At 74.9% G+C, this 51,093-nt stretch carries 47 protein-coding genes, 2 tRNA genes and 1 pseudogene; 19 read left to right on the forward strand and 31 right to left on the reverse strand.

Going from position 1 to position 51,093, the window contains the following annotated elements:
* Positions 1–1,462: pseudogene (locus PKY62_RS00955) on the reverse strand (ribonuclease E/G); the annotation flags it as partial.
* 409 nt (positions 1,463–1,871) lie between these two features.
* Between PKY62_RS00955 and PKY62_RS00960 the strand changes: the two are divergent.
* From PKY62_RS00960 to PKY62_RS00980, 5 genes are read left to right on the forward strand one after another with little or no spacing between them, the layout of a single operon-like run.
* Positions 1,872–3,332, forward strand: coding sequence for a cytochrome ubiquinol oxidase subunit I (locus PKY62_RS00960; RefSeq protein ID WP_324533936.1), 1,461 nt, complete (start codon positions 1,872–1,874; stop codon positions 3,330–3,332).
* Positions 3,333–3,347: 15 nt separating this feature from the next.
* On the forward strand, positions 3,348–4,367 hold the full coding sequence (gene cydB / locus PKY62_RS00965) for a cytochrome d ubiquinol oxidase subunit II (RefSeq protein WP_324533938.1): 1,020 nt from the start codon (positions 3,348–3,350) through the stop codon (positions 4,365–4,367).
* Positions 4,364–6,073, forward strand: coding sequence for a thiol reductant ABC exporter subunit CydD (gene cydD, locus PKY62_RS00970; protein ID WP_324533940.1), 1,710 nt, complete (start codon positions 4,364–4,366; stop codon positions 6,071–6,073). The genes cydB and cydD overlap by 4 nt, the downstream gene beginning before the upstream one ends.
* A complete protein-coding gene (gene cydC, locus PKY62_RS00975; protein ID WP_324533942.1) occupies positions 6,070–7,881 on the forward strand; it encodes a thiol reductant ABC exporter subunit CydC in 1,812 nt (603 codons plus the stop codon). Before cydD ends, cydC begins: the two co-directional genes overlap by 4 nt.
* Positions 7,878–9,569 carry a sensor histidine kinase gene (locus PKY62_RS00980; protein ID WP_324533944.1) on the forward strand — a complete coding sequence of 564 codons (1,692 nt, stop codon included), beginning with the start codon at positions 7,878–7,880 and terminating at the stop codon, positions 9,567–9,569. Before cydC ends, PKY62_RS00980 begins: the two co-directional genes overlap by 4 nt.
* Positions 9,570–9,571: 2 nt before the next feature.
* Here the strand turns inward: PKY62_RS00980 and PKY62_RS00985 are convergent, their stop codons facing one another.
* The 10 genes from PKY62_RS00985 to PKY62_RS01030 form a co-directional block, all read right to left on the reverse strand.
* Entirely contained in the window at positions 9,572–10,198 is a 627-nt protein-coding gene (locus tag PKY62_RS00985; protein WP_324534028.1) for a response regulator, read from the reverse strand.
* A gap of 61 nt (positions 10,199–10,259) precedes the next feature.
* Entirely contained in the window at positions 10,260–11,270 is a 1,011-nt protein-coding gene (gene mutM / locus PKY62_RS00990; protein ID WP_324533946.1) for a bifunctional DNA-formamidopyrimidine glycosylase/DNA-(apurinic or apyrimidinic site) lyase, read from the reverse strand.
* A gap of 10 nt (positions 11,271–11,280) precedes the next feature.
* A complete protein-coding gene (gene rnc, locus PKY62_RS00995) occupies positions 11,281–11,988 on the reverse strand; it encodes a ribonuclease III (RefSeq protein ID WP_324533948.1) in 708 nt (235 codons plus the stop codon).
* Between the two features lie 25 nt (positions 11,989–12,013).
* Positions 12,014–12,211: a 50S ribosomal protein L32 gene (gene rpmF, locus PKY62_RS01000; RefSeq protein WP_324533950.1), complete on the reverse strand. Its 198-nt coding sequence runs from the start codon at positions 12,209–12,211 to the stop codon at positions 12,014–12,016.
* A 2-nt stretch (positions 12,212–12,213) separates the two neighbouring features.
* Positions 12,214–12,798 carry a YceD family protein gene (locus PKY62_RS01005; RefSeq protein WP_324533952.1) on the reverse strand — a complete coding sequence of 195 codons (585 nt, stop codon included), beginning with the start codon at positions 12,796–12,798 and terminating at the stop codon, positions 12,214–12,216.
* A gap of 123 nt (positions 12,799–12,921) precedes the next feature.
* Positions 12,922–13,422 carry a hypothetical protein gene (locus tag PKY62_RS01010; protein WP_324533955.1) on the reverse strand — a complete coding sequence of 167 codons (501 nt, stop codon included), beginning with the start codon at positions 13,420–13,422 and terminating at the stop codon, positions 12,922–12,924.
* A 1-nt stretch (position 13,423) separates the two neighbouring features.
* Positions 13,424–13,915 carry a pantetheine-phosphate adenylyltransferase gene (gene coaD / locus PKY62_RS01015; protein ID WP_324533957.1) on the reverse strand — a complete coding sequence of 164 codons (492 nt, stop codon included), beginning with the start codon at positions 13,913–13,915 and terminating at the stop codon, positions 13,424–13,426.
* Between the two features lie 9 nt (positions 13,916–13,924).
* Positions 13,925–14,494 (reverse strand): 16S rRNA (guanine(966)-N(2))-methyltransferase RsmD, encoded by a 570-nt coding sequence (gene rsmD, locus PKY62_RS01020; protein WP_324533959.1) that lies wholly within the window; start codon positions 14,492–14,494, stop codon positions 13,925–13,927.
* A gap of 15 nt (positions 14,495–14,509) precedes the next feature.
* Complete coding sequence (locus tag PKY62_RS01025; protein ID WP_324533961.1) at positions 14,510–16,765, reverse strand: ATP-dependent DNA helicase RecG; 2,256 nt, start codon at positions 16,763–16,765, stop codon at positions 14,510–14,512.
* Positions 16,762–18,399, reverse strand: coding sequence for a DAK2 domain-containing protein (locus PKY62_RS01030; protein WP_324533963.1), 1,638 nt, complete (start codon positions 18,397–18,399; stop codon positions 16,762–16,764). Before PKY62_RS01030 ends, PKY62_RS01025 begins: the two co-directional genes overlap by 4 nt.
* Before the next feature lie 200 nt (positions 18,400–18,599).
* On the opposite strand from PKY62_RS01030, the gene rpmB reads away from it, so the two are divergent.
* Both rpmB and PKY62_RS01040 read left to right on the forward strand, forming a co-directional pair.
* On the forward strand, positions 18,600–18,791 hold the full coding sequence (rpmB, locus tag PKY62_RS01035) for a 50S ribosomal protein L28 (protein WP_324533965.1): 192 nt from the start codon (positions 18,600–18,602) through the stop codon (positions 18,789–18,791).
* 156 nt (positions 18,792–18,947) lie between these two features.
* Positions 18,948–19,472, forward strand: coding sequence for a GNAT family N-acetyltransferase (locus PKY62_RS01040; protein ID WP_324533967.1), 525 nt, complete (start codon positions 18,948–18,950; stop codon positions 19,470–19,472).
* Positions 19,473–19,485: 13 nt separating this feature from the next.
* Here PKY62_RS01040 and PKY62_RS01045 read toward each other — a convergent pair whose 3' ends face one another.
* Positions 19,486–20,484 carry a thiamine-phosphate kinase gene (locus tag PKY62_RS01045; protein WP_324533969.1) on the reverse strand — a complete coding sequence of 333 codons (999 nt, stop codon included), beginning with the start codon at positions 20,482–20,484 and terminating at the stop codon, positions 19,486–19,488.
* A gap of 81 nt (positions 20,485–20,565) precedes the next feature.
* Here PKY62_RS01045 and PKY62_RS01050 point away from each other — a divergent pair, with 81 nt between their 5' ends.
* Positions 20,566–21,084: a DUF3515 family protein gene (locus tag PKY62_RS01050; RefSeq protein WP_324533971.1), complete on the forward strand. Its 519-nt coding sequence runs from the start codon at positions 20,566–20,568 to the stop codon at positions 21,082–21,084.
* A gap of 96 nt (positions 21,085–21,180) precedes the next feature.
* Positions 21,181–22,140, forward strand: coding sequence for a D-alanine--D-alanine ligase family protein (locus PKY62_RS01055; RefSeq protein ID WP_324533973.1), 960 nt, complete (start codon positions 21,181–21,183; stop codon positions 22,138–22,140).
* 55 nt (positions 22,141–22,195) lie between these two features.
* Here PKY62_RS01055 and PKY62_RS01060 read toward each other — a convergent pair whose 3' ends face one another.
* The 3 genes from PKY62_RS01060 to PKY62_RS01070 are packed head-to-tail and all read right to left on the reverse strand — an operon-like array spanning position 22,196 to position 25,696.
* Complete coding sequence (locus tag PKY62_RS01060) at positions 22,196–23,338, reverse strand: D-alanine--D-alanine ligase family protein (protein ID WP_324533975.1); 1,143 nt, start codon at positions 23,336–23,338, stop codon at positions 22,196–22,198.
* Between the two features lie 34 nt (positions 23,339–23,372).
* Positions 23,373–24,968 (reverse strand): Mur ligase family protein, encoded by a 1,596-nt coding sequence (locus tag PKY62_RS01065; protein WP_324533977.1) that lies wholly within the window; start codon positions 24,966–24,968, stop codon positions 23,373–23,375.
* Positions 24,965–25,696, reverse strand: a complete 732-nt coding sequence (locus PKY62_RS01070; RefSeq protein ID WP_324533979.1) for an alpha/beta fold hydrolase — start codon at positions 25,694–25,696, stop codon at positions 24,965–24,967. Before PKY62_RS01070 ends, PKY62_RS01065 begins: the two co-directional genes overlap by 4 nt.
* Positions 25,697–25,807: 111 nt before the next feature.
* On the opposite strand from PKY62_RS01070, the gene PKY62_RS01075 reads away from it, so the two are divergent.
* Both PKY62_RS01075 and PKY62_RS01080 read left to right on the forward strand, forming a co-directional pair.
* Positions 25,808–27,031, forward strand: coding sequence for a trans-sulfuration enzyme family protein (locus PKY62_RS01075; protein ID WP_324533981.1), 1,224 nt, complete (start codon positions 25,808–25,810; stop codon positions 27,029–27,031).
* A gap of 26 nt (positions 27,032–27,057) precedes the next feature.
* Positions 27,058–27,747: an AMIN-like domain-containing (lipo)protein gene (locus PKY62_RS01080; protein ID WP_324534030.1), complete on the forward strand. Its 690-nt coding sequence runs from the start codon at positions 27,058–27,060 to the stop codon at positions 27,745–27,747.
* A gap of 52 nt (positions 27,748–27,799) precedes the next feature.
* On the opposite strand, the gene PKY62_RS01085 is transcribed toward PKY62_RS01080, so the two are convergent.
* The 3 genes from PKY62_RS01085 to murA form a co-directional block, all read right to left on the reverse strand.
* A complete protein-coding gene (locus PKY62_RS01085; RefSeq protein WP_324533983.1) occupies positions 27,800–28,807 on the reverse strand; it encodes an NAD(P)H-dependent glycerol-3-phosphate dehydrogenase in 1,008 nt (335 codons plus the stop codon).
* Positions 28,804–29,526: a lysophospholipid acyltransferase family protein gene (locus PKY62_RS01090; RefSeq protein WP_324533985.1), complete on the reverse strand. Its 723-nt coding sequence runs from the start codon at positions 29,524–29,526 to the stop codon at positions 28,804–28,806. The genes PKY62_RS01085 and PKY62_RS01090 overlap by 4 nt, the downstream gene beginning before the upstream one ends.
* A 76-nt stretch (positions 29,527–29,602) precedes the next feature.
* Positions 29,603–30,919 (reverse strand): UDP-N-acetylglucosamine 1-carboxyvinyltransferase, encoded by a 1,317-nt coding sequence (murA, locus tag PKY62_RS01095; RefSeq protein WP_324533987.1) that lies wholly within the window; start codon positions 30,917–30,919, stop codon positions 29,603–29,605.
* A gap of 181 nt (positions 30,920–31,100) precedes the next feature.
* Here murA and PKY62_RS01100 point away from each other — a divergent pair, with 181 nt between their 5' ends.
* On the forward strand, positions 31,101–31,952 hold the full coding sequence (locus PKY62_RS01100) for an LLM class flavin-dependent oxidoreductase (protein WP_324533989.1): 852 nt from the start codon (positions 31,101–31,103) through the stop codon (positions 31,950–31,952).
* A gap of 285 nt (positions 31,953–32,237) precedes the next feature.
* Here PKY62_RS01100 and leuD read toward each other — a convergent pair whose 3' ends face one another.
* Positions 32,238–32,906 carry a 3-isopropylmalate dehydratase small subunit gene (gene leuD / locus PKY62_RS01105; protein ID WP_324533991.1) on the reverse strand — a complete coding sequence of 223 codons (669 nt, stop codon included), beginning with the start codon at positions 32,904–32,906 and terminating at the stop codon, positions 32,238–32,240.
* 28 nt (positions 32,907–32,934) lie between these two features.
* Positions 32,935–34,398 (reverse strand): 3-isopropylmalate dehydratase large subunit, encoded by a 1,464-nt coding sequence (leuC, locus tag PKY62_RS01110; RefSeq protein ID WP_324533993.1) that lies wholly within the window; start codon positions 34,396–34,398, stop codon positions 32,935–32,937.
* Between the two features lie 93 nt (positions 34,399–34,491).
* Here leuC and PKY62_RS01115 point away from each other — a divergent pair, with 93 nt between their 5' ends.
* Positions 34,492–35,211, forward strand: a complete 720-nt coding sequence (locus tag PKY62_RS01115) for an IclR family transcriptional regulator (RefSeq protein WP_324533995.1) — start codon at positions 34,492–34,494, stop codon at positions 35,209–35,211.
* Positions 35,212–35,267: 56 nt separating this feature from the next.
* Here the strand turns inward: PKY62_RS01115 and PKY62_RS01120 are convergent.
* Positions 35,268–35,340, reverse strand: a tRNA-Glu gene (locus PKY62_RS01120).
* A gap of 94 nt (positions 35,341–35,434) precedes the next feature.
* Positions 35,435–35,506, reverse strand: a tRNA-Gln gene (locus PKY62_RS01125).
* Between the two features lie 184 nt (positions 35,507–35,690).
* Here PKY62_RS01125 and PKY62_RS01130 point away from each other — a divergent pair.
* Positions 35,691–37,544 (forward strand): gamma-glutamyltransferase family protein, encoded by a 1,854-nt coding sequence (locus PKY62_RS01130; RefSeq protein WP_324533998.1) that lies wholly within the window; start codon positions 35,691–35,693, stop codon positions 37,542–37,544.
* A complete protein-coding gene (locus tag PKY62_RS01135) occupies positions 37,544–38,365 on the forward strand; it encodes a sulfite exporter TauE/SafE family protein (RefSeq protein WP_324534000.1) in 822 nt (273 codons plus the stop codon). Before PKY62_RS01130 ends, PKY62_RS01135 begins: the two co-directional genes overlap by 1 nt.
* A gap of 28 nt (positions 38,366–38,393) precedes the next feature.
* Here PKY62_RS01135 and PKY62_RS01140 read toward each other — a convergent pair whose 3' ends face one another.
* The 4 genes from PKY62_RS01140 to PKY62_RS01155 all read right to left on the reverse strand — a co-directional run bounded on the left by PKY62_RS01140 (position 38,394) and on the right by PKY62_RS01155 (position 43,536).
* On the reverse strand, positions 38,394–40,325 hold the full coding sequence (locus PKY62_RS01140) for an alpha-amylase family protein (RefSeq protein WP_324534002.1): 1,932 nt from the start codon (positions 40,323–40,325) through the stop codon (positions 38,394–38,396).
* 116 nt (positions 40,326–40,441) lie between these two features.
* Complete coding sequence (locus PKY62_RS01145) at positions 40,442–41,200, reverse strand: HAD family hydrolase (protein WP_324534004.1); 759 nt, start codon at positions 41,198–41,200, stop codon at positions 40,442–40,444.
* On the reverse strand, positions 41,197–42,705 hold the full coding sequence (gltX, locus tag PKY62_RS01150; RefSeq protein WP_324534006.1) for a glutamate--tRNA ligase: 1,509 nt from the start codon (positions 42,703–42,705) through the stop codon (positions 41,197–41,199). Before gltX ends, PKY62_RS01145 begins: the two co-directional genes overlap by 4 nt.
* Before the next feature lie 45 nt (positions 42,706–42,750).
* Positions 42,751–43,536 carry a fumarylacetoacetate hydrolase family protein gene (locus PKY62_RS01155; protein WP_324534008.1) on the reverse strand — a complete coding sequence of 262 codons (786 nt, stop codon included), beginning with the start codon at positions 43,534–43,536 and terminating at the stop codon, positions 42,751–42,753.
* A 45-nt stretch (positions 43,537–43,581) separates the two neighbouring features.
* Here PKY62_RS01155 and PKY62_RS01160 point away from each other — a divergent pair, with 45 nt between their 5' ends.
* Positions 43,582–44,595 carry a heparan-alpha-glucosaminide N-acetyltransferase domain-containing protein gene (locus PKY62_RS01160; protein ID WP_324534010.1) on the forward strand — a complete coding sequence of 338 codons (1,014 nt, stop codon included), beginning with the start codon at positions 43,582–43,584 and terminating at the stop codon, positions 44,593–44,595.
* Here PKY62_RS01160 and rnhA read toward each other — a convergent pair.
* Positions 44,585–45,016, reverse strand: coding sequence for a ribonuclease HI (gene rnhA / locus PKY62_RS01165; protein ID WP_324534032.1), 432 nt, complete (start codon positions 45,014–45,016; stop codon positions 44,585–44,587). The genes PKY62_RS01160 and rnhA overlap by 11 nt on opposite strands.
* Before the next feature lie 92 nt (positions 45,017–45,108).
* Between rnhA and PKY62_RS01170 the strand changes: the two genes are divergently transcribed.
* Complete coding sequence (locus tag PKY62_RS01170; protein WP_502875764.1) at positions 45,109–46,035, forward strand: 3-methyladenine DNA glycosylase; 927 nt, start codon at positions 45,109–45,111, stop codon at positions 46,033–46,035.
* A gap of 1 nt (position 46,036) precedes the next feature.
* On the opposite strand, the gene PKY62_RS01175 is transcribed toward PKY62_RS01170, so the two are convergent.
* On the reverse strand, positions 46,037–46,753 hold the full coding sequence (locus tag PKY62_RS01175) for a maleylpyruvate isomerase family mycothiol-dependent enzyme (protein WP_324534013.1): 717 nt from the start codon (positions 46,751–46,753) through the stop codon (positions 46,037–46,039).
* A gap of 100 nt (positions 46,754–46,853) precedes the next feature.
* Here PKY62_RS01175 and PKY62_RS01180 point away from each other — a divergent pair, with 100 nt between their 5' ends.
* The gene (locus PKY62_RS01180) at positions 46,854–48,413 is read left to right on the forward strand and encodes a S1C family serine protease (protein WP_324534015.1); all 1,560 of its coding nucleotides are present in this window, start codon (positions 46,854–46,856) and stop codon (positions 48,411–48,413) included.
* Between the two features lie 67 nt (positions 48,414–48,480).
* On the opposite strand, the gene PKY62_RS01185 is transcribed toward PKY62_RS01180, so the two are convergent.
* From PKY62_RS01185 to PKY62_RS01195, 3 genes are read right to left on the reverse strand one after another with little or no spacing between them, the layout of a single operon-like run.
* Positions 48,481–49,014, reverse strand: a complete 534-nt coding sequence (locus PKY62_RS01185) for a Clp protease N-terminal domain-containing protein (protein WP_324534017.1) — start codon at positions 49,012–49,014, stop codon at positions 48,481–48,483.
* 1 nt (position 49,015) lies between these two features.
* On the reverse strand, positions 49,016–49,249 hold the full coding sequence (locus PKY62_RS01190) for a hypothetical protein (RefSeq protein ID WP_324534019.1): 234 nt from the start codon (positions 49,247–49,249) through the stop codon (positions 49,016–49,018).
* A gap of 31 nt (positions 49,250–49,280) precedes the next feature.
* Positions 49,281–50,441 carry a N(5)-(carboxyethyl)ornithine synthase gene (locus tag PKY62_RS01195; RefSeq protein WP_324534021.1) on the reverse strand — a complete coding sequence of 387 codons (1,161 nt, stop codon included), beginning with the start codon at positions 50,439–50,441 and terminating at the stop codon, positions 49,281–49,283.
* Between the two features lie 149 nt (positions 50,442–50,590).
* Here PKY62_RS01195 and PKY62_RS01200 point away from each other — a divergent pair.
* Positions 50,591–51,093, forward strand: a 503-nt coding sequence (locus tag PKY62_RS01200; protein WP_324534023.1) for a DEAD/DEAH box helicase, incomplete at its 3' end; no start/stop codon positions are given.

Below are 51,093 nucleotides of genomic sequence, written 5' to 3' on the forward strand. Positions count from 1 at the left end.
CCGCGTCCCAGTTGACCTCGCCGGCGTAGAGCACCGCGTTGCGGCCCTTGCCGATGTCGACGAACGCGGCCTCCATGCTCGGCAGCACGTTCTGCACGCGGCCGAGGTAGACGTTGCCCGCGGTGGAGGACTGCGCGTTCTGCGCGGAGCGCGAGACGAAGTGCTCCACGAGCACACCGTCCTCGAGGACCGCGATCTGCACGCGGCCCGCGGCCTCCCGCACGATCATCGTGCGGGCCACGGCCTCGCGCCGGGCGAGGAACTCGGACTCGGTGATGATCGACCGACGGCGCCCCTGGTCGCGCCCGTCCCGGCGCCGCTGACGCTTCGCCTCGAGCCGCGTCGAGCCCTTGAGCGCGGTCACCTCGTCCGAGCCGGTGCGGCCCGAGCGCGAGCGCGTGCGGGTGGAGGTCGTCTGGGCCACGGCGGACTCGTCCGTCGCGCCCTCGGGGCGAGCACCCCGGCGGCGGCGGCGACGACGACGGCTGGACGCCGAGCCCTCGCCGGCATCGGACTCCTCGCCGTCCTCGGTGTCGTCCACCTCGCCCGAGTCCTCGGGCTCGCCCTGCTCGGCGGCGGGCTCGTCGCCCTCGTCGCCTGCGGCGCGCTCACCGGAGCTGCGGCTGCGGCGCCCGCGGCCGCCACGACGCCGACGACGACGCGCGGCACCGGCCTCGTCCGCCTGCTCCCCGCCGTCCTCGTCCAGCTCGTCGGGCTCGTCGTCCGCCGCGGCGTCGACCAGCGCCTCGTCCTCGTCCTGTGCCGCGACGTCCTCGCCGACCGGGACCGTGACCTCGACGTCCTCGTCCTCGGGGCGCGGGGGGCCGGCCGGGGCCATCGCGCGGCGGCGCTTGGGGCGGCTCGTCGGGTCCGGCGCCTGGAACAGCAGCGCCGTGGTCGACATCGTCGCCACCTCGGCCACGACCGGCTCGCGCGGCGCACCGAGCTCGGCGATGACGTCGAGGGCCGGTGCGGCCTCCTCGGCCGACGCCGCGACGGACCGGGACCGCGACCGCGAGCGCGTGGCCCGCTTCGGTGCGGCGTCGGCCAGCTCGATCTCCTCGACCTGCGCGACCGTCTCGGCCGCGGCGTCTGCCTCGACGGCGGCGGGCGCGGCGTCCGTCGCGCGGCCGCGGCGACGACGGGCGGGGGCAGCGGGCGCCTCGGTCCCTGCGGGCTCGCCGGGGGCGGCGGGCTCGGCGGGGGCGACGACCGGGGCAGCCTCGGCGGCCGGGGCCGCGGCCGCTGAGGTGGCGCGCCGTGACCGTGAGCGCGTGGCCTTGGCCGGCGCGGCGTCGGGTGCCGCCTCGACGACGGGTGCGCCCACCGCGGCGGGCGCGACCGTCACGGCCGTGACCTCCACGCTGCCGGCCGCCCCGGAGGGCGAGGTGGCCCGCCGGCTCCGGCGCACGCGGGGGGCTGCGGCAGTGGTGTCGTCCGGTGTCGTGTTCTCGTCGGTCACGAGGTGCTCCAAGCCCGGTGGCTGTCCACACTCGCCGGCCCTCGGGCGGTTCGGTCGTCGCGGGCGCCTGGCGCTCCGCGACGGAAGTCGTCGGTGTCGTCGTGCTGGCCGGGTGGGCGTCACCGGCGCCTGCCTTGTCACGGTATGACGGCGGCGCGCGGCGGGTCGCGGACCCGGAGCAGAAACATGGCGGCGAGCGGGTCGGTGTGGCGACCTGCCCAGCCGTGGCCAGTATCGCACAGCGACCGCGGCGCGCCTCCTTCCGGCGCACCGGCCGGACACGAGAGGATGTGACGCACCGTCAGGAAAAGGGGACCAAGGTCCCGGGTGCAGCGAACGTCTCGTTCCTACGTTCAGGGATGACGCACCTCGTCGTCGCCCGCTGTCCTGTGCCCTCAGAGGAGAGACCGTGGAAGCACTTGACCTGGCCCGATGGCAGTTCGGGATCATCACGGTCTATCACTTCATCTTCGTGCCCCTGACGATCGGCCTGTCGCCGCTCGTCGCCGTCATGCAGACCCTCTGGTACAAGACCGGCAACGAACGCTGGCTCAGGCTGACCAAGTTCTTCGGCAAGCTGCTGCTCATCAACTTCGCCATCGGCGTCGCGACCGGCATCGTGCAGGAGTTCCAGTTCGGCATGAACTGGAGCGAGTACTCCCGGTTCGTCGGCGACATCTTCGGCGCCCCGCTCGCGATGGAGGCCCTCGCGGCCTTCTTCATCGAGTCGACCTTCCTCGGCCTGTGGATCTTCGGCTGGGACAAGCTCCCGAAGAAGCTCCACCTCGCGATGATCTGGCTGGTCGCCTTCGGCACCAACCTGTCGGCGTTCTTCATCCTCGCCGCCAACTCGTGGATGCAGCACCCGGTCGGCGCGATCTTCAACGCCGAGACGGGCCGAGCGGAGATGGTCGACATCGGCGCCGTGCTCTCGAACCCGACACTCATGACGACGTTCCCGCACGTCATCACGTCGGCCCTGCTGACCGCCGGCACGTTCATCGTCGGCATCTCGGCCTGGTGGATGGTCAAGGACGTCCGTGCGGGCCGCAAGGACCGTGCGATCGACGTCTACCGTCCAGCGATGGTGCTCGGCCTCATCGTCACGCTCGCCGCCGGCGTCGGTGTCGCGATCAGCGGCGACCTGCAGGCCAAGATGATGTTCGAGCAGCAGCCCATGAAGATGGCCGCTGCCGAGGCCCTGTGCGAGAGCGCAGACGGCGCCTCGTTCTCCATCCTCGCCATCGGCGACCTGTCGGACAGCTGCGAGGGCGTCTCCCACGTCATCGAGATCCCGGGCCTGACCTCATGGATGGCCACCGGGGACTGGAACGCCCCGATCACGGGCGTCGAGGACCTGCAGGCCCAGTTCACCGAGAAGTTCGGCGAGGGCCAGAACTACGTCCCGCCGCTGGCCGTCACGTACTGGAGCTTCCGGCTGATGATCGGCATGGGCGTCGGCTCCGCAGCCCTGGCGGCCGCCGCCCTGTGGTTGACCCGCAAGGGGCAGGTCGTCGACAAGCGGTGGTTCTCGACGCTGGCGCTCATCGCCATCCCCACGCCCTTCCTCGGCGCGGCGTTCGGCTGGATCTTCACCGAGATCGGTCGGCAGCCGTGGGCCGTCGTGCCCAACCCGACGGGCGTCGACCAGGTGTGGATGCTCACCTCGCAGGGTGTCTCCACGGTGGTCGGCCCCTGGTCGGTGATCCTCTCGATGACCTCCTTCACCGTGCTCTACGCCGTCCTGGCGGTGTTCTGGTACAAGCTCATGACGCGCTACGCCGCAGAGGGCGTCGCCGACTCCGAGCCCGATGTGAGCCCCGACAACACGGACGCGAGCGGCGACCGCCCGCTGTCCTTCGCCTACTGAGAGAGCGGGAGAGACATGGAATTGTCGACCGTCTGGTTCCTGCTCATCGCGGTCCTGTGGACCGGCTACCTCGTGCTCGAGGGCTTCGACTTCGGCGTCGGCATGCTGCTGCCCGTCCTGGGCCGCAAGGACGCCGATCGTCGGGTCATGATCAACACCATCGCGCCCGTCTGGGACGGCAACGAGGTGTGGCTGCTCACGGCGGGTGGCGCCACGTTCGCCGCGTTCCCCGAGTGGTACGCCACGATGTTCTCCGGCTTCTACATCGCGCTGCTGCTCATCCTGCTCGCGCTCATCGTGCGCGTGGTGGCGTTCGAGTGGCGAGGCAAGTTCAACGACGACACGTGGCGCGGCTGGGCCGACCGAGCGATCATCTTCGGCTCCTGGATCCCCGGCATCCTGTGGGGCGTGGCCTTCGGCAACCTGGTGCGCGGGGTCCACCTCGACGCCGACCACCAGTACGCCGGCACGTTCTTCGACCTGCTCAACCCGTTCGCCCTGCTCGGCGGTGCGACCACCGCGCTGATCTTCCTCACGCACGGCGCGATCTACCTGTCGCTCAAGACCGACGGCGACATCCGGGCGCGTGCGCGTGCCCTGTCCGTGAAGCTCTCGATCGCGACCGTCGTGGTGGCGGGTGCGTTCGCCGTGTGGACGCAGGTCGCCTACTCGGTGCCGTGGACCTGGGCCGCGACCCTCGTCGCGGCGCTCGCCCTGGTGGCCGTCGTGCTGCTCACCCGGATGGGCCGCGAGGGCTGGGCGTTCACCGCCTCGGCCGTCGCGATCGTCGCCGCCGTGGTGCTGATCTTCGGTTCCCTGTACCCGGACGTCATGCCGGCGATCGACCCGGCCAACTCGCTGACGGTCACCAACGCGTCGTCCACGGACTACACGCTGACGATCATGACGTGGGTGGCTGTCATCCTCACCCCGGTCGTGCTTGCCTACCAGGCATGGACGTACTGGGTGTTCCGCAAGCGCCTGACCGTCGAGCACATCCCGGCGCACGGCGGCCTGCCCCTCGCGAAGGTGTGAGGCCGCTCGACCCACGGCTGCTTCGACGCGCGCGGTCAGCGCGCCGGTACGTCCTGCTCACCGCGGGGCTCGGCGCGCTGACCGCTGCTCTCGTGGTGGCCCAGGCGCTCCTGCTCGCGGCCGCGGTGGCACCGGTGATCACGCGCACCGCGGACTGGCCCGACGTCGCCGGGACGGTCGGCTGGCTCGCCCTCGTCGTCGTCGCGCGCGCCCTGGTCACCGGGCTGCAGGAGCGCTGGGCGCACCGCTCGGCGGTCCGCGCCGTCGCGGAGCTGCGCGAGCAGGTCGTCGCCCACGCCGCGGCGCTGGGCCCGCGGTGGCTCGCCTCCCACCCGGGCGTCGCCACGCTGGCCACCCGGGGGCTGGACTCGCTCGAGCCGTACTTCGTGCGGTACCTGCCGCAGCTGCTGCTGGCCGCGACCGTGACGCCCGGCGCCCTGGCCGTCGTGCTGGGTCACGACTGGATCGCCGCGCTGACGATCATCGTCACGCTCCCCCTCGTGCCCGTGTTCATGGTGCTCATCGGACGGCTGACCCAGGGGTACGCCGACGAGCGCCTGGTCGTCATGCAGCGGCTGGGCCACCAGGTGCTCGACCTGCTCGCCGGCCTGCCCACGCTGCGCGCGCTCGGCCGCGAGCGGGGCCCGGCCGCCCGGGTGCGCGAGCTCGGCGACGCCCACCGCCGGGCCACGATGGGCACGCTGCGCGTGGCCTTCCTGTCCGGGATGGTGCTCGAGCTGCTCACCACGCTCTCGGTCGCCCTCGTGGCCGTCGGCGTCGGCTTCCGGCTCGTCTACGGGGAGCTCGACCTGCAGACCGGCCTCGCGGTGCTCGTCCTGGCCCCCGAGGTGTACCTGCCGCTGCGCCAGGTGGGCGCACACTTCCACGCGTCGGCCGACGGCGTCGCGGCGGCCGACGGCGCGTTCGCCGTGCTGGAGGTCCCCCTGCCGGCGCGCGGCACCGCCACGGCGCCCGACCTGGCCACCGCGACGCTCCGGCTCGACGGGGTGTCGGTCGAGGCCCCGGACCGCGCGACGCTCGCGCCCGCGTGGCTCGACCTGGTGCTGCGACCCGGCCAGGTGCTCGCGCTGGCCGGGGCCAACGGCGCCGGCAAGTCCACGGCCGTCGCCGTGCTGCTCGGCCTGCTGGAGCCGGACCGCGGGCGCGTGCTCGTCGAGCCCGTCGACAGCCCGCCCGTCGACCTCGCGACGGTCGACCCGCGCACCTGGTGGGACCAGATCGCCTGGGTGCCGCAGCGGCCCGTCCTCGAGCCCGGCACGGTGCGCGAGGCCGTGGCCAGGGGCCGCGACGTCGCCCCTGCCGACCTGGACCGCGCGGCCCGCCTCACCGGGCTCGATGCGGTGCTCGCCACGCTCCCGGCCGGCTGGGACACGACCGTCGGCCAGGGTGGCGTCGGGCTGAGCCTCGGCCAGCGCCAGCGGGTCGCCCTGACCCGTGCGCTCGTCGACCCGGCCCGGCTCGTGGTGCTCGACGAGCCCACCGCGCACCTCGACGCCGACGGCGAGGCCGTGGTGCTCGCGACCGTCGAGCGCCTGCGCGCGGCGGGGCGCACCGTCCTGCTCGTGGCGCACCGGCCCACGCTGCTGCGCTGCGCCGACGTCGTGGTCACGGCGGCGAGCGCGCCGCTCGTGGTCTCGGCCGAGGCTGCCGCGCCGGCCGAACCCGCCGGTGAGGCGGTCCGATGAGCCGTCTGGAGCGCTGGCGCGCCGACCCGCTGTGGCGCGCGGTCGCCCTGCTCGAGGTGGACCGGCGCCGCTTCGCGCTCGCCGTCCTGGCCGGGGCCGGTGGCCTCGGCAGCGCCGTCGGCCTCGCGGCGGTCTCCGCGTGGCTCATCGCCCGCGCCTCGCAGATGCCGCCCGTGATGTACCTCAACGTGGCCGCCGTCTCGGTGCGCACGCTCGGCATCTCGCGCGGGCTGCTGCGCTACGTCGAGCGGATCGTCTCGCACGAGGTCGCGCTGCGGGGGATGGCGACGCTGCGGGTGCGGATGTACGAGCGGCTCGCCGCCGGCTCCCCCGCCGCGGTGGTCCGGCTGCGTCGCGGCGACCTGCTGGCCCGGGTGGGCGCGGACGTCGACGCGGTCGGGGACGCCGTGGTGCGCGGCCTGCTGCCCGTCGCCGTCGCCGCCGTGCTCGGCGTCGGCAGCGTGGTGCTCGTCGGGGTGTTCCTGCCGTCCGCCGGGGCCGCCCTCGCCGCGGGCCTGCTCGTGGCAGGGGTGGTCGCCCCCTGGTGGTCGGTGCGCGCCACCCGCACCGTGGAGGAGCGCTCCGCCGCGGCCCGCGCCGAGATGGCCGCGGTGACGATGACCCTGCTCGACGGCGCCGGTGAGCTGGCCGTCGCTGGCCGGGTCCCGGAGACCTTGCGCGGCCTGCGGGACACCGACGCACGCCTCGCCGACGCGGCAGACGCCGGTGCGCGGCCGGCCGCCGTGGCCGCGGCGCTCGGCCCGCTGGCGATGGGTGGCGCGATGCTCGCCTCGATCGTGCTCGGCGTGCCCGCCACCACGGCGGGCCTGCTCGCCCCCGTGGAGCTCGCGGTCATCGTGCTGACGCCGCTCGCCGCGTTCGAGGCCACGTCGCTGCTGCCCGGCGCCATGGTCGCCCTGCTGCGCTCGCGCCAGGCCGCCCGGCGCGTCATGGAGCTGCTCGACGGCGCGGCGGACCCCGGGGCTGCTGGGGCGCCGCACGAGGCCGCCGAGGCCGTGGCAGCGAGCGCACCGGACCCCGACGCCGCCGCTGCACCGCCGCTGCTGGAGGCGCGCGGGCTGGCCTGCGGCTGGCCCGACGGCCCGGCACTGCTGCGCGACCTCGACCTGGGCCTGGCGCCCGGCCGCACGGTCGCCGTCGTCGGCCCCAGCGGGCTGGGCAAGACGACGCTGCTGCTCACGCTGGCGGGGCTGCTGCCGCCCGTGCGCGGCCAGGTCCTCACGAGCGGCCGGCCGATCCACGCGATGCCCCGGGCCGAGGCCGCGGCGAACGTCGCGATGACGGCAGAGGACGCGCACGTCTTCGACACCACGGTGCTGGAGAACCTGCGCGTGGCCCGCGGGGACGTCGACGGGGCCGCGGCGACCGACGCACTGGACGCCGTCGGGCTCGGGAGCTGGCTCGCCGGCCTGCCCGACGGCCTGGACACCGCGCTGGGCAGCGACGCGGCGCGCGTCTCGGGCGGCGAGCGCCGCCGGCTGCTCGTGGCCAGGACCCTGCTCTCGGCCGCCCCCGTGCTGCTGCTCGACGAGCCCACCGAGCACCTCGACGCCGCCGGGGCGCGCACGCTCCTCACCGGGCTGCTGGACGGCACCCTCGCGCCCGGCCGCGCCGTCGTCGTCGTCACGCACCGCCTCGACGGCGTCGAGGCCGCCGACGAGGTGATCCTGCTCGACGGGACGGGTACCGTGCGGGCACGGGGACGGCACGGCGAGCTCATGGCCGGCCCCGGAGCCGCAGCCGCGTACCGCGAGGCGTGGCAGGCCCAGCAGGAGGAGTCCGCATGAGGCACGACCACCACGACGGCTCCCTGGCCGCCGCGGACCTGCTCCAGGCCGCCCTTGGCCTGGCCTCCGACCTCGACCTGCCCACCGTGCTGCACCGGTTCGTCGCGGCCAGCGCCGATCTCACCGGGGCGCGGTTCGGCGCCATCAACGTGCTGGACGCGCGCGGGCGTTCGACGACCTTCGTGCACACCGGGATGGACGACCAGCGCGCCGCGATGCTGGGCCGGCCGCCGCACGCCATCGGCGTGCTCGGCTCGATCCCGCCGCACGGCACGCTGCGGCTGGACGACCTCATGCACCACCCCAGCTACAAGGGCTTCCCGGCGAACCACCCCCCGATGGGCTCGTTCCTCGGCACCGCGGTGCGCGTGCGGGACCGCGTGTTCGGCTACCTGTACCTCTCGGAGAAGCCCGGCGGCTTCACCGACGCCGACGACGAGGTGGTCATCACCCTGGCCGCCGCCGCGGCCGTCGCGATCCAGAACGCCCAGATGTACGCCGAGTCCGAGCGCCGCGAGCACTGGCTGCGCGCCGGCCAGCAGATCACCACGATGCTGCTGTCCGGGGCCGAGGAGGAGGACGTGCTGGCCCAGATCGCGGCGTCCTCGCGCGAGGTCGCGGGCGCGGACACGGCGGCCCTGGTGCTGCCGGGCGTCGGCGACACGTGGGTGATGGAGATCGTCGACGGCGTCGGCGCCGCGGAGCTCATGGGCACCGTCATGCCGCCGGACGGCCGCTCCCAGACAGTGCTGCGGGACGGCAACGGCCTCGTGGTCGACTCGCTGTCGCGGGCCAGGGCCATGCGGGTGGACGCCATGCGCCAGTTCGGCCCCGCGCTGTACGCCCCCATGCAGGCCGACGGCCGGGGGGTCGGTGTGCTCGTCCTGCTGCGCCGGGTCGGCTCGGCGCCCTTCGGCCCCAGCGACCTGGCGACCGCCGAGACGTACGCGGCGCAGGCCGCCCTCGCGCTGGTGCTCGCCGAGGCGCGCCACGCCCAGGACGTCGCGGCGCTCCTCGACGAGCGCGAGCGGATCGCCCGCGACCTGCACGACCTCGCCATCCAGCAGCTCTTCGCCACCGGCATGCAGCTCGAGACGGTCCGCCGCCGGGCCGCGCGCGGCGTGGACCCGTCGGAGCTCACGGGGATCATCGAGGACGCGCTCGACAACGTCGACTCCACGGTCCGCCAGATCCGCTCCATCGTGCACGCGCTGCGCGACCCGGACGCCAGCGCGCCGCTGGCCGAGCGGATGCGCCGGGAGGCGTCCCTCGCGCGCACCGGGCTGGGCTTCGCCCCCTCGCTGGTCGTCACGGTGGACAAGCGCGTCCTGGACAGCGCCGAGGCACACCCGGGCGACGCGGGCGCGCTGGACGACCGCGTCGGCGAGGACCTCGCCGACGACCTCGTCGCGGTGATCCGCGAGGGGCTGGCCAACGCCGCACGGCACGCGCGCGCGACGGCGGTGACCGTGCGGGTGGAGCTCGCGGGCGAGTCGCCCGAGGGCACCGTCACGGTCGAGGTGGAGGACGACGGCGCGGGCCTGCCGGCCGACCGGGACCGCCGCTCCGGCACGGACAACCTCGCCGCCAGGGCGCGGCGGCACGGCGGCACGTTCACGCTGGGGGCGACCGCCGAGGGTCGCGGCACGCTGCTGACGTGGCAGGTCCCCCTGCGCACGCAGCGCTGAGGTCAGTCGCCGGGCTCGCTGCGCCAGGAGCTGTGCTTGTGCCCTGCCACCCAGGCGGCGACCTGGGTGCGGCGCTGCAGACCCATCTTCGACAGCAGCGACGTGATGTGGTTCTTGACGGTCTTCTCCGCGACGCCCAGGCGCTCGGCGATCTCCCGGTTGGACATGCCGTCCCCGATGAGGTCGAGCACCTTGCGCTCGGACGGCGTGAGGTCGGCCGTCGGGTCGTCGTGGTCGGCGCGGCGACGGGTCACCGTGCGCTCGTCGAGCAGGGTGCGGCCCGCCGCGACCGAGCGGATGACGTCGGCGATCTCGGCCCCGCGCACGCTCTTGAGGACGTAGGCGGCCGCACCGGCCGCGAGGGCCGCCGCCAGGGCGTCGTCGTCGTCGAAGGACGTCAGGACGATCGCGCGGCTCTCGGGCAGCGTGTCGCGCAGCGCCATCATGAGGTCGATCCCGGTGCCGTCCGGCAGCTGCAGGTCGACGAGCATCACCTGGGGGCGCACGAGGGTCGCGCGGCGCACTCCCTCGGCGACCGAGCCGGCCTCGGCGACGACGCCCATGCCCTCGGACCGGTCGATGACCTCCGCGATGCCTCGCCGCACGACCTCGTGGTCGTCGACGATCATCACGGCGATGTCGCTGGTGCGACCGGACGGGGGCGGGACGGTTGCTGCCACGCTGCGCATCCTAGGCAGTTCCGCGCCCGGTTGCCGCACGGCGTGCCGCACGTGGACGAGGCTGGCAGCGCGAGCAGGTGAACGAGGACCGGTTCATGAAGGCGGTCCGCACCACGGGCGTGCCGCACCGGGGACACGGGCGCCCCGCCTGGCCGTACACCGCCAGCGAGCGGTCGAAGTAGCCCGACGAGCCGTTGACGTCGACGTAGAGCGCGTCGAAGCTCGTCCCGCCCACGCGCAGGGCCTCGCGCATCACGGCCGCGGCGGCGTCGAGCACGCGCTGGGCCTCGACCGGGCGCAGCCGGTCCGTGGGGCGGGTGCCGTGCAGCCCGGCGCGCCACAGCGCCTCGTCGGCGTAGATGTTGCCGATCCCCGACACGAGGGTCTGGTCGAGCAGCGCGCGCTTGAGCTCCGTCCGCCGACGCCGCAGCGCGGCCACGAGGGCCGGGTGGTCGAGATCCGGGTCGAGCAGGTCCCGCGCGATGTGCGCCACCGCGGGCGGCAGTGCGGTCAACGGGCTGCCGAGGCCACCGGGCCGGGCGTCGGGGGTCGGCACGAGCCCCGTCACCGCGAGGTGGCCGAAGGTCCGCTGGTCGACGAAGTCCAGGACCAGCTCCCCGCCGTCGCCGTCGCGTCCGCCAGCACCCTGCCCCTGACCCTGGACCGGCCCCTGAACCTCGACCTGCCCCTCGAGGTGCAGCCGGGCGCGCAGGTGGGGGTGCCGCCCGGCGTCGGCGGCGTGGTGGACGAGCAGCTGGCCGCTCATCCCGAGGTGGGCGAGCAGCGCGCCGTCCGGCGCGTCGGCGCCCGGCGCACCGTCGAGCAGCAGCCACAGGAACTTGCCGCGACGCACGGCCGAGGTGAGGGTCCGGCCGGTGAGGCGCGCGGCGAAGTCGGCGGGGCCCGCCTCGTGCCGGCGCACGGCCGACGCGCGGAACACCTCGACGCCGGCGACCTCACGGCCCAGCACGTGCCGGGCCAGGCCGTCCCGGACGGTCTCGACCTCGGGGAGCTCCGGCACGCGGCGCGGCTCAGGCCTGCTCGACCGGGGCCGCCAGCTCGCGCAGGGCGTGGTAGGCGGTCGCGGCTGCCTCCTGCTCGGCGACCTTCTTGGCCGGTCCGGTGCCCGTTCCCCGCACCTGCCCGTCCAGCACGATCCGCGCGGTGAAGGTGCGCGCGTGGTCGGGACCGTCGCCCTCGCACCGGTACTCCGGCACGCCCAGGCCGAGCCGGGCGGCGATCTCCTGCAGTGAGGTCTTCCAGTCCAGGCCGGCGCCGAGGTCCGCGGCGACCGCCAGGGTCCCGTCGACGAGGCGCTCGACGACGCCCCGCGCCGTCTCCAGCCCGTGCGTGAGGTAGACGGCACCGAAGAGCGCCTCGAGGGTGTCGGACAGGATCGAGTCCTTGTCCCGGCCACCGGTCGACAGCTCGCCCTTGCCGAGCAGCAGGTACTGCCCGAGCCCGATCTCGCGCGCGATGGCCGCGAGGGCCCGCTGCGAGACGGTCGCCGCCCGCATCTTCGCGAGCTCCCCCTCCGACAGGCCGGGGTGGCGGCGGTACAGCGCCTCGGTGACGACCAGCCCGAGCACCGTGTCGCCGAGGAACTCCAGGCGCTCGTTGGTGGGGATGCCACCGGCCTCGTGCGCGAACGACCGGTGGGTCAGCGACAGCACGAGAAGCTCGGGGTCCAGGTGGACCCCGAGCTTCTCGACGAGGGGTGCGGAGGGCGCCGCGGTCATCGACCGGCCCGCCGGTCCACGACGGTCAGTGCGCCTGGTGCTCGGTGCGCACGGCCTCGGCGTACGTACGCCCGTTGTAGTTGCCGCAGGTGGGGCACGCCACGTGCGGCATGGTGTTGCCCTTGCACTTGCTGCAGGTGGTGAGCGCGGTGGCAGTGGTCTTCCACTGCGACCGACGCGCACGGGTGTTGCTGCGCGACATCTTGCGCTTCGGAACAGCCACGGCTAGCTCTCTTTCGTGTCGTCGAACAAGGTCTTCATCCGGTCGAGCTCAGCCCACCGGGGGTCCAGGATCTCGTGCGTGTGCTCCGCGTCGCCGAAGTCCGCCAGCTTGGCTCCGCACTCGGAGCACAGACCGGGGCACTGCGGCGAGCAGACCGGGCGGAACGGCAGTGCAGGCACCACCGTGTCGCGCAGGGCGGGCTCGATGTCGACGAGGTCTCCCTCGAGCTCACGCACGTCCTCCTCGTCGTCACCGTCCTCGATGGCGACCTTGGCCCGCTCAGGGTAGACGTACAGCTCCTGCATCTCGACGTCGATCTCGCCGACGATCTCGTCCAGGCACCGCACGCACTCCCCGACGGTCCGGCCCCGGACGGATCCGGAGACCAGGATCCCCTCCATGACGGCCTCGAGCCTCAGGTCGAGGTCGAGGTCGCTGCCGGCGGGGACACCGATCACGGCGGTACCGAGATCCTCCGGCGCACCGATCGTCCGCTGGACCCGCCGCATCGTTCCCGGTCGCCGACCGAGCTCGTGCGTGTCGAGCACGAACGGCGAACGGGGATCGAGTGTGATCGGGCGCTCCACAGCGTCAGTCCTGGGTCGAGGGGTCTCGGTCCACGCCGCGAGCGGCAGGACCAACGGGCAATGCTACGCCATGGCGAGGGTCGGGCCCAACCCGCGGGCCCACCCGCCGGCCCCTGCCGGGGATCAACCCTGCGGGTCGAGCCGACCGGCGAGCTTGGCCCGCCCGGCCTGGACCTGGCTGAGCACCTTGCCCAGGTCGATCTCGAAGTCGGCCAGGCGGCGGTCGCAGTAGTCGTCGGCGTCGCGCCGCAGCCCCGCGGCGGTCTGCTCGGCCTGCGCGACGATCTCGTCCGCCCGCACCCTGGCCGCCACGACCACCTGCTCCGTGCTGACGAGCTCCTCCGCGCGGGCTCGGGCTGCGGCGATCACCTGCTCCGCGTCGTCCTGCGCGACCGCGAGCACCTCGTCCGCGCCCGCGAGCACCTCGTCCGCCTGCGTCAGCTGGCTCGGCAGCACGGTGTGGGCCTGGTCGACCAGGTCGAGCAGCTCCGCCCGGTTGACGAGCACCGAGGAGGACATCGGCATCGAACGTGCCTGGGTGATCGCACGCTCGAGTGCCTCGAGGATGCCCGTCAGGCCCTCGACCTGCTCCTGCGTCGTGGCGTCCTGCTCGTCCGGTGCCATCTCAGTCTCCGTCCGTCGGGGGCGCCAACCGTGCGCGGACCAGGGCCGCGACGCCGGCGGGCACCAGGTCCTCGATGCGTCCGCCGTGCCGCGCCACGTCCTTGACCAGCGAGGACGCGATGTGGGACACCTCGCGGTCGGCCGGGAGGAAGAGGGTCTCGACGCCCGTGAGGTGGCGGTTCATCCACGCCATCGGCAGCTCGGCGTCGTAGTCCCCGCCGCCGCGCAGGCCCTTGAGGAGCACGGTCGCGCCCTCCTGGGCGCAGAAGTCGACGAGCAGCCCCGGCACCGCGGCGACGCGCACGTTCGGCAGGTCGGCGACGGCGGCCTCGACCAGCCCGACCCGCTCGTCGAGCGTCAGCAGGGGCGCCTTGCCGGCGTGGGTGGCGACGGCGACGACGACCTCGTCGAACAGCCGGGCCCCCCGGCGGATGACGTCGAGGTGGCCGAGCGTCACCGGGTCGAAGCTCCCGGGGCAGACGGCGATGCTCACCAGGTCACCTTAGGCCTGCGCGAACCACAGCACCGTCTCCCCGTAGCGCCGCTCGTCGGTGCGCCGCAGCGCGGGCCCCGCGCCCGGCATGTCGGGCGCGTCGGGCCACGCGGGCTCCGGGCTGCGGGTGGACCGTTCGACGACGACGACGGCGCCCGGCGCCAGGCGGGGCGCCAGCGCGGCGAGCACCGCCGCGAGCTCGGTCTCCGCGAGGTCGTACGGCGGGTCGACGAAGGCGACGTCCACGGGCTCGCCCGGCCGCGCCAGGAACGACTGCACCCGCTCGCCCGCCACGACGACGCCGGCCAGGCCGAGGGTCTCGGCGTTGCGACGGCACACGCGCGCGGCGTCCCGTGCCGACTCCACGAGCACGACGGCATGCGCGCCGCGGCTCGCGGCCTCCAGCCCCAGCGCACCCGAGCCGGCGAACAGGTCGAGGACGCGGGCGCCGTCGAGCAGGCCGGCGTGCTCGAGCCGGGAGAACAGGGCCTCGCGGACCCGGTCGCTCGTGGGTCGGGTGCCCTTGCCAGGGACCTGGAGGGTCCGCCCCCCGGCAAGGCCGGCCACGATCCGCGTCACGAGCCACACCCTAGGTCAGGCGCGCTCGAGGAAGTCCTCGTGACCCGGGTCGAGCCAGGTCTCGATCGCGTCCGCGAGCGCGGGCCAGCGCGCGAGCGTCGGGTCCTGCGCCACGAGCGCCGTGGCCTCCTCACGCGCCAACGCGATGAGATCGGCGTCGCGCACCACGCGCAGCAGCCGCAGGGAGCTCGTCGACCCCGACTGCGACGCGCCCAGCACGTCGCCCTCGCGGCGCAGCTCGAGGTCCACCGTTGCCAGCCGGAAGCCGTCCGTCGTCGCGGCAAGGGTGCTCAGCCGGGTGGCCGCGTCCGAGCCGGCCTGCGCGTCCGCGACGAGCAGGCACAGCCCCGGCGCCGTGCCGCGGCCCACGCGCCCGCGCAGCTGGTGCAGCTGGGACAGGCCGAAGCGGTCCGCGTCGAGCACCACCATGACCGTGGCCTCGGGCACGTCGACGCCCACCTCCACGACGGTCGTCGAGACCAGCACCGGCACCTCGCCCGAGGCGAACCGCGCCATGACGTCGTCCTTCTCGGCGGCGGGCAGCCGGCCGTGGAGCACGCCGATCCGCACGCCGGCGAGCGTCGGCAGCCCCGCGAGCTCCGCGGCCACCTCCTCGACGGCGCGCAGCGGCGGTCGCGGCGTGGGCTGCGGCCCGAGGTCGAGCACCGCGTCCGGCGCGACGAGGTCCGCGTCGTCCGTCCCGCGCGCGTCCACCCGGTCGTCCGGGCTGATCCGGGCACAGACGACGTAGGCGCGGTGCCCGGCGTCGACCTCCTCGCGCACCCTCGCCCAGGTGCGGGCCAGCCAGCCGGCGTTGTCCGCGGCCACGACGTGCGTGGTGGTCCCCGGCCGGCCGGCCGGCACCTCGGCCAGCGTGGAGACCTCGAGGTCCCCGAAGAGCGTCATCGCCACCGTCCGCGGGATGGGCGTTGCGGTCATGACGAGCAGGTGCGGCGTGATCCCGGCCCGGCCGCGCAGCGCGTCGCGCTGCTCGACCCCGAAGCGGTGCTGCTCGTCGACGACGACGAGCCCGAGGTCGGCGAACTGGACGTGCTCGCCCAGCAGCGCGTGCGTGCCGACGACGATCCCGGCCCTGCCGGACGCGGCGTCGAGCAGGGCGGCCCGGCGCGCCGCGGTGCCCTGCGAGCCCGTCAGCAGGGCCACACGCGTCGCGTGCTCGGCGCCACCGAGCATGCCGTCCTCGGCGAGCGGGCCGAGCAGGGCGCGCAGCGTGCGCAGGTGCTGGGCCGCGAGCACCTCCGTCGGCGCCAGCAGCGCGGCCTGCCCGCCCGAGTCGACCACCTGGAGCATGGCGCGCAGGGCGACCACCGTCTTGCCGGAGCCCACCTCGCCCTGGAGGAGCCGCTGCATGGGCCGCGAGCGCGCGAGGTCGTCCGAGACCTGCCCACCGACCTCGCGCTGACCGGCCGTGAGCACGAAGGGCAGCCGGGCGTCGAACGCCGCCAGGAGGTTGGGCTCCCCCGGCAGCGCACCGACACGGGCGGTCGCCGGCTGCCCTGCCACCTCGGCGCGCCGCCGGGCGAGGGCCGCCTGCAGCACGACGGCCTCCTCGAACCGCAGCCGGTGCCGGGCCCGCTGGTGCTCGGCCTCGGTGTACGGCTCGTGGATCTCGCGCAGCGACTCGCGCAGCGACCGCAGCCCGTGGCGCGCGAGGACCTCGGGGGGCAGCGGGTCCGGCAGGTCCTCCGCCAGCAACGGGTCCAGCACCGTGCGGACCGCGCGCTGGATCCGCCATGTCGGCACCGCGGCGCTGGCGGGGTACAGGGGGATCGGCCGGCTCGCCTCGACCATGGCGGCGGCCTCGTCGTCGACGTCGACGCCGACCACCTGGTAGTCGGGGTGGGTGAGCTGCAGCACACCGCGATAGGCACCGACCGTGCCCGTGAAGAGCCCCACCCGTCCAGGGCGCAGCTTGTCCTCGTGCAGCCGCAGCACGCCGCGGCGCTTGGCGAAGAACGTCAGCGACAGGTCGTGCGGACCGTCGCTCACGGTCGCCTGCAGGATCGCCCCGCCGCGTGAGCGCATCTCGCGGACGGTCGTCTGGACGACGCGGGCCATGACCGTCACGTGCTCGCCCGGCACGAGAGCCGACAGGTCCGTCATGGTGCCCGGCTCCGCGTAGCGACGGGGGTAGTGCCGCAGCAGGTCCCCCGTCGTGTGCAGCCCCAGCTGGGCCAGCGGCGCGGCCGTGCGCGGCCCCAGCACGGTGGCCAGCGGCTCGCGCAGGCGTCGGCGGTCGGGGTCCGTCACTCGGCCCCCAGCACGAGGCCGTCGCCCGGCAGCACCCCGTCGAGCACGACGACGTCGACCTCCGGGCGCGCCGAGGCGAGGCCGGTCACGAGCACCTGCACCGGACCGGGCGCCGTGCGGGCGCCGGTCAGGACGGTGAGCAGGCCGCTGGCGCCGGTGAGCAGGTCGAGGGCTGCCGCGAGCACGGCACCACCCTGCCCCTGGCCACCGACATCGCCGCCGTCGCCCGTCAGCGGCCCGGGGACGACGACGGACCGCACGCGGCTCACCGCGTCCCACACGAGCCCCAGCAGCACGGCATCGCCCAGCGCGGGGTCCAGGCTGGTGAACGTCGCAGCGCCCGCGACGAGCTGGGCCTCGGTCAGCCCGGCGACGACGTCCACGCCCGCCCGACCCGTCCGGGCCAGCGCACCGGCACCGTCGGGCAGCGCCGTGGGCGGGAGGTCGCCGACGGCGAGGACCAGGACGTAGCCGGCCCCCGTGTCGTCGACCGCGCGGCCGAGCTCCGGTCCCACCACGTCCCCCGGCGGCACGAGGACCACGACCGCGCCAGCGCGGGCGAGGTCCGGCACCAGGCCGACGGCCCCCGTGACCGCCACGAGCCCGAGCGCCCGCCGGTGGAGCCCGTGCACCCCGGCCTGCGTGGCCAGGTGCCGGATCCGGAACTGACCGCAGCGGGTCGTCGCCGGCGGCTGCAGCGCGAGGACGTCGAGGGGCCGGTCGGTGTGCACGTGCGCCTGCCACAGCCCCTCGCCGCCCACGACGGCGACGGACTGGCCCCACACGGACAGGGCGGCCGACAGCTCCGCGCCCACCCCGGCCTCGTGCGCGTCCCCCGCGCCGGCGCCGGTCCCCGCTGCCGTCCCACGCCCGGTGACCAGGTACATCACCTCGAACTCCCCGCCCTCGCCGCACGCGTCGGGCGTCGCAGCACCCGGGTCGCCGCCGCGCGGCACCGGCGAGCCCGCGCGACGGTCGGCACCCGCGGCGAGCACGGCGGTCGCGCGGTCGTGGGTCGCACCGCCCAGGGCGACGAGCAGCGCGTCGAGCACGAGCAGCAGGCCCAGCGCGCCGGCGTCGACCACCCCGGCGCGGTGCAGCGTCGCGAGCATCTGGGGGGTCCGCTCCAGCCCGGCGTACCCCGCGGCCAGGCCCGCCGCGATGAGCCCGGTGACGTCCACGACACCCGCGTCGGCTGCGGTGCGTGCGCCGAGGGCCACCTCGCGCCCGATGGTCAGCACGGTCCCCTCCACCGGCTGGGCGACGGCAGCGTAGGCCGCGTGTGCCGCCGCCTCGAGCGCGCCGGCCGGACCGTCGGGCCGCGCACCGCCGTGCCGCAGCAGGGCGCCGAGGTACTGGCTGACGATGACGCCCGAGTTGCCGCGGGCGCCCACGAGCGCGCCGCGGGCCAGCGCCACCCCGACGCGGGCAGCCGAAGCGTCCGCCGGCAGCGCGTCGATCGCGGCAGCCGCCTCGGCGAGCGTCAGGCTGAGGTTGGTGCCGGTGTCCGAGTCCGCGACGGGGAAGACGTTGAGCGCGTCGAGGTCGGCGCGGTGCGTCTCGAGCCGTCCCAGGGCGCCCGCGACCCAGGCGCGCAGCACGGGTGCGGTCAGGACGACGGGTCCATCCGTCACCGGCACGCCTCCGTCCCTCACCGGCGGCCCGCCGTCGGCGCCGCGCGTTTGGGGCCATGGCCCCGATCGGCTACCCTAACGAGGTTGCCCGGATACTCCTGGGCACCACGAGGCGCACACCGACCAGCATGCGGGCGGGCCCTCGACCCGGACCACGCCGCGACCGACCGCGGCTTGCACGATGATCAGGAGACCTGAACGTGGCTGCCAACTGCGACGTCTGCGGCAAGGGCCCGAGCTTCGGGCACAGCATCTCGCACTCCCACCGGCGCACCAAGCGTCGCTGGAACCCGAACATCCAGCGGGTCCGCGCCGTCGTCGCCGGCTCCCCCAAGCGGCTGCACGTGTGCACCTCCTGCCTCAAGGCCGGCAAGGTCCAGCGCGCCGCCTGAGCGACCCGGCTCCAGCACCTCCCGACGCCCGCGAGCCCCGCTCGCGGGCGTCGTGCTGTCCCCCACCGGTGTCGGCGGGGTGACGGTGCGGTGAACACCGGTCGGCGGGTGGCCGACGGGTGGCCGGACGCCGTGGCGTGTGGCACCGTGACGCCCATGGTGGATGACGTCGTCGAGGTGAGCATCCGGCCCGCGACCGTCGAGGATGCGCCGAGCATCGCCCAGGTCCACGCGGCGTCGTGGCGCGAGGCGTACGCCGGGGTGATCTCGGCGGAGTACCTCGCCGGTCTGGACGTGGACGCCAAGACCGAGCAGTGGCGTGACGTCCTCGCGCACCTCCCGCGACCCGACGCGGCGCTCTGGGTCGCCCACGGGGCCGAGCGGGTCGTCGGCTTCGCCCACCTCGCCCCGAGCCGCGACGAGGACGCCGACCGCTCGACCATGGAGATCCACGCCATCTACCTCGAGCCGCGCGCCTGGGGCCAGGGCGTGGCCCGTGAGCTCCTGCGGACCGTCCTGGCCGCGGTCCCGGCCGAGAGCACGGTGACGTTGTGGGTGCTGGCGGCCAACGAGCGGGCGCGGCACTTCTACCGCCGCAACGGGTTCGTCCCGGACGGCGTGGAGCGGCTGGAGCAGATCGGCGACGAGACCTACCGCGAGGTCCGCTACCTGCGTCGCTAGCCGGTCCGCCCGCTCAGCGTCGGAAGTGGTCCCACCCCGGCCCGACGGCCGGCGCAGCCCCGGCGACGAGCACGGCGCCCGCGGGTGCGCCGGATGCCGCGGGGTCCCCGACGGCCAGCACGCGACCCACGGCCCGGAACTCGGGCGGCAGGAGCACGTCCGCCGGGAACGTCGCGAGCAGTCCGTGGTCCTCGCCGCCGCCGAGCACCCACGGCTCGGCGGACACCCCGAGGTGCGCGGCGGCAGCCGCCAGCGCCGCCAGGTCGGCGGGGAAGGCCTCGGCGGTCGGCGCGAGGTCGAGCACCACGCCGCTCGCCCTGGCCAGGCGGCCCGCGTCGCGCAGCAGGCCGTCGGACACGTCGAGCATCGCCGTCGCCCCCGCCTCCCCCGCCGCGACGCCCGCGGCGAGCGGCGCGACAGGTCGGCGGTAGGCCCGGACCAGGTCGGCGAACCGCACCCGGTCCGCGCCGGCGTCCAGGAGGGCGAGCCCAGCGGCCGATCGGCCCCGCACCCCGGCGTGCGCGACCACGTCGCCGGCGCGCGCGCCGTCGCGGCGCACCGGGGCACGCCCGTCCAGGTCGCCCAGCACGGTGACCGCCACGACGACCTCGCCGCCGCCGGACAGGTCGCCGCCCACCACCCCGATCGACGTGCCGCACGCCCGCGCCATGCCGTCGGCGAGGTCGAGCACCCAGCCGACCGGCAGGTCGGCCGGGCACACCAGGCCGACCACGAGCGCCGTGGGCCGGGCGCCCATGGCCGCGACGTCCGCGAGGTTCTGGACGGCGGCGCGCCACCCCACGTCCTCGCCCGTTGACCACTCGCGGCGGAAGTGGTGGCCCTCGACGAGCACGTCGGTGGAGACCACCACGCGGCCGTCCGGGGCGCTGACCAGCGCGGCGTCGTCGCCGGGGCCGAGCACCGTGGCGGCGCCGGCGGGCAGCCGGGGGAACACCATGGCGAGCAGCGCGTCCTCGCCGAGGTCGGCGACGGTCAGGTCCTCGTGGCTCACGGGCGACCACGCTACCCACCCGGGCACGCTGCCGGGACACCCGGGCCACCAGGGGCGCCCGGTCCGACTAGCGTGGCGTCCGTGCCCCTCGCCCACCGCACCGCGCACAGGAGGACCGTCTCCCCGGTGCCGGTCGTGGCCGTGGCCACCGCCCTGCTCCTGGCGTCGACGGCGGGCTGCGCGACGCGCGTGAGCGTGCCGGTCGCGCCGTACGCGGCGGACCCGCTGTGCGCCGCCGTCGTGCTCGCGCTGCCGCAGGACCTCGCCGGGCTGCCGCGGCTGCGCACCACGAGCCAGGCGACGGTCGCCTGGGGCGAGGCGACCAGCGCCGTGGTGCTGCGCTGCGGCGTCGAGCCTCCGCCACCCACCACCGACCAGTGCGTCACGGCGGACGACGGCACCACGGCCGTCGACTGGGTGGCCGTTCCCGGCCCGGCGGACGCCGACGGCGCCGCGCCGTGGACGTTCACCACCTACGGCCGCAGCCCCGCCGTCGAGGTCAGGGTGCCCGCAGCGGTCACCTCGACCCGCTCGACGTCCTTCCTGCTCGAGCTCGGGCCTGCGATCGCGACGGTCGAGGCGACGCGCCGGTGCCTGTGACCCGGTCGCCCGGCGCGTGAGCCGCCCGCGTGGGCCCCTGCCGCGGCCCCGACGCTAGGATCGCGGCAGGCCGACGGCACGACGAAGGGACATGGTGTGACACACCTCGAGCGGGTCGCGGTCATCGCCGGCGGGCTGTCCAACGAGCGCGAGGTCTCCATGCGCTCGGGGCGCCGGGCCGAGTACGCGCTGGGCCAGGCGGGCCTGGACGTGGCGCTGTACGACGCGGACGAGCGCCTCCTGGACCGACTGCGCGCCGACCGGATCGACGCCGCCTACCTGGCCGTGCACGGCGCCAGCGGCGAGGACGGATCCCTGCAGACCGCGCTCGAGCTCATCTCGATGCCCTACGTCGGCTCCCCGCCCGGTGCCTGTCACCTGGCCTGGGACAAGGTCGTCGCCAAGGTCCTCATGTCGCGTGCCGGGCTGGCGACACCCGCCTGGGTGGCCGTGTCCGCACGATCCTTCCGCGAGCTGTCCCCGACGCAGCTGGTGGGCGCCATCACCGACCGGCTCGGGCTTCCCGTGGTGGTCAAGCCCGCCACGAGCGGCTCGACCCTGGGCATGAGCCTGGTCGAGCGGGCCTCCGACCTGCCGGCGGCGCTCGTGCGCTGCTTCACGTTCGGTGACGTCGCCCTGGTGGAGCGCTACGTCGCCGGCAAGACCATCGAGACCGTCGTCGTCGAGGACCCGGAGCCCGCTGCGCTGCCCCCTGCCGAGTTCGCCAACCCGGGCATCTCGCCGTTCTCGTTCGAGGCCCGGTACAGCGCCGACCTCATCTCGGTCGCTCTTCCCGCGCCGCTGCCCCCCGAGGCCCTGGCCGCCGCCGCGCGGGCCGCGGAGCTGACGCACACCGTCCTGGGCCTGCGCGACATCTCACGCACGGACGCCATCGTCGACGACGAGGGCACGCCGTGGTTCCTCGAGGCCGCGATCTCGCCCGGGCTCACCGAGACGTCCGTGCTGCCGATGGCCGCGGCGGAGGTCGGGCGCCCGCTCGGCCAGCTGCTGGCCGACCTGCTGGTCCGGGCGCACGCGCGCGCGCAGGGTGCCTGAAGCCACCTGAGCGAGCCGCGCGCGGCGCCGGATCGCGCCGCAGGTGGGACCAGGCTCAGCCCCGCGGGCCGTCCAGCCCGACGAGCTTGCCCGCGATCCCGCCCGCAGCCCGGAGCGCCGCACCGGAGCCGAAGCCGCTCGGCGCGGAGACCGGCGGCGCGTCGCGCGCCTCGACGAGCGCGTCGACGAGCACCTGGGCCGCGTCGCGCCGGGAGGCCCACAGGTACAGCGCCATGGCGCCGGGCACGGAGTTGACCTCGTTGACCACCAGCTCATGGCTCGTCGGGTCGTAGAGGAAGTCCACCCGGACGACGCCCGTCAGCCGCGTCACGGCGGCAACCCGACGCGCCAGGGTCCCGGCCAGCGCGGTCACCTCGTCCGGCACCTGCGCAGGCATCTCGCGCGGGGCGCTGGCCAGCCCGGCCGCCTCCCCGGAGCCACCGAGGTACTTCTCGTCGTAGGAGTAGACCGCGCCGTCCGGCCGGCGCAGCGGACGCTCGAGGTCCGAGACCTCCAGGGTCGGCGCCGTGCGGAACGAGATGTTGAGGTCCACGAGGTCGCCCCGGAACGGCTCGACGACGGCACCACCGCGCAGGTGCGCGCTGGTGCGGCCCAGCACGCGTGCCGTGACGATGTCGTCGACGATCTCGATGCCGATGGACGAGCCGCCGAACCGCGGCTTGACGATGTAGGGCCCGGCGAACGGCGGCTCGACGTCCGCCTCGAGCGCGACGCGGGGCAGCGTCGGCACGCCGGCGACCTCCATGACGCCGCCGAAGGCCAGCTTGTCCATGCCCAGCGCGGAGGCGTACATCGTCGAGCCCGTTGTGGGGATGCCCAGGAGCGCGAAGAGGGCCGCGAAGCCGCCGCCCTCACCGATCCCGCCGTGCAGGCAGGTCAGGGCGGCGTCGATCGTCAGCCGCTCGGAGCGCAGCCGGCCCTTGACGAACAGCCCGCCGTCCGCACCGACGCGCACCTCGACGGGCCGGGCGCCGCTCGGGGCGCCGTTGAGGTAGTCCTTGGCCTCGGTGGCAGACGGGACGACGAACCAGCCGCCCGTGGGTGCCCAGTACAGCGGGGTCACCGCGTGGCCGGCGCGGGCGAGCACCCGCTCGGCCTGCAGGCCGGTGAGGATGGAGATCTCGTGCTCCGGGGACGGACCCCCGAAGACGACCGCCCAGCTGGAGCCCTCGGACATCGCCAACCCTCACCTCACACGTCGGTGGGCCGGCTCACGGATAGTGGTCCGGCAGATCGTTCTCGTAGAGTATGACGCCCTCGCGGCCGGCAGCGGCCGTGGCGAGCGGGACGGCGCGTGCCCGCTGGTCCACGACGTCGTAGGTCCCGCCCCCGGCGCCGGCCCCCGCGACGAGCGCGTCGCGGTTGGTCCGGCCGACCACCACGAGGTGCGCCCCGGCGGCGGCGGCGGCGGCGGCGAAGGCGTGGTTGCGCTCGGCCTGGACGGGCCCCAGCTCCACGATGCCCGGGGTGACGACGACGAGGCGGCCGTCGCGCCCGACGGCGAGCGCCGCGGCCTCGTCGAGCGCAGCGCGCGCGCCGACGGGGTTGGCGTTGTACGTGTCGTCCACCACCAGCAGCCCGGTGCCGGTGTCCTGGACCTCGGCCCGGTGGGCCGCACGCGGCAGGGCGCCGAGGCGTCCGGCGATCGACCCGATGTCGGCCCCCACGGCGAGCACCACGCCGACGGCCACCGCGAGGTTGACACCGTGCGGCACCGCTGCGCCCAGCGGCAGCGTGCGGGTCCCGCCGTCGCGCACCACGATCTCGCGGGCGGCGAGGTCGACCAGCACGTCCACGTCCGGGCGCGTGGCGTCCGCGCCCGCGGGCGCGCCGTCCCGCGCGTCCCCACCCCGCACGGCGCACGTGATGACGCGCTGGCCCGCGGCGCGGCACGTCGCAGCCAGCGCGGCGAGCCCCGGGTCGTCGACCGGCAGCACCACGGTGCGCGCCTTCTCGGTGATCTCGGACTTGGCCGCCAGCACGGTCTCGCGCGAGCCCATCCGTTCCAGGTGGGCCTCGCCGATGGTGGTGATGACCGCGACCGTGGGCGGGAAGAGCGCGCACAGCTCACGGATCTCGCCGGGGCCGTAGGTGCCCATCTCGGCGACGAACACCTCGGTGCCCTCGACCAGACCGTCGTTGACCGCGCGGGACAGGCCCAGCCGGTTGTTGAAGCTCGCCGGCGAGGCGACCACGGCGGTGCTGCCGGCCAGCAGGTGCGCGATGTAGCCCTTGGTGGACGTCTTGCCGTACGAGCCCGTGACGGCGACCACCTGGGGGCGCACCTTGGCGAGCCGACGCCGGGCCTGCGCGACGAACGGCGCGGACATCCGCTTCTCGACGACGCCCATCACCGCGGCGGCGGCGTCGACGCTCAGCGGCACGGTGACGGCGACGAGCGCCACGGCCGCGGGTCCGAGCAGCACGGCGAGCAGCCCGCCGGCGGCGACGACGAGCAGCACCCACGCGACGGCCAGCCGTCGGAGGCGGCCGGTCCAGGCGAGCGGCGAGGTGCGGCCCTTGATCCCCAGTCCCCGCGGCAGCACCGCCGCCAGGGCAGCGGCGAGCACCCCGGCGGCCGCGGCGGAGGTCTCCAGCGCGCGGACGCACGCCACGAGCGCGAGCAGCACGCCCACCGCGGTGAGCACGGCGTCGCGCCGCGAACGGGACAGCCACAGCTGCGCGATCCGGGTGGCGCGGCCGGGCAGGTAGTGCTCGCGCTGGGCCACCCGCAGCCAGCGCAGACCGCCCAGCACCGTGGCGACGACGGCGGCCGCGAGGACCAGCGTCGTGACGGCGGCGTTCACGCGTGGTCCCCGAGCGTCTCGGCGACGGCCACCGTGAGGACGCGCTCGAGCTCGCCCTCGATGAGGTGCCCCGCCCCGGGGACGACGTCGAGCCGCACGTCCGCGAGCAGCTCGGCCGCCAGCCGGGCGCCGGCCAACGGCGCGGCGTCGTCGTCGGCCCCCCAGACCATGTGCACGGGCTGGGTGACGCGCGCGAGGTCCGCCCGGTAGTCCTCGCCGACCACGCGGACCAGGACGCCGCGCATGACGCCCTCGGCGGCGCGGTAGTCGGCAGAGCCGGCGTTGCGGCGGGCCCGGTCGACGATCGACGCCGGCACGAGGTGCGCGGCGTGCAGCCGCTTGACGACGCGCAGCAGCAGCGCCGGCTTGGGCGGCGGGGTCGCGCGGACCAGCGGGACACCGGTGAGGACCAGCGACGTGACGAGCCCGGGGTGCGCCGCCGCGAGCCGCACGGCGACCCGCCCGCCGAAGGAGTGCCCGACGACGACGTAGGGTCCGGTGCCCGAGAGCGCGGCGGCGAGGTGGTCGGCGTACTCGACGCTGCCCCACGGCGCGGGGGGCGGCGGCGTGGTGCCGAAGCCCGGCAGGTGGATCGCCAGCGCGTCCGTGCCTGCCAGGACGCGGGCGAAGTCGCCGCCGGACCGGGACCAGCCGTGCAGGGCGAGCACCCGGGGGTCCCCGGAGCCGACTCGGTCGGCGAGCAGGTCCTCCGCGACGACCGTCAGCACAGCGACGAGGCTAGCACCGGGGTCCGGCGGCCCGACGAGGGCGCCTGCTGCCGGAGCCCGGTGACGGCGCGCGCGACGGCCGGCCCGCGGCGCCTCGTTAGGCTGGTCGCTGTGAGCGACGCCCAGCACCCCGACCTCTCCGCCCTGTCCCGCGCGACCGTCGCCGTCACCGCCGGTCGCCCGGAGCGCGTGCAGGGCGGGCCCGTCAACCCGCCCGTCGTCCTGTCCTCGACCTACGTCTCCGCCGGCGTGCCCCAGCCCGGTGAGCTGCTCTACACGCGCAACGGCACGGAGACGTGGCAGCCCTTCGAGCAGGCGCTCGGGGCCCTGGAGGGCGCGCGCCTGCCGGCCCTGGTGCTGGGCTCCGGCATGGCGGCGATCGCTGCGACCCTGTCGCTGCTGCCGGCCGGTGCCCGGGTGGTGGTCCCGCGGCACGCCTACCAGATGAGCCTTGCACTGGTCGCGGACCTGCAGGAACGCACCGGGCTGCGGCTGACCGCGGTGGACATCGCCGACACCGAGGCCGTGCTGACCGCGGTGCGCGGCACCGGGGACGACGGCGCCGACGGCGGGCGCGCCGCGATGCTGTGGGTCGAGTCACCCACCAACCCCATGCTCGAGGTCGCGGACCTGCCGGCGCTGGTCGCCGGCGCCCGCGCCGTCGGGGCCCTGGTGGCCGTGGACAACACCTTCGCCACCCCACTGGGCCAGCGGCCGCTGAGCCACGGCGCCGACGTCGTGGTGCACTCGGTGACCAAGTACCTCGCCGGCCACTCGGACGTCGTGCTCGGGGCCGTGCTGACGGACGACACCGCCCTGCACGCGCGGCTCACCGCCTACCGCACGCTGCACGGCGCGATCGCGGGTCCGTGGGAGGTCTGGCTCGCCCTGCGGGGCCTGCGCACGCTGGCGCTGCGGGTCGAGCGGTCCCAGGCGAACGCCGCGACGATCGCCGCGCGGCTCGCAGCGCACCCGGTCGTCGCGGAGGTGCGCCACCCCAGCCTGACCACCGACCCGGGCCACGAGCGGGCCACGCGCCTGCTCGACGGCTACGGCTCGATCCTCGGGGTGCGCCCCCACGGCGGGCCGGACGTCGCCGACGCCGTCGTCCGTGCCGTGCGCCTGTGGCTGCCGGCCACGAGCCTCGGCGGGGTCGAGTCGAGCCTCGAGCGTCGCCGCAGGTTCCCCACCGAGTCGCTCACGGTGCCCCAGGACCTGCTGCGCCTGTCGGTCGGCATCGAGGACGTCGAGGACCTCTGGGCGGACCTCGACCAGGCCCTGCACGCCGCCGCATCGTGCGCGGAGCACCCCGGCGGGAGCGCCGCACCGGCGTAGCCTGGAGGCGAAGGGTCGTGATCCTCATGACGACGGCACGTCGCGCCACCCTGCTCCTCCTCGCGGTCGCCCTCGGCCTCGTCGGATGTACCGGCGACGCGCCCGCGCCGCAGGACACCTCGACCCCGGGCGCCACGACGGCCGCCCCCGGCGACACGCCGTCCGCCGAGCCCGTCACCCCCACCCCACCCACCACCCCCGCAGCGACGCCGTCGGGCACCGCGTCCACGCCGCCCGGTGACACCACCGACGACGGCGCGGACGACCCGCCCCCGTTCGTCGCGAACACCGAGCCGGACACCGGCGAGGCGACCGGGGGCAGCCCTGGCACGCTCGTCGACCTGCGCGTCGGCGCGCACGGCGGGTTCGACCGCGTGGTGCTCGAGCTCAACGGCCCCGGCCTGCCCGGCTGGAACGTGCGCTACGTCGACGAGGCCGTCGGCGACGCCAGCGGGCTCACCGTCGACGTCGAGGGCGACGCCATCCTCGAGGTGACGCTCTTCCCGGTGGCCTACCCGGAGGACGCCACGGGCTTCTACGACGGGCCGGACACGGTCTCCGTCGCGGGCACCGAGGTGGTCACCGAGGCCGTCTTCAGCTCCCTCTTCGAGGGGTACCTGCAGGCCTTCGTCGGGGTCGACGGCGGGCAGCACCCGTTCCGCGCCTACTCCCTGACGGACCCGGCGCGGATCGTCGTCGAGGTGCGGACCGACTGACGCGCTGCGGTCGGTCGCCGGGCGACGTGCCAGCGCGGCCGTCCGGGAGCCGCTACTCGCCCTCGGCCTTGTGCGGCCGGGCGAGCAGCAGCGCCGCCATCCGCTCCACGGGCAGACCCTGGTGCAGCACGGCCACGACGGCGGCGGTGATGGGCATCTCGACGCCCACCGTCCCGGCGAGCTCGAGCACCGACGTGGAGGACTTGACGCCCTCCGCCGTGCCGCCCGTCGCCGCGACCGCCTCGGCGAGGGTCATCCCCTGGCCGATGTGCACCCCGAGGGTGTGGTTGCGTGACAGCGGCGAGGCGCACGTGGCGACGAGGTCACCCATCCCCGCGAGGCCGGCGAACGTCTCGGCGTCCGCCCCCAGCGCGAGGCCGAGGCGCGTGATCTCCACCAGCCCGCGCGTGATGACGGTCGCCATGGTGTTGTGCCCGTAGCCGCTGCCCTGCGCGATCCCCACCGCCACCGCGATGACGTTCTTCACGGCGCCGCACAGCTCGACCCCGACGACGTCGGCGTTGGTGTAGGGCCGGAAGTACGAGGTCGCGCAGGCGCGCGCCACCCGCCGCGCGGTGGCCTCGTCGAGGGCGGCCACGACCGTCGCCGTGGGCTGGTGCTCCGCGATCTCGCGCGCGAGGTTGGGGCCGGAGAGCACCGCCACGCGCTCGGCGGGGACGGCGAGCGCCTGGCCGACCACCTCGCTCATCCGCTGGTCGGACGCGAGCTCGACGCCCTTCATGAGCGAGACGACGACGGCGTCCCGGTCCACCAGCCCCGCGAGCGGCTCGAGGGTGGCGCGTGCGCTCTGGGCCGGCACCGCGACGGCGACGAGCTGCGCCCCGGCCAGCGCGCGCGCCGCGTCGGTGGTCGCCGTGACGCCGCCTGGCAGCACGATCCCCGGCAGGTAGGCCTCGTTCGTGTGCCGCTGGGCGATCTCGTCGCAGACCTCGGCGCGCCGGCCCCACACCGTGACCTCGCAGCCGGCGTCGGCCAGCACGGCGGCGAAGGTCGTCCCCCAGCTCCCCGTGCCCAGCACGGCCACGCGGGTGACGCTCACGCCGCGCCCTCGGCCGGACGGCGCCAGACGAAGCGCTCCGCCGGGGCCCGCTCGCCGCGGATCGCCTCGAGCTGGGCCGTGATCGCGGCCATGATCCGCTCGGTCGCCTCGCGCAGCACGGCGGCATCCTGCGGGCGGTCGTAGAGGTCGGACAGGTCGACGGGCGGGCCTGCGACGACCGTCACGAGCTGGCGCGGGAAGGGCTTGAGGACCTTGGAGTACCGCCCCAGCACCCGGTGCGCGCCCCACTGGGCGACGGGGACCACCGGTGCGCGCGTGGTCAGGGCGAGCCGGGCGACACCCGTCTTGCCCTGCATCGGCCACAGGTCGGGCTCGCGTGTCAGGGTGCCCTCGGGGAACACCGCGACGCACTCCCCCTGGGCGAGCGCGTCGATCGCGGACTGCAGGGACTGGACCGCGGTGGCGGTGCCCCGGTGGACGGGGATCTGGCCCGTTGCCCGCAGCGTGCGGCCCAGCACGGGCACGTCGAACAGCGACGCCTTGGCCAGCAGCCGCGGTGCGTGCCCGTGGTCGTAGAGGAAGTGGGAGAACGTCAGCGGGTCGAGGTTCGTGACGTGGTTCGCCGCCACGATGAGCCCGCCGGGCTGGTTCAGGTGCTCCCCGCCGCTCCACGCGTGCGTCGTCACCGACGTCATGAAGGGGCGCACGATGCGCGCCAGGTTGCGGTACGCGCGGTTCGATCGCTGAGGTGCCGGCACGGGAGCCGATGCTACCGGCCCGTGGGCCGGCCGGACCGGCGACGCCGCCCGTCCGTCCGGCGTCGGCGCGCGGACCTCAGCCCTGCGTGAACTCGGCGCCCAGGGCGGCGAGCTTGTCCTGGAAGTGCTCGTAGCCGCGGTCGATGAGGCCGATGCCGTGCACCTCGGAGGTCCCCTTGGCCGCGAGCGCCGCGATGAGGTGACTGAACCCGCCGCGCAGGTCCGGCACCTCGATCTCGGCGGCGGCGAGCGGCGTGGGGCCGGAGATGACGGCCGAGTGGTAGAAGTTCCGCTGGCCGAACCGGCAGGCGTGCCCACCCAGGCACTCGCGGTAGACCTGGATCGTGGCGCCCATGCCGACGAGGGCGTCGGTGAAGCCGAAGCGGTTCTCGTAGACCGTCTCGTGGACGATCGACAGTCCCTTGGCCTGCGTGAGGGCGACGACGAGCGGCTGCTGCCAGTCGGTCATGAAGCCGGGGTGGACGTCGGTCTCCAGCACGATCGAGCGCAGGTCCCCGCCGGGGTGGAAGAACCGGATGCCGTCGTCGAACACCTCGAACTCGCCGCCGACCTTGCGGAAGGTGTTGAGGTAGGCGGTCATCTCGGGCTGCGACGCCCCGCGGACGGTGATGTCCCCCGCGGTGGCCAGGGCGGCCGACGCCCAGGACGCCGCCTCGATGCGGTCCGACAGCGCGGTGTGCTGGTAGCCCCGCAGGCGCGGCACACCCTCGATCCGGATGACCCGGTCCGTGTCGACCGAGATGATCGCGCCCATCTTCTGCAGCACGTTGATGAGGTCCATGATCTCGGGCTCGATCGCCGCGTTGGACAGCTCCGTGAGGCCCTCGGCGCGCACCGCCGTGAGCAGCAGCTGCTCCGTGGCGCCGACGCTCGGGTACGGCAGGGTCACCTTGGTGCCGTGCAGGCCCTGAGGTGCGCGCAGCTCGATGCCCTGCTCGCGCTTGACCACCTCGGCGCCGAACTGCCGCAGGATGTCCAGGTGGTAGTTGATCGGCCGGTCGCCGATCCGGCAGCCACCCAGGTCGGGGATGAACGCCTCGCCCAGCCGGTGCAGCAGCGGGCCGCAGAACAGGATGGGGATGCGGCTCGCGCCGGCGTGGGCGTCGATGTCCGCAACGTGCGCCGACTCGACGTCGGTGGGGTCAAGGTGCAGCGTGCCGGCCTCGTCGTCGGCCACGACGCTGACACCGTGCAGCTCGAGGAGCCCGGTGACCACCGCGACGTCGCGGATCTTCGGGACGTTGCGCAGCACGCTCGGCCCCTCGCCGAGGAGCGCGGCGACCATCGCCTTCGAGACGAAGTTCTTGGCGCCGCGCACGGTGATCTCCCCGTGCAGCGGCAGCCCACCATGGACCTGCAGGACGTCGCGCATCTGCCCATCGTCGCCTACCGGGGCGGGAACGTCACATCCCCGGGGCGCTGGGCGCGTGGAGGTCGGGTGCAGGTCCTGCGCTGCGCCGACCGCGGACGTACCGTCGGGGTGGACGGCGGTGCGGGCGGCGGGTCGGGCCCCGAGGTGCCCGGCCCGCCCTGGACGAGGCGGGGAGCACGGGATGCGGTACGGGTTCGTCGGGAGCTTCGGCGGCGCCGCGCAGGTGCTCGCCCTGGCCGAGCAGACCGAGGCGCACGGCTGGGACGGCTTCTTCACGTGGGACGGGATCAGCGTCGGCCCGATGGACACCTGGGACCCGTGGGTGCTGCTCGGCGCCGCGGCGGCGCGCACCGAGCGGGTCACCCTCGGCGCGATGGTCTTCCCCCTGGCCCGGCGCCGGCCATGGAAGGTCGCCCGGGAGGCGCTGACCGTCGACCACCTGTCGGGCGGGCGGCTCGTCGTCCCGGTGGGCCTCGGCGTCGGAGACGACGGCGGCTTCTCGCACGTCCGCGGCGAGGCCGCCACCTCGCGCGAGCGCGCCGAGCGGCTCGACGAGGCGCTGGCGATCCTCGACCGCGCCTGGACCGGCGAGCCGTTCTCGTGGGACGGGCGGCACTACGCCGTGACCGACCTGCAGATCGGCCCGCCGCCCGTCCAGCGCCCGCGCGTGCCGATCTGGGTGGTGGGTGCCTGGCCGGCCGAGCGGTCGATGGAGCGCGCGGCGCGGTGGGACGGCGTCGTGCTCCAGCGCGCGCGCAGCATGGTGCCGCTGACGCCGGCGGACGTCGCCGAGGGGGTCGCGTGGCTCACCGGGCGCCGCGCGCTGCTGCGGGCGGAGGGCTACCCGCTGGGCGCGGCCTACGACGTCGTCGTGAGCGATGCCTCACCGGACCACCCGGCCGCCGCGGCCGCGCACGTCGAGGCCTTCCGCGAGGCGGGCGCGACGTGGTGGGTCGAGGCACGGTGGGACCCCGAGAAGGCCACCCCCCATGCCCTGCTGGACCGCATCCGCCAGGGCCCGCCCGTCGGCTGAGCGCGCCGCGTCGTACGCGGGTCCGCCCCCGTCCCACGGCCCGCCGCACGCCCCGCCGCACGCCCCGCCGCACGCCCCGCCGCACGCCCCGCCGCGGTCGTCGTGGCGGTCGTCGTGGCGGCCGATGTGACGGGTGGTGCGGGTGAGCAGGGTCCCGCGCACCGCGAGCACCACCAGCACCACGTGCCGCTACGACGACCGCAGGGAGCGACTGGGCACCGGCCAGTCCGCCACCGGGCGGGCCCGCGGTCGGGCGAGTCCGCCGCCCGCTGCGTCGAGCGCGGCTCAGCGCAGCGCGTCGTCCCCGTGCAGCGGCGTGCCGACGGGCCGGGCCGCCACGATCTCGACGGGCGGCAGGTGCTTGGCCGGCAGGGTCAGCGGCCGCCACGAGGCGCGGGTCTGCTCGAAGTCGGTGATCTCTGCCTCGTGCTGCAGGGTCAGGCCGATGTCGTCCAGCCCCTCCATGAGGCGCCAGCGCGTGTAGTCGTCCACCTGGAACGGCACGACGACGTCGCCGCAGCGCACCTGCTTCGCGACGAGGTCGACCGTCACCTCGATGCCCGGCTGGGACTCGATGACCTTCCACAGCAGCTCGATGTCCTCCTGGGCGAGCTGGGCCGCGAGCAGCCCCTGCTTGCCGGAGTTGCCGCGGAAGATGTCGGCGAACCGGGCGGACAGCACCGCCTTGAAGCCGTAGTCCTTGAGCGCCCACACGGCGTGCTCGCGCGACGAGCCCGTGCCGAAGTCCGGGCCGGCGACGAGCACGGAGCCCGACGAGTACGCGGGCTGGTTGAGGACGAACTCCGGGTCCCCGCGCCAGGCCGCGAACAGCGCGTCCTCGAACCCGGTGCGCGTGACGCGCTTGAGGTAGACCGCGGGGATGATCTGGTCGGTGTCGACGTTGCCCCGACGCAGCGGGACCCCGACGCCGGTGTGCTGGGTGAACTGCTCCATGACGCTCTCCAGTTCTCGGTCGGGCCGGTCAGACGGCCGGGACGGTCGGGGCGCCGACCAGGGGTGAGCCGTCCGGCACCGCGACGTCGGGGCCCAGGTCGGCGACGGAGGACAGGGTGCCGCGGATCGCCGTGGCGGCGGCGACCAGGGGTGAGACGAGGTGCGTGCGCCCGCCCTTGCCCTGTCGGCCCTCGAAGTTGCGGTTGGAGGTCGACGCGCTGCGCTCCCCCGGTGCCAGCTGGTCCGGGTTCATGCCCAGGCACATCGAGCAGCCGGCGTTGCGCCACTCGGCGCCGAAGTCGAGGAAGATCTGGTCGAGCCCCTCGGCCTCGGCCTGCAGGCGCACCCGGGCCGAGGACGGCACGACCAGGACGCGCAGCGACGCGGCCTTGGTGCGGCCGACGAAGAGCTTGGCGACCGAGCGCAGGTCCTCGATCCGGCCGTTGGTGCACGAGCCGATGAAGACGGTGTCCACGGCGATGTCGCGCAGCGGCATGCCGGGGGTCAGGCCCATGTACTCCAGTGCGCGCTCGGCCGTGACCCGCTCGTTCTCGTCCGCGATCTGCGCCGGGACCGGCACGTTCGCGGACAGCGGCAGGCCCTGGCCGGGGTTGGTGCCCCACGTGACGAAGGGCTCGAGGTCCTCGGCGCGCAGCACGACCTCGGCGTCGAAGACGGCGTCGTCGTCCGAGCGCAGCGTCCGCCAGTACTCGACGGCGGCGTCCCAGTCGGCGCCCTCCGGCGCGTGCGGGCGACCCTGGAGGTAGTCGAAGGTCGTCTGGTCGGGCGCGATCATCCCGGCGCGCGCGCCGGCCTCGATCGACATGTTGCAGATGGTCATCCGGGCTTCCATCGACAGCGCGCGGATCGCCTCGCCGCGGTACTCCAGGACGTAGCCCTGGCCCCCGCCGGTCCCGATCTTGGCGATGATCGCCAGGATGATGTCCTTGCTCGTCGTGCCGGAGGGCAGCGCGCCGTCGACCGTGATGGCCATCGTCCTGAACGGCGCCAGCGGCAGGGTCTGGGTGGCCAGCACGTGCTCGACCTCGCTGGTGCCGATGCCGAAGGCCAGGCCGCCGAAGGCGCCATGGGTGGAGGTGTGCGAGTCGCCGCAGACGACCGTCAGTCCTGGCATCGTCAGGCCGAGCTGCGGGCCCACCTGGTGGACGATCCCCTGGTCGGCGTCGCCGAGCGAGTGGATCCGCACGCCGAACTCGGCGGCGTTGTTGCGCAGCGTCTGGATCTGGGTGCGGCTGGTGAGGTCGGCGATCGGCAGGTCGATGTCGAGCGTCGGGGTGTTGTGGTCCTCGGTGGCGATCGTCAGGTCCGGGCGGCGGACCGGGCGACCGGCGAGACGCAGGCCCTCGAAGGCCTGGGGGCTGGTCACCTCGTGCACGAGGTGCAGGTCGATGTAGAGCAGGTCCGGCGCCCCGTCGGTGCCCCGTCGCACGATGTGCGCGTCCCAGACCTTCTCCGCCAGCGTGCCGGCCATGACACTTCCTCTCGGGTCGTCCACCTGCTGTGGACCGGTACCAGTTCGGTGCGACCACTTGCGTCTCAGCCCGCGAGACGGCAGTATCGCCCTATGGACAACTCTAGCGGAGTCGGCGTCCTGGACAAGGCCGCAGCGGTCCTCAGTGCCCTCGAGGCCGGTCCAGCCACGCTCGCGCAGCTCGTCGCCGCCACCCATCTTGCCCGACCGACGGCCCATCGGCTGGCCGTCGCGCTCGAGCACCACCGCCTCGTGGCCCGGGACATGCAGGGTCGGTTCGTGCTCGGCCCGCGGCTGTCGGAGCTGAGCACGGCCGCCGGCGAGGACCGCCTGCTCGCCGCCGCCAACCCGGTGCTCGCCGCGCTGCGCGACCACTGCGGGGAGAGCGCGCAGCTCTACCGCCGCCAGGGCGACCAGCGGATCTGCGTCGCCGCGGCGGAGCGGCCCATCGGCCTGCGCGACTCCATCCCCGTGGGCGCCACGCTGACCATGCAGGCCGGCTCGGCCGCGCAGATCCTGCTCGCCTGGGAGGAGCCCGACCGCCTGCACCGCGGGCTGCAGGGCGCACGGTTCACCGCGACGATCCTGTCCGGCGTCCGACGTCGCGGCTGGGCGCAGTCGGTCTCCGAGCGGGAGGCCGGCGTGGCGTCGGTCTCCGCCCCGGTGCGCGGCTCGTCCGGTCGCGTCGTGGCGGCGGTCTCGATCTCCGGCCCCGTCGAGCGGCTCACCCGCCAGCCGGGACGCCTGCACGCGGGAGCCGTCGTGGCGGCAGCCAACCGGCTCACCGAGGTGCTGCGCCGCACGGGCGACTGACCGACCCCGGACAGCGCAAGGGCCCGGTCACCTGGTGACCGGGCCCTTGCGACGTGTACCCCCAAGGGGATTCGAACCCCTGTTACCGCCGTGAGAGGGCGGCGTCCTAGGCCACTAGACGATGGGGGCCAGGACTGGCTTCACCCCCGCGGGGGATCGACCGGCGACAACCATACAGCATCGGCACCGCGCCATGAACCCGCAGGTCACAGCCGTGCACGCGCTGGGGTACCAGGACTCGAACCTAGACTAAGTGAACCAGAATCACTCGTGCTGCCAATTACACCATACCCCATGGGGTATCCGAGGGGGCCGGGGCGGGCACTCCCGTGAGGGAGAACCGCTGCCCGAACCGGACGGCGTACCGGCGGGGAACTCTACCGGAGCGCAGGGGTGCTTCCAAACCACCAGCCCGGCAGGGCAGGTCGCGACCCGGCGGCGACCCCGATCCCGTACCCGGCCACCCCCGGCGTGCGACCATGCCGGACGTGACACCCGCGCCCGCACCCACCTCCCGTCCCGAGCTGGTCGGCACCCACGGGATGGTCGCCGCGACGCACTGGCTCGCCGCGCAGTCGGGGATGGCCGTCCTCGATCGCGGCGGCAACGCGTTCGACGCTGCCGTGGCGACCGGCCTGGTGCTGCACGTCGTCGAGCCGCACCTCAACGGGCTGGGCGGGGACGTGCCGGTCATCGGCGCGGTCGCCGGCAGCGGTGCACCGTTCGTGCTGTGCGGTCAGGGCACCGCCCCGGCGGCCGCGACCATCGCCGCCTTCGCCGACCTCGGACTGGACGAGATCCCCGGGACCGGGCTGCTGCCCGCCGTCGTGCCGGGCGCCTGGGGCACGTGGATGGACCTGCTCGCCCGCTACGGCACGTGGACGGTGCACGACGTCGTCGCCCCGGCGTTGGGGTATGCGCGCGACGGGCACCCGCTGCTCGCCCAGGCCGCCGCGACGATCGAGCGCGTGGCCGAGCTGTTCGCCAGGGACTGGCCGACCTCCGCCGCGCTGTACCTGCCGGGCGGGCGCTTGCCGCTGCCCGGGGCGCGGTTCACCAACCCCGCACTCGCGGACACCCTCCAGCGCCTCGTGGCGGCAGCCGACGCGCACGCCGACCGCCTGGCCGGGATCGAGGCGGCCCGCGCAGCGTTCTACGAGGGCTTCGTCGCCGATGCGGTCGACGCGTTCTGCACCCGGGCCGTGCCCGACAGCTCGGGACGGGCGCACCGCGGGCTGCTCACCGGCGCCGACCTCGCCGCGTGGCGGGTGCGCGAGGAGGCGCCCGTGACGGTCGAGGTCTTCGGCCGGACGATCGCCAAGACCGGGCCGTGGGGCCAGGGGCCCGCGCTGCTGCAGCAGCTGCTCGTGCTGGCCGGGATGGACCTGGCCGACACCCGCCCCGGCTCCGCGGAGCTGGTGCATGCCGTCGTGGAGGGCGCCAAGCTCGCCATGGCGGACCGTGACGCCTGGTACGGCGACCCCGACCACACCGAGGTGCCCCTCGCGACGCTGCTGTCCCCCGCCTACGCCGACGAGCGGCGCCGGCTCATCGGGCCCGACGCCTCCGACGAGCTGCGGCCGGGGTCCGCGGGCGGATGGCCGGTGCTGCCGCGGACGGTCGTCACCTCAGCAGCGCGGGCCCGCCACGGTCGGGGCGGCCGGACGCCCGACGACGGCGCCGCCGGCATCGGTGAACCGACCTTCGCCCGCGCACCCCGCGACGGCACAGCACCCGACGGAACGGTGCGCGGCGACACCTGCCACCTCGATGTCGTCGATCGCTGGGGCAACGCGGTCTCGGTCACCCCCAGTGGCGGCTGGCTGCAGAGCTCGCCGACGATCGCCGCGCTCGGCTTCGCGCTGCCCACCCGGGCGCAGATGTTCTGGCTCGAACCCGGCCTGCCCGGCTCGCTCGGCCCCGGGCGCCGCCCACGCACCACCCTGAGCCCCACCCTCGTGCTGCGCGACGGGGTGGCGGAGCTCGCCTGCGGGACGCCGGGCGGGGACCAGCAGGACCAGTGGCAGGTGCCGTTCCTGCTGCACCACCTCGTCTACGGGATGAACCTCCAGGAGGCGATCGACGCACCCGCGTGGCACACCACCCACCTGGTGTCCTCCTTCGCCCCGCGCACGGTCACCCTGCGCGGGGTCCACGCCGAGGACCGGCTGGGACCGGACGTGCTCACGGACCTGCGCCGCCGCGGGCACGACCTCACCGTCGAGGGGCCGTGGTCGCTCGGTCGGCTCACCGCCGCCGGCACCCGGCCCGACGGGATGCTGCGGGCCGCGGCGACGTCGCGCGGCATGCAGGCCTACGCGGCGGGACGCTGATGGACCCGCTGTCATGGCTGCTCGTGCTGGGCGCGGGCGTGCTGGCCGGCACGGTCAACACCATCGTGGGCGCGGGCACCCTGCTGACGTTCCCGCTGCTCGTCGCCCTGGGTGTCCCGCCCCTGACGGCCAACGTCTCGAACACCGTCGGCCTCGTGCCCGGGTCGGTCACCGGAGCATGGGGCTACCGCCGCGAGCTGGCCGGGACATGGCCGACGGTGGCGCGCATGGCGGCGCTGTCCGCCGTGGGCGGGGTGGCCGGCGGGCTCCTGCTGCTCGCCGCCCCCGCCGCGACGTTCACCGCCGTCGTGCCGTGGCTGCTGGTCCTGGCCGCCGGTCTCGCCGCCGCCCAGCCCCGGGTGGCAGCCTGGGTGCGTCGGCGGGCCGGCGAGGAACCGGCCGAGGGACCGGCGGACCAGCCGGGTGCCGCGCGGCCTGCCGAGAGGCTCGACGGGTCCACCCGGCCGCTCACCCCCGGCCTCGCGGCCGGGATCGCGGCGACCGGGGTGTACGGCGGCTACTTCGGCGCCGCCCAGGGGGTGCTGCTCATCAGCCTGCTGGGGATCGGCTGGACCACCCACCTGCACCGCGCCAACGGCGCCAAGAACGTCCTGGCGGGCACCGCCAACCTCGTCTCGGCCGCCGTGTTCGTCGTCGGCGGGGCCGTCGACTGGCGGATCGCGGGGTTCGTCGCCGTGGGCTCTGCCGTCGGCGGTGTGCTGGGCTCCCGGATCGGTCGACGCATCCCCGCGCCCGCGCTGCGCGGACTCATCGTCGTCGTGGCGCTGGCCGCCGCCGTCGCCCTGTGGCTGCGCCCCTGACCCGCGGTGCGGGCCTCGGTGCGGACCCTCAGTGCCGGCGCGGCACCAGCCACCGGCTCGCGTGCGGGGGCAGCCACACGTTCCCGTCGTCCGCCACCTCCACGAGGTGCCCGCTGAGCTGGTCGACGGCATCCGCCAGGCCCAGGCCCTCGAGCCGCCAGCCGGGGAACGGCCGCCACTGGTCGGTGACGTTGTACAGCGCGAGGAACGAGCCCAGCGGGTGGGGGCGCAGCACCGGCAGCACGCCGGGGTCGGACGCGTCGAGCACGTGCGCCGCGACCGAGGCGTCGAGGTAGGGGCTGGCCGCCCGCACCCGGATGAGGTGGGCCATCCCGGTGAAGACCCGCTCCTCGACCGTGCCGTGCACGTGCCGGCGGTCGGCGACGGCCCAGTCCATCCGCGGACGGTGCACCCAGCGGCTGTCGTCCTCGTGGCCGGGCTCGGCGGCCCAGGACTCGTCGTTGGGCAGCCCCAGCTCGTCGCCCATCCACAGCACGGGGATGCCGCCGAAGCCCAGGACGATCGCGTAGACGAGCAGCAGGCGGTCGATCGCGACCTGCGTCGCGGCCTCGTCGCCCGCCGCCACCGCGGCGTCGAGGCCGACGAGGGCCGCGGCCGAGCCGCTGACCCGACGGTCCCCGGTCGCCGGGTTGTACTGGAACACCTCGCCGCGCGCCGTCGACCCCGGGAACAGGCCGAGGTAGTAGTCCGAGAGGAACGCACGGTGCTGGTAGCCGTTCAGCCCCACCGCCGCCGCGTCGCCGTCGTCGATCGCCCACCCGATGTCGTCGTGGCAGCGCACGTAGGTGATCCACGCCGTGCTCGCCGGGGCCGGCGGGATCTGCTGCAGCGCGCGCACGCCGAGCCGGGCGTCCTGGGCCGCGAGCATCGACCAGATCTGCACCATGAGGCTGTTGTGGTACGCGATGTCGCTGACCTTGCCGTGGTGCTCGCCCTGCCCGAGGTAGGCCGCGAGGTCCGACGGCGCGACGATCGCCTCAGCCTTGAAGATCACCCCGGGGGCGACCACCCGGACCAGCGCGCGCAGCGCCTGGGTGATCGCGTGCACCTGGGGCTCGTTCTGGCAGCTCGTGCCCATGGCCTTCCACATGAACGCGATCGCGTCGAAGCGCAGCACCTCGACGCCGGCCGCGGCGAGGAAGAGCACGATCTCGGCGTACTCGGCGAACACCTCGGGGTTGGTCCAGTTGACGTCCCACTGCCACGCGTTGAAGGTCGTCCAGACCCAGCCGCCGAGATCGGGATCCCACGTGAAGTTGCCGGGCGCGAAGTCGGGGAACACCTCGGGCAGGCTGCGCTCGTAGGCGTCCGGCTCGGTGCGGTCCGGGTAGACGTAGAAGTAGTCGCGGTACCGCTGGTCGCCCGCCCGGGCAGCCGTCGCCCACGCGTGCTCCCGCGCCACGTGGTTGAGCACGAGGTCGGCGACGAGGCTGATCCCCTCGGCGCGCAGGGCGGACGCGAGGTCGCGCAGGTCGTCCATGGTGCCGAGGTCCGAGCGCACGGAGCGGTAGTCCGCGACGGCGTACCCGCCGTCGTTGTCGCCGTCGCGCGGCTGCAGCAGCGGCATGAGGTGCAGGTAGGTGACGCCGAGGTCCTTGAGGTACCCGATGTGCCGGCGCACGCCGTCGAGGGTCCCCGCGAACCGGTCCGCGTAGCACGCGTAGCCCACCATGTGCTCGGACTGGAACCAGCCCGGGTCCAGCGTGCGCGCCATGTCGAGCCGCGCGAGCTCGGGGTCGCGGTCGCGGAACGCCGTCGCGGCCAGCCGCAGCAGGCGGGCGTCGAGCGCCTCGACCTGCCAGGCGGGGTAGACCCCGGCGAGGCCGGCGTGCAGGTCGGGCCACCATCGGGCGACCCGCAGCTCGAAGAGCTCACGGCGGTCCGGGCTCAGGCCCGCGAGCACGTCGGCGACGGCCGTGACGTCGGGGGTGGCACTCATCTGCCCGGCTCCTCGTGACTCGTGACGCGACGGCACCTGGGGCTCGCCGTCGAGCCTCGGTCGCAGGGTGCAATCGCTTGCACCCTAGTGGAGCGGGGCCCGCCCTGCGAGAGCCGTCAGCCCGCGAGACCGAGCCTGCGCGGCACCTCGTCGAGCGAGGTCACGACGTGCACGCCGGCCGACCGGCCCGCGGCGATCTCCTGGGCCGCGAGGTGGACGCGCCGGGGCCCGGGCCGGTCCAGCCACACCCCCACGAGCCCCGCCGCGACGGCGGCCCTGGCGTCGACGTCGAGCTCGTCACCGACGTAGGCGGTGCGTCCGGGCTCCGTGCCCAGACGGCGGCAGGCCTCGAGGAACACCGCAGGGGCCGGCTTGCCCACGCCGAGCGTGTCGACGCCCACGAGCATCGGCACCCGGTCGGCCAGCCCCGTCCGCTCGAGCTTGCTCGTCTGGTAGGCGACCGCTGCGTTGGTCAACGCGCCCAGTCGCACCCCGGCGGCGAGCAGCCGGTCGACGGTTCCGGAGGCGTCCGCGTGCGCGGCCCACGCGCCGGAGAACCCCGCCTCGAACACCGCGTTCCAGCGCTCGTACCCCGCGTCGTCCAGCACCGGGCCGCCGAAGGCGCCGTGCAGCTCGTTGGCCCGCGCCATCCGCTGGACCTCGTACGGCACCTCGCCGCGCGTGTACGCGCGGTAGTGGCCGCCGACGTCGGCGCGCCACGTCGCGAGCACCTCGCCGTGGCGCTCGGCCGGCAGGTGCGGCAGGTAGGCGGTGACCACGACGTCGAGCGCCGCGACGAACGCCCCACGGGTGTCGACGAGCGTGTCGTCGACGTCGAACAGGACGCCGTCGACCAGCGGTCGGCCGGTCGTCACAGGCTCGCGCGCAGCGCCGCCAGCCGCGCGAGGGTGGACTCCCTGCCCAGGATCTCCATCGACTCGAACAGCGGCGGGGAGACCTTGCGCCCCGACAGCGCCGTGCGCAGCGGTGTGAAGGCCAGCCGCGGCTTGAGCCCCAGGCGGTCGACCAGCGCGGCGGTGAGCGCCGCCTGCGTCGCGGCTGTGGTGAAGCCGTCCGCCGGCAGCGCGGCGAGCGCGGTCGACGCGGCGTCGAGCACGGCCCCGGCGTCCTCGCGCAGCGCGGCGCGCGCGTCGTCGGCGACCACCAGCGCGTCGTCGGCGACGAAGAGGAAGCCGAGCATCCCCACGGCCTCGCCGAGCAGGGTCATCCGCTCCTGGACCAGCGGGGCGGCCACGACGAGGACGGCGCGCTCGTCGTCGCGCAGCGCGTCCCACGTCGCGGCCGAGACGACGTCCGCTGCGTGCAGGTACGGGACCAGGCGCGTGCGGAAGTCCTCCGGCGCCAGCATCCGCACGTGCGTGCCGTTGATGGCCTCGGCCTTCTTGAGGTCGAAGCGCGCGGGGTTGGGGTTGACGTCCACGACGTCGAACGCGGCGACCAGCTCGTCGACCGTGAAGATGTCGCGGTCCGCCGCGATCCCCCAGCCCAGCAGCGACAGGTAGTTGAGCAGGCCCTCGGGGGTGAACCCGCGGTCGCGGTGCAGGAAGAGGTTGGACTCCGGGTCCCGCTTGGAGAGCTTCTTGTTGCCCTCCCCCATGACGTACGGCAGGTGGCCGTACACGGGCTCGACGGTCGCGACGCCGATGGCGATGAGGGCGCGGTAGAGCACCACCTGGCGCGGGGTCGAGGACAGCAGGTCCTCGCCGCGCAGCACGTGCGTGATGCCCATGAGGGCGTCGTCGACCGGGTTGGTCAGCGTGTAGAGCGGCTGGCCGTTGCCGCGCACGATGACGAAGTCGGGCACCGAGCCGGCGGCGAAGGTCAGCTCACCGCGGATGAGGTCCGTGAACGTCACGGCGTCGGCGGGCATCCGGATCCGCAGCACCGCCTCGCGTCCCTCGGCGCGGTAGGCCGCCACCTGCTCCGGCGTCAGGTCTCGGTCGAACCCGTCGTAGCCGAGCTTGGGGTCGCGGCCGGCCGCGCGGTGCCGGGCCTCGACCTCCTCGGGGGTCGAGAACGACGCGTACGCGAAGCCCGCCTCGAGCAGCCGGCGCGCGACGTCGGCGTAGATGTCGAGCCGCTGGGACTGCCGGTACGGCTCGTGCGGGCCGCCCACCTCGACGCCCTCGTCCCAGTCCAGGCCGAGCCAGCTCATCGCGTCGAGCAGCTGGCGGTAGCTCTCCTCGCTGTCGCGCGCCGTGTCGGTGTCCTCGATCCGGAACACGAAGGTGCCGCCGACGTGCCGGGCGTAGGCCCAGTTGAACAGGGCCGTGCGGATGAGGCCGACGTGCGGCGTCCCGGTGGGCGAGGGGCAGAAGCGGACGCGCGTGGCAGTCCCGGAGACAGGCGTGGTGGGCACGCCGTCAGCGTAGTCGGCGGCAGCGCCGGACCGACCGGCGCCCGATCAGTCCCGGCGGACCACCGGGTTGCGCAGCACACCGATCTCCTCGACCTCGACCTCGACGACGTCGCCGTGCACGATCGGCCCCACCCCGGCCGGCGTACCCGTGAGGATGACGTCGCCCGGCAGCAGCGTGAAGGCGGCCGAGATGTAGGAGATGAGGTGCGCGACGTCGAAGACCATGTGCGCGGTGTTGCCGTCCTGCCGCATCTCGCCGTTGACCCGGGCGCTGATCTCGAGGCCGTCGACCTCGAGGCCCGGGACGATCCACGGGCCGAGGGGGCATGAGGAGTCGAAGCCCTTGGCCCGGGCCCACTGCCCGTCGGTGCGCTGCGCGTCGCGGGCGGTGACGTCGTTGGCCACCGTGTAGCCGAAGACCTGGTCCAGCGCGCGCTCCGGGGAGACGTCCTTGGTGACCTTGCCGATGACGACGGCGAGCTCGGCCTCGTGGTGCACCTCGGTGGTCCACGCCGGCAGCACGATGGGGTCGTCCGGCCCGATGACGCTCGTGTTGGGCTTGAGGAACAGCAGCGGCTCCGCCGGCAGCTCGTTGCCCATCTCGGCGACGTGCTCGGCGTAGTTGCGCCCCACGCCGATGATCTTCGAGCGCGGGATCACCGGGGCGAGCAGCCGCACGTCCGCGCGCGCCAGCGGCACGCGCTCGCCCGTGAGCTGGACGGGCATGTAGATCGGGTCGCCGCGCAGGACGACGAGCTCCTCGGCGCCCGGGGCACCCTCGACCATGGCGTAGCGGGGGTCGTCCCCCGTGGTGAACCGTGCGATGCGCATCGCACCAGCGTAGGCGCTGGCCGGCGGGCGCCCTACGCTGACCGGGTGCAGCGGCTGGTGGGGGTGGACGTCACCCGGGGGCTGGCCGTGCTCGGGATGTTCACCGCGCACGTCGGCGCGGTCGAGGCCGGCTTCTGGACGTCGACCGGCTGGCTGGCGGTGGCCGACGGTCGCTCGGCTGCGACGTTCGCGACCCTCGCCGGGCTGTCGGCGGCCCTGCTCAGCGGCGGCCACCACCCCCCGCCGGACCTGCACGTCCCCCGCGTCCGCATCGCCGTCCGGGCGGTGCTCATCGGTGCGATCGGCATCGTCATGGCGGCGCTCGGCACTCCCGTCGCGGTCATCCTGCCGGGGTACGCGGTGATGCTGACGATGCTCCTGCCGGCGCTCGGGCTGCGCCGGCGCGCGCTGCTCGGGCTCGCGGCGATCGCGCTGGCGCTCGGCCCGCCGCTGCTCCTCGCGGTGCAGGGCTCCGCCGCCACCGCGACGTTCCCGCTCGACCTCGTCATCGGGCCCTACTACCCGGCGGCCGTCTGGATCGCCTACCTGCTCGTGGGGCTCGCGGTGGGCCGCCTCGACCTGCGCTCGTCCGACGTCCGACGTCGGCTCGCGGTGCTCGGCGTCGCCGGCGCGGTGCTGGGCTACGGCACCGGCGCGGTCGCGCTGCGGGTGCTCGCGGCGGACCGGACGTGGTGGCGCGCCCTGCTGGCCACCCACCCGCACGCCAACACGGCGCCCGAGGTGGTCGGCAACCTCGGGGTGGTGCTGCTGGTGCTCGTCGGGTCGCTGGTGGTCGCCGACCGGTGGTGCCGTGCGGTGGCGCCGCTCGCCGCGACGGGTGCGCTCGCCCTGACCGCCTACTGCGGACACCTCGTCGCGATCGCGCTGCTGGGACCCGACGTCGTGCACCGACCGAGCAACCTCACGCTGGCCGCCTTCGTCGGCGTGACCGTGAGCGTCTGCTGGCTGTGGCGGGCGCGCTGGGGCCGTGGGCCGCTGGAGCGGATGGTGCACGCCGCTGCGGTCGCGGCGGCCCCGGCCGTCGAGGTCAGGAGCTAGGGACCCCGCGGTTCGCCAGCTGGTCGGCCCGCTCGTTGCCGGGGTCCCCGGAGTGCCCCTTGACCCACACCCACGCCACGGTGTGGCGCGCGACCTCGATGTCGAGCGCCTGCCACAGGTCGACGTTCTTCACGGGCTTCTTGTCCGCCGTGCGCCAGCCGTTGCGCTTCCACCCCGGCAACCACTTCTGCATGCCGTTCATGACGTAGCTGGAGTCGACGTGCAGCGTCACGGCGCACGGTCGGGTCAGGGCTCGCAAGCCCTCGATGACGGCCGTGAGCTCCATCCGGTTGTTGGTCGTCGGGTTCTCGCCGCCGCACAGCTCGCGCTCGTGGCCGCCGGTGCGCATCCACGCACCCCAGCCACCCGGGCCAGGGTTGCCCTTGCAGGCGCCATCGGTCCACATCTCGACGGTCGTCATGTCCTCGGGCACCGCCACACCCTACGGCCCTGCCGGACCGGGTCCCCGGTCGCGCCCGACCCTCGCGTCGGCCGGGCGTCTACCGTGGTCCGGTGACCACGCTCGCCCCCCGCACGACGGCGCCGACGCGGACCGCCACGGTCCTCGGCCCCGACGCGTGGATCGCGGCGTCCGCGGACCACACGACCCGCGCCGATGCGCTGACGGCCGCCCACCGTGCGCGGCGCGCCACGGGCGAGCACCACCCCATCGAGGACTTCCTCGTCGACTACTACGGCCTGCGACCCGCGCGGCTGCGCCGCTGGCACCCCGGCGTGGGGGTGCTCCTCACCGGTCCCGACGTGCCGCAGGCCACCTGGCGCTGGTACCGCGCGCACGCCATCCCGGCCGGGCGGGGGGTCGGTCTGGACGTCGAGGCCTTCCGCGCCGAGCGCGGCTCGACGGTCGCGTACGTGCACCGGCTCCTCGTCGCCACCGCGTCGCGCCCGGCCTTCACCGGCTGCCTCGGCCTGCACGAGTGGGCGATGGTCTATCGGCAGGACGACGCCCGACGCCGGCACAGCCTGCCCCTGCGGCTGGGACGCGCCGGGACCGACGCCGTCGTCGAGGCGCACCCGGTCCGCTGCTCGCACATCGACGCGTTCCGCTTCTTCACCCCGGCGGCGATCCCGCTCAACCGGCTCCGACCCACGCGCGAGAACCAGCCCGACCTGGAGCAGCCGGGGTGCCTCCACGCGACGATGGACCTGCTCAAGTGGTCGCTCAAGCTGGGCCCCGCCGTGCCGGGCGACCTCCTGCTCGACTGCCTCGCCCTGGCGCGCGAGGTGCGGGTGCTCGACATGCGGGCCTCGCCCTACGACGTCACGAGCCTCGGCGAGAGCCCCGTGCCGATCGAGACCGCGGAGGGCCGGGCGCAGTACGTCGCGGCGCAGCGCGCGTTCGCCGCGCGTGCGGCACCGCTGCGTCAGCGGCTCGTCGAGACCGCCGCCGCGGTGCTCGCCGCGCCGGCCGGCCCGTGACTCACGGCCAGGGGCCGAGCTCCGGCAGCACCACCTGGTGGCCGTCCTGCTCGGCGTGGACGGGGTTGAGCGGCTCGCGGCCGGCGAGCCAGCCGATGAGGTCGTTGGCAGCCCCGGTCAGCCGCACGGGCACCCCGTCGCCCAGCCGACGAGGCTCGTCCACGTCGGTGGGGTCCAGGTCGAGCCGCACCCCGGCGGGGATCCGCACCGCGAGGTAGCCGGCGAGGTGCTCGCGCAGCGCCGCGCCCCACATGGTGTGCTCGACGCCCAGGTCGAGGTCGGTGAGGTGGATGCTGGCCTCGCGCCACCACAGGAGCACGACGGCGGCGGCCGGCAGGTCGTGGTACCCGGTGCGGCGAGCAAGGGACGCCTCGTCCAGCAGGTCCATCGCGCCCTCGACCCGGTCCAGCACCGCCCCGACCCGCGCGACGTGCTCGGCCGCCGTGCCCCCCGCACCCTGGTCGATCGCGGTGTCCCGAGCCGGCCTGCCGCCGTCGTAGAGGGGCGCGGCCGGCGCGTCGGTCAGGGCGTTCTCCACCTGCCGCACCACGGCCGAGCCCAGGCCCGCGAGGTGCGCGAGCACGTGGCCGCGCGTCCATCCGGTGAGCCGGGACGGCGCGGCGACGTCGTCGTCGGTCAGCCCCTCGAGCGCCGTGCGCAGCCGCTCGTGGGTCCACTCGATGGACTCTCGGGCCACGGTGACGTCGCTGGGGATCATCTCCCCATCCCACTCGCCCCGGGCCCCCACGGCAACCGCATCCTTGTGATGCATGATCGGCGGCCCTAGCATCCGGGTATCCGCCGTCGAAGGGCTGGCCATGTCCCACAGCACCCCCGCCGCCACGACGCACCGCAGCCGGCCAGCGCCGGTTCTCACCTTCGCCGCGACCACGGCGCTCGCCCTGATCCTCGCCGCGTGCGGGGGCGATCCCGAGCCGGAGGTGGATGCCTCTGCCGGGGTCTCGCTCGAGGAGGCCATCACCGCGACGGTCAAGATCGAGGCCTCGGGATCGCTGGTCGACCCGTACGAGGGCGCCCTCGAGGGCGGCTGGTGGGGCTCGGGCCTCATCGTCGACCCCAGCGGCCTCGTGGTGACGAACAACCACGTCGTCGTCGGTGCCGCGACGCTCGACGTCGAGGTCGACGGCGAGCAGTACAGCGCGCGGATCCTCGGCTCGTCCGAGTGCCTCGACCTCGCGGTCCTGGACCTCGAGGGCGACGGCTTCCCGTACTTCGAGTGGTACGAGGGCGACATCACCGCGGCCCTGGACGTCTGGGCTCTGGGCTTCCCCGCCGTCGGCGACACGAGCTTCACCGTCACCAAGGGCATCGTCTCCAAGCCGGACACGGCCAACGACAGCGAGTGGGCCTCGATCGAGCACACCATCGAGCACGACGCGCGCATCCGGGGCGGCAACTCCGGCGGCCCGCTGGTGGCGCAGGACGGCAGCGTCGTGGGCGTCAACTACGCCGGCAACGACGAGGACGACCTGAACCTGGCCATCCACCGCGACGAGGTGCTGGCCGTGTTCGACCAGCTGGCCAAGGGCCGCGACGTGCTGAGCCTGGGCATCAACGGGACCGGCTACCTCGACGAGAGCGGCTCCGGCATCTTCGTCAGCGGCGTGGCGTCGGGCTCGGTGGCCGACGAGGCCGGGGTGCGCCCCGGCGACATCCTCACCCGCATGGAGGGCGTGACGCTCGGCACCGACGGCACGATGGCGGACTACTGCTCGATCCTCGAGACCCAGGGCACGGACGCCACCATCGCCGTCGAGGTCTTCCGCCCGTCCGACGGCGGCACGTACGTCGGCCGCTTCAACGGCGCCCCGCTCGAGATCGCGTCCCTGCCCGAGGTCGACACCGGCGACGACACCAGCGGCGGCACGAGCGACACGACGGGCGACCTCGTCACGGTGACGGACGACTCCGGGCAGGTCTCCGTGGAGATCCCGAGCTCGTGGGGCCAGGTGGACGGCGCGCAGTACACCGACGACCTCGGCAACGTCGTCTACGACGTCACCGCGGCCCCCGATCTCGAGGCGTTCTACGGCCAGTGGGCTGCCTCGGGCGTGTCGGTCGCCGCGTCGTCGGACGCCCTCGCGACGCTCACGGTCGACGGCATCCTCGACAACGGCGGCCCCACCGCCGTGGACGGCGGCTGCACGCTCGACGGCGGGCGCCAGCCGTACAGCGACGCGCTCTACACCGGCTCGTACGAGTGGTGGGTCGGCTGCGGCGGGGTGGACACCACCTATGTGCTCATCGCGGCGACGGCAGACGACGGCACCCACATCGTCTCCGTGGTCATCCAGCTGGCCGTGGGTGACGAGGGTGCGCTGGAGCCGATCGTCGGCTCGTTCCAGGCGGCGTTCTAGCGGCTGCCGGTCCCGCCTGCGACCCTCGCAGCGACGCTGCCGCGGGAGGTCCTCCCGCGGCCCGGGCTCACCGGACGGCGACGGAAGCCTCCCGCGCGGCCTCGGCGAGGGCTGCCCGGTCCACCGCGAGCAGGTCGAGCGCGCGGGCGGCCGTCCCGGCGGTCAGCTCGCCCACGGCCGCGACGACGTCGGCCCCCCGCAGGATCGCGGGACGGCGGTGCTTGGACAGCTCGACCGCACGCTGGAACACCCGCTGGGCCGTGGGTGTCGAGCGGTAGGCGCCGCGGCCGAGCGGGACCGACGCGCCGTCCGGCGCCGCTGCCGGCGTCCCGTCCGGGACCCGATCGTCTTCGCCGATCGCCAGGCCCAGCCCGCGCAGCGCGCCGGCGTGGACCTCGACGACGGCCCGGCGCACGTCGACGTCGGTGAGCCCGAGCGCGCCGAACGCGGTCCGCGCGGTCCCGTCGGGCAGCGCGAGGGCTGCGAGGAGCAGGTGCTCTGCCCCGGGGATCTCGTCGCCCAGGGCGACGGTCTCCCGCTCCGCGGTGGTGAGCAGGGCGTCGATCGTGCGGATGTCGCCGATGGCGTGGCGAACGCCCATGTCAGGTCACCTTCCGGTCGGCCCGGGTGCCCCGCCGCGCGGGTGCCAGGCGCTGGTGCGCGGCCTGGGCGGACGTGCCCAGGGCGTCGCCGATCGCGGCCCAGGTCCAGCCCTCGGCGAGCGCCCTGTCGACGGCGGAGCGCTCGAACGAGGACGCGACCCTGCGCAGGGCGACCACCGCGGCGAACGCCTCCGCGGTGTCCTGCGGGAGCTGGAGGTGCTGTTCCTCGACCATGCGTCAACTATTGTTGATGAGCCCGGGCGTGTCAACTTTTGTTGATGACGGCATGGCGGCCGTGGGGATGGACGGAGTCGCGGCGCTGGAAGTCGAGGATCGCGTCGTTGACGACGTGACCGTCGCGCACCTCGATCGCCCGGCTCAGGGTGACGTCAGCTTCCCAGGCCGCCGGCCCGTCGAGCACACGCTCGAGGAACGGCAGCAGCGCGTCGCTGATCTCCCACGTCGCGGAGTTCCACAGGTACGACGGGCTGTGGTCGACCGCGTAGTACGCGATGTGGTCGCCCACCTCGACCATCGGCTCGCTGAACGTCGTCGGCCTCGCCCAGCTGAAGCCCATCCCGACGTCGCACGAGACGTCGACGACGAGGCTGCCGGGCCGGAACACCGCGAGGTCGGCAAGGTCGAGGTAGGTCCGCGGCGCACGGGTGTCCTGCAGGGTGCAGTTGACGACGACGTCGTGCTCCGCGAGGAAGGCCGCCAGCGGCACCGAGCCGTCCTCCGTGTCGACGTGGCTGAGGAACGGCGCCGTGAGCTCGTGGGCGAAGTGCACCATGCGGGCCGAGTGGATCGGCGAGGCGACCGCCGCCACCTCACGGTGGGTCAGGACGCTCACGTCGGTGATGCCGTGCGCCGCGAGCGCCGTGACCGCCCCCCGCGCGGTCGCCCCGAAGCCGATGACGACCGCCGAGCGGCGCCGACCGTAGTCGCCCGTCAGCCCCCGCAGCGCCAGGGCGTGCAGCACCGAGCAGTACCCGGCCATCTCGTTGTTCTTGTGGAAGACGTGCAGGCCGAACCCGCCGCCCGGCCGCCAGTGGTGCATCGCCTCGAACGCGATGAGCGTCAGCCCGTTGTCGATGGCCAGCTGCGTCACCTCGGCGTCCTGCACGCAGTGCGGCCAGCCCCACAGCACCTGCCCCGCGTGGAGATCGGCGAGGTCGGCGGCCTGCGGCTTGGGCAGCAGCACCACGTCGGACTCGGCCAGCACGTCCGCCCGCGAGGCCATCCGCCCGACGAGTGGTGCGAGATGCGTGTCGGCGATCCCGAACCGCTCGCCGTAGCCCTGCTCGAGGGTGATCCGCGCGCGCAGGTCGGGGTCGATGCGCTCGAGGTGCTCGGGGTGGATCGGCAGCCGCCGCTCGTCCGGCTTGCGCGAGGTCGAGACGATGCCCAGGCTCAGCCGGTTCACGATGTGCTCCCTCAGAGGGGAACCGTGGCGGCTCCGCCCTGACGACACTACGCCTGCGCCACGGGCGTTCCCCCGCACGCCCCCGCCCTGCCCCGCCGTGCCCCGCCCTGCCCGCTGCCCGCGGTCCGGCACCTGCGAGGATGGCCGCGATGAGCACCCAGCCAGCGGCACCCGGCACCCCGTCCGCCGGACGCATCGACCCGCGCACCGGCCGGCTCGACCTGGCGTCACGCATCCCGGCCGAGCCGGACGCGGACAACCTCTACGAGGCCTTCGTCGGCTGGGCGGCGGACCGCGGGCTCGAGCTCTACCCCGCCCAGGCCGAGGCGCTGCTCGAGCTCGTCACCGGCTCGCACGTCATCCTGTCGACGCCCACCGGCTCGGGGAAGTCGCTCGTGGCGATGGCCGCGCACTTCGTCGCGCTGGCCCAGGGCCGACGGACGTTCTACACCGCCCCGATCAAGGCCCTGGTCAGCGAGAAGTTCTTCGACCTCGTCGCGGCCTTCGGCCCGGAGAACGTCGGCATGATGACGGGCGACTCGAGCGTCAACCCCGGCGCCCCGATCCTGTGCTGCACCGCCGAGATCCTCGCGAACATCGCGCTGCGCACCGGCGAGGGGATCGCCGAGACCCCCGGCCACGTGGACGACCC

Source organism: Actinotalea sp. (assembly GCF_035443605.1).
Classification (GTDB): Bacteria; Actinomycetota; Actinomycetes; order Actinomycetales; family Cellulomonadaceae; genus Actinotalea.

What these genes read in the sequence shown, in the direction of transcription:
- cydB (WP_324533938.1), top strand. Translation starts at nt 3,348, where the DNA reads ATGGAATTGTCGACCGTCTGGTTCCTGCTCATCGCGGTCCTGTGGACC.
- cydC (WP_324533942.1), top strand. Translation starts at nt 6,070, where the DNA reads ATGAGCCGTCTGGAGCGCTGGCGCGCCGACCCGCTGTGGCGCGCGGTC.
- PKY62_RS00980 (WP_324533944.1), top strand. Translation starts at nt 7,878, where the DNA reads ATGAGGCACGACCACCACGACGGCTCCCTGGCCGCCGCGGACCTGCTC.
- PKY62_RS00985 (WP_324534028.1), bottom strand. Translation starts at nt 10,198, where the DNA reads ATGATCGTCGACGACCACGAGGTCGTGCGGCGAGGCATCGCGGAGGTC.
- rnc (WP_324533948.1), bottom strand. Translation starts at nt 11,988, where the DNA reads ATGACCGCGGCGCCCTCCGCACCCCTCGTCGAGAAGCTCGGGGTCCAC.
- PKY62_RS01010 (WP_324533955.1), bottom strand. Translation starts at nt 13,422, where the DNA reads ATGGCACCGGACGAGCAGGACGCCACGACGCAGGAGCAGGTCGAGGGC.
- PKY62_RS01040 (WP_324533967.1), top strand. Translation starts at nt 18,948, where the DNA reads ATGGTGGATGACGTCGTCGAGGTGAGCATCCGGCCCGCGACCGTCGAG.
- PKY62_RS01060 (WP_324533975.1), bottom strand. Translation starts at nt 23,338, where the DNA reads ATGTCCGAGGGCTCCAGCTGGGCGGTCGTCTTCGGGGGTCCGTCCCCG.
- PKY62_RS01080 (WP_324534030.1), top strand. Translation starts at nt 27,058, where the DNA reads ATGACGACGGCACGTCGCGCCACCCTGCTCCTCCTCGCGGTCGCCCTC.
- murA (WP_324533987.1), bottom strand. Translation starts at nt 30,919, where the DNA reads ATGCGCGACGTCCTGCAGGTCCATGGTGGGCTGCCGCTGCACGGGGAG.
- PKY62_RS01100 (WP_324533989.1), top strand. Translation starts at nt 31,101, where the DNA reads ATGCGGTACGGGTTCGTCGGGAGCTTCGGCGGCGCCGCGCAGGTGCTC.
- leuD (WP_324533991.1), bottom strand. Translation starts at nt 32,906, where the DNA reads ATGGAGCAGTTCACCCAGCACACCGGCGTCGGGGTCCCGCTGCGTCGG.
- leuC (WP_324533993.1), bottom strand. Translation starts at nt 34,398, where the DNA reads ATGGCCGGCACGCTGGCGGAGAAGGTCTGGGACGCGCACATCGTGCGA.
- PKY62_RS01115 (WP_324533995.1), top strand. Translation starts at nt 34,492, where the DNA reads ATGGACAACTCTAGCGGAGTCGGCGTCCTGGACAAGGCCGCAGCGGTC.
- PKY62_RS01130 (WP_324533998.1), top strand. Translation starts at nt 35,691, where the DNA reads ATGCCGGACGTGACACCCGCGCCCGCACCCACCTCCCGTCCCGAGCTG.
- PKY62_RS01135 (WP_324534000.1), top strand. Translation starts at nt 37,544, where the DNA reads ATGGACCCGCTGTCATGGCTGCTCGTGCTGGGCGCGGGCGTGCTGGCC.
- PKY62_RS01140 (WP_324534002.1), bottom strand. Translation starts at nt 40,325, where the DNA reads ATGAGTGCCACCCCCGACGTCACGGCCGTCGCCGACGTGCTCGCGGGC.
- PKY62_RS01155 (WP_324534008.1), bottom strand. Translation starts at nt 43,536, where the DNA reads ATGCGCATCGCACGGTTCACCACGGGGGACGACCCCCGCTACGCCATG.
- rnhA (WP_324534032.1), bottom strand. Translation starts at nt 45,016, where the DNA reads ATGACGACCGTCGAGATGTGGACCGATGGCGCCTGCAAGGGCAACCCT.
- PKY62_RS01175 (WP_324534013.1), bottom strand. Translation starts at nt 46,753, where the DNA reads ATGATCCCCAGCGACGTCACCGTGGCCCGAGAGTCCATCGAGTGGACC.
- PKY62_RS01180 (WP_324534015.1), top strand. Translation starts at nt 46,854, where the DNA reads ATGTCCCACAGCACCCCCGCCGCCACGACGCACCGCAGCCGGCCAGCG.
- PKY62_RS01185 (WP_324534017.1), bottom strand. Translation starts at nt 49,014, where the DNA reads ATGGGCGTTCGCCACGCCATCGGCGACATCCGCACGATCGACGCCCTG.
- PKY62_RS01190 (WP_324534019.1), bottom strand. Translation starts at nt 49,249, where the DNA reads ATGGTCGAGGAACAGCACCTCCAGCTCCCGCAGGACACCGCGGAGGCG.